This is a genomic window from Nocardia concava NBRC 100430 (assembly GCF_000308815.1).
In the GTDB taxonomy this organism is placed as follows: Bacteria; Actinomycetota; Actinomycetes; order Mycobacteriales; family Mycobacteriaceae; genus Nocardia; species Nocardia concava.
This window is the reverse complement of record NZ_BAFX01000094.1, coordinates 1-55,792: the sequence shown is the minus strand read 5'-3', so window position 1 is coordinate 55,792 and position 55,792 is coordinate 1. Positions and strand designations below refer to the sequence as shown.

Genomic DNA, 55,792 nt, shown 5'->3' with positions numbered 1-55,792 from the left:
GGTGCCGGAAGCGTAGGTGATTCCGGGGGCGGAGTCGGGGGCTTTGCCGCCACCACCGGAACTGCACGCGCTCGCCGTCAGCAGGGCTGCGGCGGCGAGGCTGACCGCGACGGCCGTGCGGCGCGGGTTGCGGGTTGGTCTCATGCCTCTAGATAGAGGCGCGGGTTACACGGTCGGCGCGAAAACCTCTATGGTGCCGTTGTTTTCGCGCACCTGGATGGTCGGCAGGGGAGCGGGCGCGATCGGCAGCTGATGGGTCACCACCTCGCCCTCGATGGAGAAGGAGGTGGAGTGGCAGGGGCAGCGCAGGCGTTCGGCGGGTGCGTCTAGCCAGAGTTTGCAGCCCTGATGGGTGCACACGCCGGAGACGGCCAGGGGAATTCCCTTGTCGCGCCGGACGAATCCGTTGATCGTGCCGACGTCGAAGGCGACCGTCGCGCCCTCGGGGAGATCCGAGGAGCGGGCGATCGGCCGCCAGGCTCCGGTGTTGGGGGACAGCGGAGCCTGCTGGGCGGCGGGCGGGGAGCCGGGTTCGCCGTGGCCGATGAGGGTGCGGTCGACCACCGCGCCGACGGTTGCCGCGGCCGCGGCGGCGGAGGTGCCGATCAGCAGGTTGCGGCGGCGATAGCTCGGTGCGGGACGGGTTTCCGTCGGGTCTTCGTCCATCTCCGCGGCCAGGCGGCGTTGGAGGCTGCTCAGGAATTCCTCGCTGGGCGCGTCGCTGCCCAGCCGGGCCGCGCGCAGTTCGATGGCCGTGCGCATCTCCTCGGCCTCGGCGTCATCGGGTTCGAAGCCCGTGGACCGCTTCCCGGCCAGTAGTTCATCGACGAAACGCCGCACTTCCCGCCCGCTCACCGCACACCTCGCTCGTTCAGCCGGGACGCCATCTGCAGCGCCCGATGCTGCAACACCTTCGCATTCGCCACCGTCACGCCCAGGCTCTGCGCGGCCTCCTTGACCGAAAGGCCTTGCAGGAAACGCAATTCCAGGATGCTGCGGTATCGGTCCGGGAGTTCGGCCAGCACTGCCTTGGCTCGGCCCTCCGCGCCGGAATCGGGGAGTTCCGCGGGCGGATCGTCGGGGATATCGCCCTCGATCGTGGTGATCTCGCGGCCCATGCGCGCCTTCCAGTGCGCGGCCAGCACGGTGCGCGCGGTGGCGCGCAGGTAGGCCCGGACCTCGGGTCCGCTGGCGGTGATGCGCAGCGGTTTCAGCGCGGCCATGAACACCTCGGCGGTGAGATCCTCGGCATCGGGCTTGTTGCCGACCTTGCCGAACATCAACGCGTACACCCAGGTGGCGTTGTCGCGGTAGACCGCTTCCCAGCTCGCGTAGCTGTCACCGGCCACCAGCCGCAACTCCCGACCCGAGCCAGTACCCGCGCCAGGCCGCGTCCGGCGCTCGGATTCCGCTCCTTGCACCATGAACCGCCGCTTTCGCCATCCACCGACGCGTGTTCACGTCTGTCAGTAGATAGCGAAAGGAGTTACAGCGTGCCGGTTTCGGATTATTTGGCCGGCCGCAGCAGGTTCCCGCGGACCACGCCGTGCACGGTCTTGGCGGCGACCACGGCCCAGGCGGCGACCAGCAGGGCGTAGAGACCCACGGCGATGACGGAGAACAGGTCGGCGCCGGTGTGCTGGAACAGGGCGGTGCTGCCGGTGACACAGCAGCCGAGGGGGAAGGTGAAACCCCACCAGGTCAGGTTGAAGGGCATCGACTTGCGGGCGTGGACGGTGACCGAGATGGCCAGCGCCAGCCACAGCATGGCGAATCCCCAAGTGGGAACGCCGTAGAGGACGGCGAACACATCCAGCCCGGCGGCGGTGCGGTCATCCACGACGCCCGAGGCGACATTGGCCAGGCTGCCCGCGGCGGTCACCGACTGGCCGAGGGGACCGAGCACCAGCCACACGGTGGCGACCATGCCGGCGGGAGGCAGGCCGTGGTGCAGCAGGCGCGACCAGATCAGGGTGATGGTGACCAGCGAGGCGATCAGGCTCAGGCCGAACATGGCCAGGCAGGCCACGAACATGGTCAGCCGGGCCTGCCCCTCGGGGGCGTAGGGAACCAGCAGCGCGCCGAGTGCGGCCGACACCATCGGGGGCACGACGGGCATCAGCCAGCCGCCGAAGGCGGAATCGGGATCGAAGTTGTGCCGGGTGATCATCCGATAGGGGATGCTGGCGGCGGTCATCAGGCCGAAAACGGTTCCGGCCGACCACAACACCCAGTCGATGGTGACCGCGGCGGTGAGTCCGATGACGTCCTTGCCGAGCATCAGGGTGCCCGCGCCGATGGTCAGCAGCGCCATGGGCAGTGCGCCGTAGAACTGCATCATGATGGGGTGCAGGCCGTGGCCGCGAGCCTCGTCGGGGTAGCGTCGCCAGTGCAGAATCCAAGCGCCCGCCAGCACCACGAGGATCAGTGCGGCCAGTGCCCACACCACGGTGGCGGCGGCCCGCAGCCCGGGGAACTGCAACGGCAGGGTCGATGCGGCATTGGCGATGATGCCGGTGCCCATGACGACGGCGAACCAGTTGGGAGCCAGATGGCGCAGCGGCTGCCACTGACCCTCCGTACGCGCCACCGTCCCGGTACGTCCCTTGGCGGGAGCGGTTACCTCGGCAGTTCTACGGAAGGTCAATGTGGTCATGCATCAACCTTCGCGCGGCCTACCTTTCCCCGGTAGAACCCACAATCCGATGCATGCATAGATCGGTTCTATGACCGGTTATTGCGGTGGCGGCGCGTATTTGCGCAGGACCTCCAAGAATGCGCGCATCCATTGCGGATGGTCGGGCCAGGCGCGGCCGGTGACCAAGTTGCCGTCTATGTGGTCGGGACTGTCGATCCACTGGGCGCCCGCGGCGCGGATATCCGGCTGCAGGGCCGGATAACTGCTCGAGGTGCGGTCGTGGAGGACACCGGCGGCGGCGAGGATGAGCGGGCCGTGGCAGAGCGCGGCTATGGGTTTGTCGGTCTCGGCGAAGTGGCGGACCAGGCGTTGGCAGTCGGGGTTGTTGCGGAGGAATTCGGGGGCTCGGCCGCCGGGGAGGACCAGGGCCGCGTATTTGGTGGGGTCGACTTCGGTGAAAGCCAGGTCCGCGGGCCAGGTTCGGCCCGGCTTCTCGGTGTAGGTGTCGAAGCCGTCGGCGAAGTCGTGGACGACGAATTGCAGTTTCTTCCGAGTCGGCGCCGCGATATCGACCTCGTAACCCTCCTCCAGCAGACGCTGGTAGGGGTACATGACCTCGAGGTCCTCGGCGGCATCACCGGTGATCAAGAGCACTTTTGGCATGGTGCACCTCCCGATGAGAGCGTATCGGGACGGGCTGTACGCCAAGGGCGATTCGGGTCAGCCCACGATGGAGGCGCGGCGGTTGGTGGGCAGCGCGCGCAGGTGGCGGACCACCGCCAGGTCGGGCGGTTGGGCGTGCCGGGTGTCGTAGCGTTCGAAGACCGCCGCCAATTCCGTGGACCAGCGGGCGAATTCGGCGCGGATCGGGCCCTCGGTCTCCAGCTGGCAGACCACGCCCAGCGCGGTCAGGAAGCAGCGGGCGAAGGGGGTGAAGTAGGCGGGCATGTCCAGTTGGCGGTGCACATTGGACAGGCGTGGGGCCAACACCGAGCGGACGTGGCCGCGCAGCCAGGCGGTGGTGAGACGGAAGGTGGGTACGGTGAGCGGTTCGCCCACGGCATCGAGACCCTCGGCCAGGGCGGCCACGTCATAGCTGCGGCCGGGACGGACGAAGCCGTGGCGGCGGATGGCGGCGTCGAGTTCGGGGATACCGCCATTGACGGCCGCGTCCATGACCTCGCCGACGAGCTGTTCGAAGCCGGGGGGCGGCCAGGGCGTGCAGGCCCCGAAATCCACCACGCCCAGCCGCCCGTCGGGCAGGATCCGGAAGTTCCCCGGGTGCGGATCGCAGTACAGCAGGCCGGTGCGCGACCAGGTGGAGAGCAGGAATCGGATGATGAGCATGCCGACTCGGCTGCGCTCCTCGGGCGCGCCGGATTCGATGATGCGGGAAACCGGTGTGCCGGTGAGCCATTCGGTGACGATCACGTCACCGCGCTGGGTGATCACCTGCGGCACCACGAAATCCGGATCATCGGCGTAGGCCTGCGCGAAGGCACGCTGGTGTTCGGCCTCGGCGGCGTAGTCGAGTTCCTCGGCGACGCAGGTGCAGACGGCCTCGGTCACCGCGGGCACGTCCGCGCCGGGCGCGAACACGGTGGCCAGCACCGAGATTCGGCGCAGCTGCTCCAGATCGGCGAGCACGGCCTCGTGTGCGCCGGGATACATGACCTTGACCGCGACCTGCCGGCCATCCCGCCACACCGCGCGATGCACCTGACCGATGGAGGCGGCCGCCGCGCGCCGGTCGTCGAATTCGGTGAAATACCAGCGCCAGTTCTCGCCCATGCCCGCGGCCATGGCCTCGTGCACGGTGCCGGGCAGCATGGTCGGGACCGAATCCTGCAGCTGGGCCAGGGCGGTCCGGTAGGGCGAGGCGAGTTCGGTGGGCAGGGCGAGCTCGTAGACGGAGAGCAACTGTCCGAGTTTGGTGGCGCAGCCTTTCAATTCGCCGAGCACCTCGAAAATGTGCTGGGCGGTGCGCATCTGGATATCCCGGTTGACCTCGTCGGCCGAACGGCCCAGCGCCCGCTTGCCCACCCCGGCGGCCTGGCGTCCGGCGAATGCGACCGGGAGACTGGCGATTCGGGCATTGCGGACGGCGGCACGCACCGGTGGCCTGCCCCCGTCGCCCCCGGATCCTGCACCGATTCGCCGAATCGACAATTGGCTCACCTCGTCGTGTGCGCGGCACTACCCGCCAGAGCAACGCGTATGCACGTGCAGTTTGGCACACGAAAGTCTAAACTGTCTGGGACGTATCCGAAAGTTGTCGAAAGGTGACAGGATGGGTGCCCAGACGGTCGTAGCCGATGTGGCGGACGAGCTCGCTCGCCGTGTCGCGATCGGGGAGTACGTGCCCGGCGACCTGATGCCTTCGGTCCGTCAGGTCGCCGAGGAATTCGCGATGAATCGGGCGACGGCGCAACTGGTTCTGGGTCGGCTCGAGTCCTACGGCTTCGTGGACGCGCACCGCGGTCGCGGATTCACCGTGCGCGATGTGCGCCGCGCCGGCGGGGTGGAGGTGTACCGGCGGCTGTTCCGGCTGTCCATGCACGCGCCCGAGGTGGCCGCGGAGATGTTCGGCAATATCGTGGCGGCCGAGCGGGCCATCGTGCTCGAGGCCCTGCTCGATTACACCGCCGCCGAGCGCGGCATCGACCCGGCGGTGCTGACGGCCGCGGTCGACGAGCTCGAAACCCAGGCCCGCAGTGCCGAACCCGATCACGCCCGCATGCTCGAGCTGGAGGTCGGGCTGGTGCGCGCGGTGCTCACCGATCTCGGCCACACCATGCAGCGCGCGGTGCTGAACTCGGTGGGGGAGATGCTCTTCGAGGTGCCCGAGGCGGTGGAGGCGTACTTCTCGGTCTCGGCCGATCTGCACGTGCTGGTGTGGCGGGCGCTGCTGGCGGTGTGGGAGTCCGAGGGCGGTCCGTCCGAGGCGCAGCTGGCGCTGTTCGAGGATCTGTTCGCCATGTACCACGAGAAGGTGCTGGCCCGATTCGACGAATTACTGGGCCTGGACGGCGATTCCGGGGAGCGGCCGCACAGCGCTACCGCATGAGTGCGGCGGGCATGTCTGAGACAATCTAGGTTCGAGACGGCCGGGCGGTGCTGGCGCGGACTCGAAGCTCCACCGGCAGGACGACATTCGGCTCCGCCGCGGATTTTCCCGCGAGCGAGTCGATCAGCAGGGTGGCCGCGTGCTCGCCGATGCTGCGGCGGTCCACCGCGATGGTCGTCAGGGCCGGAGCCAGGGTCGCGGAGGTGGGCAGGTCGTCGTGGCCGATGACCGAGATGTCTTGCGGGATGGCGAGATCGAGGTCGGCGGCCGCGAGGTAGACGGTGTGGGCGATGTAGTCGCTGTTGGTGATGAAGGCGGTCGGGCGCGCGGCGGGGTCGCGCTCGAGGGCCGCGCGGACAGCGGTGCGGGCGGCGTCGGCGGAGAGTTCGGTGGTGACGGTGTCGGGGGTGAAGCCGAGTTCGGTGCCGAGCCGCCGGAAGTGCTGCAGGCGTTCGGGATCCGGTGACTTGTCGGTGGGCGCCACGACCATGGCGATGCGCCGGTGGCCGAGTGCGGTCAGATGCCGCACGGCCAGCTCGACCGAGGTCTCCTGATCGGAGCGGACGCTCATGGCCGACCGGTCGGGCGCGGCCGTGTCGAGCAGCACGATCGGGCGGTTGGTCGCCGAGAACCGTTCCCGGACTTGATGGTTCGTTCCGATCGGCGCGATGGCCAGCCCGTCGATGGCCCGGTGCTGGAAGGCGTCGAGCAGCTGTGTCTCCCGGGTCGGGTCGTAGCGGGAGGAGCCGACCATGACCTCGTATCCGGCGCGGGCGCAGGTCTCGTCGAAGCCGTCGATCACATCCAGGAAGTGCGGATTGCGCAGGTTGCGGATGAGCAGGCCCAGTACGCGGGTCCGGCTGGTGCGCAGGGCGACCGCGGAGGCGTTGGGGCGGTAGCCGAGTTCGGCGGCGCGCTCGAGAATCCGCTGCCGCAGCTCCTCGCCGACGCCGGGCCGCCCCGACAGCGCCAGGCTGACCGCGGAGATCGAGACGCCGAGCGAGGCAGCGACATCGCGTTGAGTGATCGGTTCCCGCGCAGCTGGCACGAACGACACCCTAGCGAACACGAACTGAACGCCGATGATGCTGGTCTGAACATTCGGTGGACTCTGGCGCGATACCCTTCGGCGGACCTGCTACCTCTGCTAAAACGATTGAGTAATCAAGCTCCGACCCGGAAGGAGCATCGTGCCCCGCGATGCCTTCTCAGTTCTCGACTCCGCCGAATTGGCCGCCTTCCACCGCAAGGTGACGGTGCTGTCGGCCGCCGGAATGTTCCTCGACGGCTACGACATCACCGTGATCGCCGTGGCCCTGCCGACCGTCACCAAGCAGTGGCACATGTCCAGCTTCATGACCGGTGCGGTGTCCGCCGCGGCCGTGATCGGAATGTTCGTGGGCGCGTTGGTCTTCGGGCGGCTCACCGACCGCCTGGGCCGCAAGAAGATGTACCTCGTCAACCTGATCGGATTCGTGGTGCTGGCGCTGCTGGCCGCCGTCACCCAGAATGCCGTGCAGCTCTTGGTCGCCCGATTCCTGCTCGGGCTCGCGCTCGGCGCGGACTACACCATCTCGACCTCGCTGCTGGCCGAGTACGCACCGGCCCGCCGCCGCGGCACCCTCATGACACGGCTGGGCGCGACCTGGTTCGTCGGCGCGGCGACCACGTACGTGTTCGCGCTGCTGCTGTTGCCGCTGGGCACTTCGATGTGGCGGGTGATGCTGGTGCTGGGCGCGGTCTTCGCGCTGATCGTGCTGTGGATGCGGCGCAGCATTCCGGAGTCGCCGCGCTGGCTGGCGGCGCAGGGGCGCGAGGAGGAGGCCCGCGCGGTGCTGACCGAGCTGGGTGATACGAGCGGGGTGGTGGCGGAAGTGCCCGCGCCCGAGGCGGGTTCGCCGTGGCGGGCGCTGCTGACCCTGCCGCTGGTGCGATTCACCTTCTTCTGCTGCGGGTTCTGGTTCATGTACACGATGTCCTACTACGGCATCACGCTCTACACGCCGACGATTCTCGCGCAGGTCACCACGAGTACGGCGGGGAAGTACGCCGGATCGCTGATCATCGCGCTGGTCGGCGTGGTCGGCGCGGTGACGGGTGTGCTGCTGGTCGACAAGGTGGGCCGACGGCCGCTGCTGATCACCGGATTCACCGGCATGTTCGTGGCTTTGACGATTCTCGCGCTCTGGCAGAGCCCCGGACTGACCGGACTGGTCGTGCTGCTCGGTGCGGCGGTGCTGTTCGCCAACTCCGGGCCCGGCATCGTGAACCTGGTCTATCCCAGCGAGGTCTTCCCGACGGCGGTGCGGGCCACGGCGAACGGGCTGGCCACGGCGGCTTCGCGGATCGGCGCCATCGTCGGCACCCTGTGGCTGCCCACCCTCATCTCGAAATGGGGTCTGCACCATGTGCTCTGGATCTTCTTGGGCGCCAGCGTGATCGGGCTGAGCATTGCCGTGGCCCTCGCTCCCGAGACCAAGGGGCGCACACTGGAAGAACTCTCGGCGGCCCATACCGGCCGCGGCCGGCCCGCGACGCTGGAGGATCGGATCGCGTGACCGACGAACCGCACCTGCTCCGCACCGATCTCGCGCCCGGCCGCTCGGCCGGGCCCGGCCCTCGGCTGGCGCGATTCGTGCAGATGACCGATTTCCAGATCGCGGATCCGTATTCGCCGGGCAGACTCACGTTCCTGCACCGATTTGCCGGTCGGCCCGGCTGGGGGTTCATGTTCCCGGCCTACCGGCCGCAGGAGCCGTTGCTCCTGCACGCCATCGAGGCGAGCGTGCGTGCGGTGCGCGAGATCGCGGGCGGCGGAACGGATTTCGTGCTCACGACCGGCGACAGCATCGACAGCGCGCAGGCCAATGAGCTGACCGCGTTGCTGGCGCTGCTCGACGGCGGGGCCGAGGTGGATCCGAACTTCGGTGTCGGCGACCCGGAATCGCAACCGTCGCGGGCGATTTCAGGGGAGTTCTACAATCCGGAGCCCGAGTCCCGCGATGTGTACAAGCGCGACCACGGATTCCCGGATGTGCCGGGGCTGCTGGCCGCGGCGGGCGAGCCGTTCGTCACCGAGGGGCTGGGCGTGCCGTGGCTGGGCTGCTTCGGCAATCACGATTGCCTGGTCCAGGGGCGGGCACCGCTCACGCCGGAGTTCCAGGCGCTGGTGACGGGGGACCGGCAGCCGGTCGCACTCGGGTTCGAACCGTCGGGTGACCCGATGGATCTCTATGTCACCGATCCGACCGTCCTGTCGCACGGTGAGTCCCGGCCGATTCCGCCGCGCGCGGATCGCCGCGTGATCAGCCCGGCCGAGTACGTCCGGGCCCACCTGGACAGCCCCACCCAGCCGCCCGGCCACGGCTTCACCGAGCAGAATCTCGCGGACGGCACCACCTACTACTGCTACGACGCGGTCCCCGGTCTGCGCGTGATCGTGCTGGACTCCACGCATCCGGCCGGTCACGTCACGGGCAGTATCGGTGCGCGGCAACGGGATTGGCTGATCGAACGGCTGGCCGAGGTGCACTCGTCGTATTCGGGCGAGGACGGGGCGCCGGTGCGGACCGGCAATACCGATCGGGTCGTGGTGCTCGCCTCGCATCACGGACTCGGCATGATGAACAACACCACCGCGGGCGCCGACGACGAACAGCGCTGTCACGCCGCCGACCTCGAGGCGCTCGTGCACCGCTTCGGCAATGTGGTGCTCTGGATCGCCGGTCACGAGCATCGCAATTCCGTTGTCCCGCACGCCCGCGCGGACGGCGGCTTCTGGCATCTGCTCACCTCGGGCCTGTGCGAGTGGCCGTGTCAGACCCGATCCCTGGAAATCTCGCTGCCGCAGCCGGATTCGACCGGTGATCTGCTGGCCATCCGGTCGACCATGATCGATCACGCCGCCTCGGCCCGCCCGGGCGCCGCACTGGACCTGTGGGATCTCGCGGCCTGGCACCGGGAACTGTCCCGCATCGAGCCGACCCGGGTGGGCGGCCCGTACTCGGCCGGTACGCCCGCCGACCGCAATGTGGACCTGCTCGTCCCGATCAGCCCCGCGCTCGCCGCGGCGCTGCGCGCCGTGCTCGACTGCTGACCGCTCTGCTCGACTCCTGATTCAGCCGGCGGCCACCATGGCGGCCGTGACCAGCGCGGTGATGACAGCGATCGCCATGAAGGCCAGGATCACCCGGGCGCTCCGGGTCGGTGGTTCGGCTGGTGGCTGATCGCTCATCGCGGTTATCTCCTCAGTGGAATCGGTGGTGCTGGAGGGTCATCGTATTCCGGCGGCTCCCAATACGTTTGGAGACCGTGACGTTGGGGCATTATCTCGGCCGCTTCCCGGGCCACGCCGAGGAAACCGGGGTGGTCGATGACGAACCGGACGACCCGCTCTACCTCGGGTCCGCTGACCACCCGCATGAGGGTGTGGCTGGTGCGGGGGAAGGCACGGGTCAGGCGGTAGGCCAGCCACGATTCCAGGCGCAGCGGCAGGATCGTGCGATTGCGTTCGACCGCTTCCACGATCCTGCGTCCCGCCTTGTCCGGGTGCATACCCAGCAGTGTCATGCCCTTCACCACGATCTGCCGGGTGATGGCGACCTGCTCGGTGCTCAGGGTGGCCAGGGTGGCGGTGGCGGCCAGATTGGTGGCTATCAGGCCGGGGCAGACGACGGTCACGCCGATGCGTTCGGAAGCCAGTTCGGCGCGCAGGGTTTCGCTGAAATGCTTGACGCCCGCCGCGGTGAAGGCGTACGGCGTGCCCAGGCGCATCGGGGTGAAGGCGGCGATGGAGGAGATGTTGACCAGGTGCCCGCCGCGGCCGCGGGCGGCCATCTGCGCGCCGAACAGCCTGCAGCCGTGCACGATGGCGGTGAGGTTCACATCGGCGATGCGATGCAGGTCGGCGGGCCGGATATCGAAGAACGGGCCGCCGACGACGATTCCGGCATTGTTGACCACCACATCGGGGACGCCGTGCTGGGAGGCCACATAGTCGGCGAAGGTCTCCAGCGCCAGGGGATCGCCGACATCAAGGGCATAGGGGTAGGCCGAGCCGCCCGCCGAACGGATCAGGGACACCGTGTCTTTCGCGGTCGCGAAGTTGATGTCGGCGACCACGACCTCGGCGCCGCGGGCCGCGAGCGCCTTGGCGGTGCCCCGGCCGATGCCGCTGCCCGCCCCGGTCACCACCGCGATATCGGGGCGGAAGGGTTTTCGTATCAGGCGCTGCATTCTGCTCCTCCGGTGGAGAAGGAAGAGTATATACTGTCTGGGACAGTAGACGCCACTTGGATGTTCATTTCACGAACGCAGCGCCGCAGCAGCGGAAACAGAGGAACCTCATGACAGGCTTCGTAAACGAGGTTGTCGTCGTTACCGGTGCCGGCGGCGGCATCGGCCGCGCGGTGGCCCGGCGCTTCGCGCGCGAGCGGGCCGTGGTCGTCGTCGCGGATCTGGACAAGGACCGGGCGGTCCAAACCGTGGAGAGCATCGAGGAATTCGGCGGCGAGGCCGCGCCGTTCGCGGTGGATGTGGCCGACGCGGTGGCGATGGAGAGCTTCGCCGAGGATGTGCGCGCCGAGTTCGGGACACCGAACGTGCTGGTCAACACTGCCCGATACGCCACGGCCGGACCGTTTCTCGAGCATTCGCTCGAGGATTGGGAGCGGCTGATGGACGTGAACGTGTGGGGATTGGTCCACGGCTGCACGCATTTCGGGCGGCAGATGATCGACTCCGGGCGCGGCGGGCGCATCATCAATGTCACCTCGGTGGCGGCGTTCACGCCGGTTCCGCTGAGCACGGCGTATTGCGCCAGCAAGGCGGCGGCGCAGATGCTCACCGAGGGCTTGCGATTGGAGTTCGCGGGGACGGGGGTACGAGTGACCGCGGTATGCCCGGGGCCTGATTCCGACGAGCAGGCCGCACGCGCGATCATTCGGGCGGCGGCGCGAGTGCTCGAGCCGGACAGGCTGACCGGCCTGCGCACTCGCGTCCTGACCCGTATCGACGACTATCTGACCGCCAAGCTGGACGGCCGTCAGTAGCGCCCGAACAGCACCGCCGCGTTGTGGCCGCCGAAGCCGAAGGAGTTGTTCAGCGCGAATTCGACATCGGTGTGGCGGGGTTTGGTGTGCACCACGTCGAGATCGACCTCGGGGTCCTGGTTTTCGAGATTCAGGGTCGGGGGGATCACCTGATCGCGCAGGGTGAGCACGGAGATGATCGCCTCGAGCGCGCCGACCGCGCCCACCGAATGGCCCAGCGCGGATTTCGGCGCGTACACCGACGGGTGGGTGCCGACGGCGGCGGCAATGCCCTTGGCCTCGGCCAGATCTCCGATGCTGGTGCCGGTGGCGTGGGCATTGACGTGATCGACCTCCGCGGCGCTCACACCGGCGGACTCGAGCGCGCGGCGCATGGCGCGGGCGCAGCCCAGACCCTCCGGATCGGGGGCGACCATGTGGTAGCCGTCGGCGGTCAGGCCCGCACCGAGTAGTCGCGCCAGCGGCTTGGCCCCGCGCGCCAGGGCGTGGTCCTCGGCCTCGACCAGCAGCAGCGCCGCGGCCTCGCCGAAGACGAAACCGTCGCGATCCCGGTCGAAGGGGCGCGAGGCGCGTTCGGGCTCGTCGAGACGGGTGCTCAAGGCGCGCGCCATCGAGAAACCGGCGATCGCAACGGGATTGATGTATCCCTCGACGCCGCCCGCCACGATCATGTCGGCCTCGCCGAGCACGATGGAGCGCCACGCGTGCACCAGCGCCTCATTGCCCGACGCGCACGCCGACACCGGCGTGACCAGGCTGGCGCGCGCCCCGATCTCCAGGCCGACCACGCCGGAGACGCCATTGGGCATGGACATGGGCACCGCGAACGGCGACACCTTGCGGTAGCCGTGATCGCGCATGGCGTCATTGGCGTCGACGATGGTGTCCGCGCCGCCGAGGCCGGTGCCGATGCACACGCCCAGGCGGTCCTTGTCGACCTCGGGGCTACCGGCGGTGGCCCACAGGCGCTTTCCCATCACATACGACATCTGCTGCACGTAACACATGCGGCGCTTCTTGATTCGATCCAGCTCGTCGGTCGGGTCCGCCGCGAGTTTGCCGCCGATGGTGACGGGCAGGTTCAGCTCGGTGATTTCCGGATCGGTGAGGGTGGCGATGCCGCTGGCCCCGGACAGCAGTCCCTGCCAGGTGCCCTCCGTATCGGGTGCGATCGAGGTGGTCATCTCGACCGCGGTAACCACGACATTGCGGAATCCGCCGTTGCGAGTGGAGAAGTCTGCCAGGCTATTCACTTTTCGTATCCTTTTCGACCAATTGGCATGTCCTGCAGAGAATTCACGAGCGCCTGCGAGGCTAGCCCGGAAATCCTGTCGAAGCAGGACGACACTCAGATGCGTGCTGCCAATCCGCGGATTCCCAGCGAGAGGAAAGGTTTCACGAACGGGGCGGCCCAGCGCAGCGGGAGGAAGGTCAGCAGCCGCGGCCGGAAGGCGATTGTCCAGGTCAGCATGGTGCCGCCCGCGGTTTCGGCGAGCCGGTAGTCCTGTGCGAAAGCGTCTATGGCGAAGGGAATCGAGATTCGTGTTCCTGTAACCGACAGTCGCGTGTGTTGTGCCATGGTGACCACCTTTTCCTCACAGGCGAACAGCAATCCGTCGAAGCTGCGGGATGCGCCCTCGCGGCGATAGTCGCCGCGATAGTGGATGCCGTTGACCAAGGGAATCCAGGAGAAGGTGCCATTGAGTTGCAGCGCATCCCAGACCTTGTGCGGCGGGAAGGGGAATTCGCGGCGGACGGTGACGGTGAAGGCGGCGTCGGTGAGAAAGGGGTCGATCTGTTCGGCGGTCAGCGGGCGGACCGAGAAGCCGCCGCCGGCCAGTACCCCTGTGGCCCAGCCGCGTAGAAGGAACACAGCGATGCCCGCGCCGAGTGCTCCGAGGACGAGCAGTATGGCGATGATGGCGATGACGGTGGTGTTCATTGAGCGGTTCCCTTCCGAAATTGTCCCAGACAGAATAGGGTCGCGTCATGGTTTGTGCCAGAGAACTGTTCGCCCGCCGCTGGACCACCGCGGACATCCCGGATCAGACCGGCAAGACCGCCGTGGTGACCGGGGCCAATAGCGGTCTGGGCCTGCGCACCGCGGAAGCGCTGGCCGCCAAGGGCGCCCACGTGCTGCTGGCCTGCCGCAACGAAATCAAGGCCGCCGCCGCGCTACAGCAGGTCAGCGATGCGGCCAGCGGTCCGAAACCCGAAGTGCTGCCGCTGGATCTGGCCGATCTGACCTCCGTCCGCCGCGCCGCCGACCACCTCGACGTGCGCGAGACGCCTATCGACATCCTGGTCAACAACGCGGGCGTGATGGCGTTACCCCGGCACGAACGCACCGCCGACGGCTTCGACGCGCAATTCGGCACCAACCATCTGGGGCACTACGCCTTGACCGGCCTGCTGCTACCGGGCTTGCTCCGCGCCCCGAACCCCCGCGTGGTCACGGTCTCCTCGATCGCGGCGTGGGGCGGCCTGATCAACTGGTTCGACCCGAATTGGCGTGTCGTCTATATCCGTTGGCTCGCCTACAGCCAATCCAAACTCGCCAACCTGCTTTTCACCGCCGAACTCCAACGCCGGGCTGAATCGGCGGGCACCCAACTCACCGCCGTAGCCGCCCACCCCGGCTTGTCAGCCACCAACCTCTACGACTCCGACCCGGAATCTGGCCTGGGCGGCCGCCTCGCGGCGATGCAGCAGCGGTTGCTATTCTCCTTTGCCCAGTCCGATTCTCTGGGCGCGCTGCCGCAGCTATACGGCGCGACAATGCCGAATCTCGCTGGAAATTCGTATATCGGCCCGGCTTTCGAAGCCTTCGGTTACCCCCGGCGGACTCTTCGAAATCCCATCGCCTACAGCCGATTCGAGGCCCGCCGCCTCTGGCAGCTCAGTGAGAAGCTCACCGGAATCACCTACGAGTGGCACTAGGCCCGGCGGCGCAACAGGATTCCTCGGATGTAGGCGGCTTGGCCGGAGTGCTGGATGTCGTCGTCGATGACGCTGATCAGGCGGACGCCGAGGGTTACCGGGGGATCCCAGCGGGTGTCGACGATGCGGGGGAGGTCGGCATCGGTGAGGGCGGAGACGTAGGCGAGGGATTGAGCCTGCACGGCGTCGAAGTAACCGAGTAGCAGGTCGGCGGGGACGGAGGCGAGGGCGGCGACATCCGCGGCGGTTTGGGCGTAGCCGGTGGCGGAGTCGTCGAAGGGGAGGTCGAAGCGTTTGGACCAGCCCGCGGCGGTCCAGACCTGGGGGAGGTCGGCGACGTCGGCGATGTGATCGTCCTGGACTCGGGTCAGATGCCAGATCAGCCAGGCGATGGAGTTGGCGCCGGGTTCGAGTTGCGTGCCCAGTTCCTCCTGGGTCAGGTCGGCTACCGCGCCGTGCACGTTTTCCTTGATTCGTCCGAAGGCGTCCACCAGCAAGTCAGCGCTCGTCATGCCCCCATCCAAGCACCCGGGTCCGACAGATATTCCGCAATGGCCCGGCGGACAACCGCGGGTTGTGGCTCGCCGAGCGAGTAGTTGTTTGATCCTGCCTCGGCGCTTCTGTTTCGATCTCGCGGTCGAGATCGGTGGAGGATGAGGTGGCGGGTATGGCGGGCGGGCGGTCGCTGGGGCGCGGATTCGCGTGGTTGTGGGCGGCGTACGCGGTGAGCATCGCGGGATCGTGGCTCGCGTTCGATGCTTTTCCCTTGATCGCGGTGCTTGTCCTGCACGTGGGTCCGGGTGAGGTATCGCTGCTGGCGGCGGCCGGGTTGGCGGTGGGTGCGCTGGTCGCGGTGCCGCTGGGGCCGTGGGTCGAATTCCGCAGGAAGCGGCCGGTATTGATCGCCACCGATGTGGTCCGCTTCGCGGTGGTGCTCAGCGTGCCGCTGGCCTATGTGCTCGGGGTGTTGAGTTTCGCGCAGCTGCTGGTGGTGTCGGTGATCGTGGCGGCGGCCGATATCGCGTTCCGGTCGGCCTCCGGGGCGTATCTGAAAACACTGGTGGCCAAGGAGGATCTGCTGGTCGCGAACGGCCGGTTCGAATCGACCATGTGGACGGCGTCGGTACTGGGGCCGCCGCTCGGGGGCGCGGCGATCGGGATCTTCGGGCCGGTGGTGACGGTGGCGGCGAATGCGGTCAGTTTTCTGTTGTCGGCCTTGGGGATTCGCGCGATCGGCGGGGGAGAGGCACGGCCCGAAGGTGATTCGTCGCAGGGTTTCCGCAAGGGGGATTTGATCGAGGGTTGGCGCTACATCCTCGCCCACCGCATGCTGCGGCCCCTGTTCCTCAATACCGTGCTGGTGAATTCGCTGATCATGGCGACCGCGCCGCTGCTGGCCGTCATCATGCTGCGCGAACTCGGGTTCGCCCCTTGGCAATACGGTCTCGCGTTCGGGCTGCCGTGCCTGGGCGGATTGCTCGGATCCCGGATCGCCAGACCGCTCGCGGACCGGTTCGGTCAGGGCCGGATCCTCGTCGTCAGCGGAATCCTGCGGTCCTGCTGGTCTTTCGCACTGGCGTTCATCGGCACCGGCCCGGCCGGTCTGCTGCTGGTGATCGTCGTGGAATTCGGTCTCATCACCTGCTGCGGTGTCTTCAACCCGATCTACGCCACCTTCCGCCTGACCCGGACTCCGGCCGACCGCACCGCCCGGGTCCTGTCCGCCTGGTCGATCACCGGCAATGCCACCACGGCCGCGATGACCGCGCTGTGGGGGCTGCTCGCCGCGATCACCAGTCCGCGCTCGGCCATCGCGCTGGCGGGCGTCTTGATTCTCGCGGCGGCCTTTCTCCTGCGGCCCGTCTTCTCAGAGGCTGAACGCGACCGCCCGCAGGATCAGCACCACGATGAACACCACCGTGAACGCCAGATCGATCTGGATCCCGCCGAGGCGGATCGGGTGTAGGAACTTGCGGACCGGGGCGATGACCGGCTCGGTCAGCTTGTAGACGATTTCGCGCGGCTTGCGGATGCCCTGCGGATTGTCGCTGAGTGTGACGATCCAATCCAGGATCAGGCGTGCGATGAGCAGCAGCATGAACAGGGTCAGGACCAGCCCGAGCAGGCTCCCGATGAACGACATGGCGCACTCCTTCGTGATGGTCGCCTTATGTGATCAACGCTCCGGGAGCGCCGAAAGTGCCCTCATCCTCGGCCATGATCGCGGCGTTCGCGGCGCGGGCTCGCCGAAGCCGTGCGAGAATCTGGGCTGCTGTTCGCCAGCTCACCCGAGATCGCACAAGGAGTCGCCGTGAGCAAGAAGTATTGGATCGGTCTGCCGGTAGCCGTGTTCGCACTGGCGCCGGTCTCGGCCGTCGTCGACGCCGCGCCCGCGCAGGCCGGGGTCCCGACCTACACCTGCAATGCCGAGACCTGGGCGGGGGAGAAGCTCCCGACGCTGCCCGCCGTCGAGGCCAAGTGGAGCAAGCGTCAGGCGATGGGCGTCGCGCAGACCACCTGGGGCGGTGTCGCGAAGTACGCGACCATCGATTGCAAGCTGAACAAGTAGTGCGGCCGCCGCGCGGTCAGATGGCGCGGCGGTGGTTCAGATAGGCGAAGGACGCGAGGCCCAGGGGGATCTGGCACCAGAAGGTGAGGAGCCGGAACCCCAGGGCCGCACCGACCGCCACCCCGACGGTCAGCCCCGCGACCGCGGTCAGCCCCGCGGCAATGGTGATCTCCTTGGTGGCCACCCCGTTCGGTGAGGGCAGCAGCGGCGCCAGCGCCACGGTCACCAATTCGACGACGAAGGTATCGGGCAGGCTCAGGTTCGCGCCGACCGCGTGCAGTACCGCCCACAGCGCCACCACCATGAGCAGCGGCTGCAGCAGCGCGCAGATCCAGAGGGCGGCCGCGCGGCGGGGCAGGATCGCGGTGGCCGCCACCGATTTCCAGGCCATCCCGGCATCCGAGCGGGCGTGACGCATGCGCGAGGGCAGCTGACGCCAGCCGCCGTGCGTGCGCACCCGGCGATGCAGGGCCAGTGCGAGCGCGGCGACCACAGCCAGCCCGATGATCATGATTGCCGCTGTGCGCCAGAGATTCTCGCCGATGTAGTGGTCCCACAGTGCGCCGGTCCGCGCGCCCAGATCGTGCCAGGGCGGCGGCTCGCCATTGCGGCTCATCAGGCCCGGCGCGGCCAGCGCGGCGATCACCACCAGCGGCACCCGCACCATCAACGCGGCGAATCCCATCAGCGCCATCGACGCCATCGCGCCGGTATGGCTGAGCCCCGTCTTGCGCAGGAACCGCAGCCGCAGCAGCAGCGACGCGGCGGGCACCAGTCCGATGGCCGGCACCGCGAGCTGCAGGGCGAACAACTGCCGGGCGTCGGTGCGCGCCGGAATCGAACCGTGCAGCATGAAAACCGAGGTGGGCCACAGGGCCAGCGTCGCGAGCCCGGCGACGAGCAGCCAGCGCGGATCCGCCCCCAGCAATGCGTGGACTCCGGTGAGCACCGCATCCCGCTGCCAAACCGCCGCGGCCGCTACCAGAATGGTGAAGCCGACGGTGGGTAGTGCCTTTCTCGCAGCTGCGGGAACGGCCGCCATCTGCCCCTCCTCAGGTATCGCAGACGTTGTTTCCCCGGTGAATCGCGCACGCGCTGACCCACATTAACGTGCCCGCCACCCAGCTCGCTGGCGAATGACCGGCGTCATTGCAGAACGGTCGTCTTTCAAGAGCGCCAAGGCGATTCGGCGAATATCCGAGTAGGCTCGCGAAACGAGACTAGTCGTCATGAGCAGGGATACGACGTGGCTGAGATCATTTCCGCACGAGCTCGAACCATTCCCGCACGCGCACTGCTGGCCGAACTCGAACCGGTGGCGGAGTCGAATCTGAACCGCCATCTATCGATGGCCAAGGACTGGCATCCCCACGACTACGTGCCCTGGGACGAGGGCCGCAATTTCGCGGCCATGGGCGGAATCGATTGGGAACCCGAACAATCCCGGCTCGGCGAGGTGGCCCGCGCGGCCATGGTCACCAACCTGCTCACCGAGGACAATCTGCCCTCCTACCACCGGCTCATCTCCGACTCCTTCTCCCGCGACGGCGTCTGGCGGACCTGGGTGGACCGCTGGACCGCCGAGGAGAACCGGCACGGCATCGTGCTGCGCGATTACCTGGTGGTCACCCGCGGCGTCGACCCGGTCGCGCTGGAACAGGCGCGCATGACGGTCATGGGGCAGGGGGTCGACGATCCCACCGGCACCGGCGATCACGCGGTGCTGCACGGCGTCGCATACGTGACCTTCCAGGAACTGGCCACCCGGGTCTCGCACCGCAATACCGGGAAGGCCTGCCAGGATCCGATCGCCGACCGCATGCTCGCCCGCATCGCGGCCGACGAGAACCTGCACATGGTCTTCTACCGCAATATCTGCGGCGCGGCCCTCGACTTGGTTCCCGACGACGCGCTCGACGCCATCGCGGCGGTCATCGAGAACTTCCGCATGCCCGGCGCGGGCATGCCCGACTTCCGGCGCAACAGCGTGCTCATCGCCAAGCACGGCATCTACGATCTGCGCCAGCACCTCGACGAGGTCATCATGCCGGTGCTGCGGAGATGGAACATCTTCGAGCGCAACGACTTCACCGGGCGCGGTGAGCGCACGCGCGACCGGCTGGCCACCTTCCTCGACAAGCTCGGCAAGGACGTCGTCCGGTTCGAGGAGCATCGCGATCGGGCACTGGCCCGGGAGGCCGCCCGCCGCGAGAAGAAGTGAACAGGCGACCCAGGATGTGAACAGGCACTGCGCTGTCCACATTCTGAACTTCTCATCCCACCTGGTCGTACCGCCCCCGCTAGGGTGTGGTCACAACGAAGGGGGAAGCATGGCGGACATGCTGCGCGCCGACATCGTGGCGCTTCGAATCATGGCGGCGGGCATCCGGAACGAGGCCGATGCGATCGCGGTCATCGACCCGGTGGACCAGATCGCGAAAGTCGCCCGGTCCATGCCCAATTCGGCCATCGGAGCGGCCGCTGAGACCGTGGGCGAACCGCTGACGGCCACGCTGGGTGAGATGGCGGACCAGCTGCACGTCCTCGCCGAGGCGACCGATCAGGCCCACGCCACTTACGAGGACACCGAACAGACGCTGAAGGCCCAGCTCGACAGTTTCCTACACGCCCCCTCCTGAGTTTCGGGATTGCTCGGAGCGGTACCGGCCGATGGGGGAGGGCGTGTGGGGCGGGCAAGGGTGTCGCAGGTGCTGGCCTGGCGGCCGGAAGCGGCGACGGCGGCCGGGGCGGCCGCGCTCGAGGCGGATTCGGAGTTCTCCGGGGCGATGACCCGCGTCGGCCGATTGGTCGAGGCGGCCGTCGCCGGCTGGCAGGGCGCCGCGGGAACGGCCGCGACACTGCGCATGCTGGAATCCCAGCTGGCCGCCAACCACCTCGGCGCGGCGCTGCTCGATATCGCCGAAGCACTCGCGGAGGCGGGTGCACTGGACCGGGTGTGCGAGCTGGTCCGGCAGATCTGGGACGAGGGATATGCCAACGGGTACCGGATCGCCGAGGACGGGACCGTCACCGCGCCACGCTTCGACACCGGAAACGCGCCGCTGGACTTGGTCTTTCAGGCGGCTGTCGACGCCAAGGCCCGGGAGCTGCAGGCGCGGCTGGTGCCATTGCTCGACGCCGCGGGGGACACCGATGAGCGCGCCGGGTCCCGGCTCGCGGCGGCCGTCGCGGCGCTCACCCTCGCGCCGCTCGGGCCGAGCCCGCGGGTCGCCGGAATCCTCGAGGGCACGGCGATCCTGCCCGATGCTCCGAAGGAGCTGAACGCACTGTGGAACTCGCTGCCCGCCGCCGATCAGGACGCGCTGTTCGCCTATGACCCGCTGATCGGCACTCGGGACGGATTGCCCGTGCTCGCCCGGGACCACTACAACCGGCTTGCCCTGACCCGGCTGCGCGACGAGGCATCGGCCGAGATCCGGCGGCTGGCCGAACAGCATCCCGATTGGACACGGCGCGAGAACCTGCCGACCACCGACGCGGGCTGGATCGCGCTGCGGCAGTGGGAAACCGCGCAGACCGAGGCCGAAACACGGCTGGCCGGGTACGCGGCGCTGGCCGAGCAACTCGGTGGGCACGGCGATCAGCGGTTGCTGTTGTCGGTGGATGCCCGGGGACACGGTGTGATCGCGCTGAACAATCCGGACACCGCCGCCAATGTCGCGACCTTCGTGCCGGGCGCCGGCTCGCCGCTCACGGCGATCGGGGTGGGGGTTGACCGGTCGCGAGCGCTGCTGGGTGCGGCCCAGCACGCGGATCCGTCGGCCCGGACCTCGGTCATCACCTGGTACGGGTACGACGCACCGCCGGATCTGGCCGCGGCGATGGGAGACGGACGGGCACGGGCGGGCGCGGCCGCCTTGGACGGGTTCGAGGACGGATTGCGCGCCACCCACGCCGGGATCGCCTCGCACAACACCGTCCTCGGACACAGCTACGGCAGCACCGTGATCGGTGCCGCCGCGTCCGGAGCTAACTCTCTGGACGCCGATGCCGTGGTGTTCGTCGGCAGCCCCGGCGTGGAGGTCGATGACGTTTCAGAATTGCGGCTGGCGGGTATTCCTGCGGGCCGCAACGGTGCGCATGTGTTTGCCACCGCCGACCCCGCCGATCCGGTGCCGAGGTTCGGGCAGTTTCTGCACGGGGTCGATCCGGTGGATCGCGAATTTCGCGCAACAGTTTTCAGATCTTCCGGGGCCACTATCGACCTTCCGGTGTTGCGCGCCTTACCCCTTGATGTCCTCGCGCACGGAAACTATTGGGACCCTGGCAATCCAGGGCTCACGACGCAGGGGGAAATCATCACGGGCCATCGGCCGGGCTGACTCGCGGCGGGCCCTTCGTTGCGCCGTGATAGCCGTAACCCCTGGTTGCGGGTTCGTAGCGGGCGTTACCGAACCGGTAGTCTGGGCGGCCGACCAAACTGGTTTGAAACGGTTGGGTTCATGCTAGGGTTCCGTGAAGCTTGGACGGGAAGTCGGAGATAAATGCGCACTGAGAACATCAATAGGAAGTTCAAACTGCATGACGAGCGCAGGATTGCCGCCCAACTTCCGGAGCAACTTCTCGGTTTGGATGTCGTCGGTTTTGGGAAGATAGAAGAGTTTCCGGGTGAGTTGCTGAACTCCTTCGGAGAATTCGCCAACGGGTCGGTCGCGCCGCGCACGCGCATCTATCGCAATGCCCAGCCGAATCTGATCGACGCGTGGTTGCTGGAACTGTTGCGGGGCGCCCGCATCGGTGACCGCTTCTACCTCCGCACCGGCCTCGAGTACTTCCCCTGGGCCGACTGCCGCGTGCTGGACCACCGCTGGCTCGAGTCCCTGCGCCGCGTGATGGGCACCAACCAGGGATACATTGCGCACGACAAGAATTCGGCCGTCATGACCATCGGCACCCAGTACGAGGTGCTGGGCTTCGCCGCGGGCTCGGGATTGCCGAGCGCGGCCGAGGCCACGCCGGTGGAGGAGACCCCCACCCGCCGCATCGTCCACGCCCCGGCCGAGTCGACGACCGCGGTGCTGAGCGATGACCTGCGAGCCCGCCGCCTGGCCACCCTGGCCTCGGACGTCGCCGCGCTGGCGGCGGATCCAGGCCAGGAGCCCGCGGCAGCGCCGGCCGAGCCGGTCGAGCCCGCGGCTTCCGGCCCGGAGGCCACGCCCGAGGCGACTGCCGAGCCAGCCGAGCCGATCGCACCGGCCGTCGAGCACATCGACGAGGCCCCGACTCAGTTGCTCACCCGCATCGTGGTGCCCGCCGACGCCGACTGATCCGCCGAACTCGCCGAGTCGACTTGGCGCAGGGCTGAACCGGTGAGGTTCGGCCTACGTTGTACTGATACGCCGGGCTTTTCGCCGAGTTCGAAAGAGCCGATATATGTCGACAATCAATGGGCTGCCCGCCCATGTCCTGCTGGTGCATCTGGTCGTCGTGCTGGTGCCGCTGACGGCGGGGCTGGTGATCCTGTGCGCGCTCTGGCCCGCGGCCCGCGCCCGGCTGATCTGGCCGACGGCCGCGCTGGCGGTGGTGGTGACCGCGCTGACGCCGGTGACCGTGGAGGCGGGGGAGTGGTTCCAGCAGAAGCTGGGAATGCCGCCGGTGCTCGACGAGCACGCGCGGCTCGGGCGGCAGATGCTGTACTTCGTTGTGCCGTTGGCGATCTCGGCCGCGCTGCTGGTGCTCGCGCATGTGCGGCAGGGGCGCGGTAAGCCGGCCGGGCGGGCGGTGGTGGCCGTGCTCGCGGTGGTGGCGATCGCGGCGGGCGGTGCGGCCGCGTGGCAGACCTATCGGGTCGGGGATTCGGGGGCGCACGCCGTGTGGAATGGCGTGGTCGGCCAGTAACCGAAAAATCCGATAACCGAAAAACTATGACGGGGCGACTGTCGTGACCCGGCGGCCGGTCTGCGGGGCGGTCACCGGGTCACGACAGTGCGGCACGGTCAGATCTTGCGGATGACCGTGACGACCTTGCCGAGGATCTGGGCGTCATTGCCCGGAATCGGCTCGAACAGGGGGTTGTGCGGCATCAGCCACACCTGGGAACCGGTGCGCTTGAACGTTTTCACGGTGGCCTCGCCGTCGATCATGGCGGCCACGATGTCCCCGTTGTCGGCCACGTTCTGCTGACGCACGACCACCCAGTCGCCGTCGCAGATGGCCGCGTCGATCATCGACTGACCGACGACCTTGAGCAGGAACAGCGAACCCTCGCCGACCAGTTCGCGCGGCAGCGGGAAGACATCCTCCACCGCCTGCTCGGCCAGGATCGGGCCACCGGCGGCGATCCGGCCCAGGACCGGGACGTAGGTCGGGATCGGGTGCTCGTCCGAGGATTCGGCATCACCGTTGATCGCGCGTAGCTGCGGCGCGCCGGCCGCGGCGCGCATGGCCGTCTCGTCCAGGCCCCGGACGTCCACGGCGCGTGGGCGATTCGGGTCGCGGCGTAGATAGCCCTTGCGCTCGAGCGCCCGGAGCTGGTGCGCCACCGAGGAAGTCGAGGTGAGGCCGACGGCATCACCGATCTCGCGGATGCTGGGCGGATAGCCGCGGTCGTGCACCGAGGTGCGGATGACCTCCAGCACCTTGCGCTGGCGCACGGTCAGATCCGCGCCGGAGCCGGATTGCTCGGCGGACGAGCCGTCTCCTTGGAGACCAAGAGGTCCGTTATCACCTTCCGCGCCGCCGTGTTCGCTCACCGCCGCCGTCCTCCGTTCACTGCTGTCGCTCACCGGAATTCGTTCCCGGGCGCGGTCCGTCTCCTGTGCGGAGGGGCCCTCGCGTGCGTCCGGGGAACTCGTGACTCGACTGTAGACCGTGTGACGCGAGTGATCAAACATCTGTTCGACGCATGTCGTGGAAATCGTCGACATTGTCGGTGGGCCGTGGTAGAAATTCGAACATCAGTTCTTCGAACACATGATCGAGTCAGTTGTCCAGCATTATCCGGTCCGCCCTACTTTGGAGGTTGCTTCGATGCGCACCGTGGTCAGCGAAATCGACACTCTTGGAAGCGATCTGGGATTCGACAGCATCCCGTGGGAGCTGCGTTCCGATCGGTCACCGGCCCGCATGGCCGACGTCGTGGCGATGCCCGGCGCGGACCGTCGCCCCTGCCGTCCGCAGGTGCGGCCCGCCGCCCGGGTCCGTGTTCGACGCGATCATGTCGTCGTGCGACACGCGGCCGGACGCGCCCGGGGCATCCATCCGCTCGTGCGCGTGCAGCGCGCGCAGACCGGTTTCGCCGCCCTCGCCATCACCGCGCTCGTGAGCGCGCTCGCCGTGGCCGGGCTCATCGGCCTGGCCCAATTGCGTTCCGGCGACTTCGATTCGCAGACCACCCCGCCCGCCGTGCAGATGGCGCCCGCCCCCGCGCGATAGCGGCAGCGGTGCTCGACCGATTGCCGTGACGTAGCCGCCCTCCGGAATCGTGATCGACGGCCACAAGCTGGCCGAAAATGCAGATTGAAAACTGAAACGTGTTGCTACCGTCCCCCTGACTGTGACCGAGGCTACAAACGCAACAGGGGGCGTAATGCCGAGAGTACGAGGGCTGACCCGGTTGGCCGGGGTCCTCACCTGCCTGATGATCGGGCTCGTGACGGTACCGGCCGCACACGCCGAATCCACCTATGCCGCATACCTGGATCTACCGTCGGTCAATGGCGACGGCGGGGCCGGCGGCGGCTTGAACCCGGCGCTGCCCTTGGACCCGGACGCGCTGCGCGGAGCTTTGGATCAGGCGCGGGCCGCGGGCGTCGCGCCGCAGCACTACGCGACACTGCTGCACCAGTACTGGCTGGCGGTCGCGACCCGCAATGCCGATATCGACCTGGCCACCTGGGATCCCGCGCTCGGCGTGGCGGCCAATACCCGCACCTTCACCCAGGTCTACGTGAACTACTTGCGGCTCAACAACGCTCACACCGACTACTGGTGGACGGGTCTGGCCGGGCTGGCCGGTGGATCGTTCGCCTCGGGCTTCTTCGATATGGGCGATGTCGCGTCGATCCTCGGCGTGCCGGGGCTGCATCAGGTCGGCGATACGGTCGCGGATCTGCTGCGCGGCACCCCGCAGCAGCTGCTGGACATCCTGCCCGCCGATATCCGGACCCTGGGCGCCGAGGGCGCGCGGCTCACCGCCGAGGATCTGGCCTGGTACCAGACCCGGCTGATGATCATGCAGAAGCACATCTTCATCGACCAGGTCCCCATGCACGAGGCCTATGCGGCCGAGGGCCTGGCCGGGGTCGAGGAGATGTACCGGGCCGGTGTGCTCGACGAGAACGCCATCACCGCCTGGAGGGAGATCGCCGGGGGCACGCCGGAGGGTCTCGCCGACGCCGCGCTGCGCATGACCGACCGCGAGCAGAACCAGATCATCGCCGACCAGTGGGATGACACCTCGCACGGCCGCGGGGCCATGGGCCGGGTCATGACCTATGTGAGCACCCTCGGCGGCAAGGCGGCCGTGCCCGGCGTGCGGGCGCCCGGCGTCTTCGCGCCCGTCACCGTGACCGCGGGCACCATGTCGCTGCGCGCGCCGCTGCCCGACTTCAACTGGGCCGACCGCGACACGCGGTGGAACTACATCACCCACGACCTGCTGCCGCGCTATCTGGAACTGTGCGCGAATCCGGCCGTCGCGAGACCGGTTCTGGCGGTGCCGTTCTCGACCATGCTGAGCAACGGGCGGCTGATCCAGCGGCTGCCGGACCTGCTGGCCGATATGACCTCGCAATGGCAGTTGACCACCTGATTCCGGCCGCGTGACCCGGGCGGACACCGCGGACCTCGGCCGTCACGGTATCCTCGAGATTGCTCGAGGTTTTAGCCAACGAGGCATCGACGAAGGATCCCGGATGCATTGCCCGTATTGTCGCCATCCCGATTCGAGGGTGGTCGACTCACGTGAAGCCGAGGAAGGCACCGCCATCAGGAGGCGGCGTGCCTGTCCGGAGTGTGGGCGCCGGTTCACCACAGTCGAAACCGCGATTCTGTCGGTGGTGAAGCGCAGCGGCGTCACCGAACCGTTCAGCCGCGAAAAGGTCATTCGCGGTGTGAGCCGCGCCTGCCAGGGCCGCGAGGTCGACTCCGACGCGCTCAACCTGCTCGCCCAGCAGGTGGAGGATGCCGTGCGCGCCAAGGGTTCCCCCGAGGTGCCTAGTCACGAGGTCGGCCTGGCCATCCTCGGCCCGCTGCGCGATCTCGACGAGGTCGCCTACCTGCGCTTCGCCTCGGTGTACCGATCCTTCAGTTCCGCCGAGGATTTCGAACGCGAGATCGCCGACCTACGCAAGCACCGCGAGGAGACCGCGGTCGGCGCGACCGTCGAATAACCCGGTCGGTCCGACTCTCCCCGTCATTCCGGCGCGCTTTTGGCCGGAATCCACCACGGCTGCTGTGGATCCCGGCCAAAAGCATGCCGGGATGACGGGGGTTGATACATCAGCGCTTCTGCTGAGGCGGGCGGCGGGCGGCGTCGATGGCCTTCTCGATTCGCTTGGCCGAGACCGGATATGGCGTGCCCAGCTGCTGGGCGAAGAGGCTCACCCGGAGTTCCTCGATCATACACCAGATTTCGATGATGTCGCGGCCGCCCCGGCGGGATTCGGGGAGGTTGGCGACCAGGTGGTCGTAGGCCGCGTGCACGCGGTCGAGTTCGGCCATGCCTGCGCGGTCGCGATTGGCGGAGGCGGGCAGGGCCTCGAGGCGCAGGCGGGCGGCGGCCAGGTAGCGGGGGAGTTCCCGGAGCCGGGCACTGCCCCATTCGGCGATGAAGCCGGGGAAGACCAGGTCGTCGAGTTGGTGGGTGACATCGTCGGTGGCGTCGCGGTCGCGGGATTCGGCGAGCGCGGCGCGTAGCCGGTGGGCCTCGGCGAGGACCGGGACCACCGAGCGGACGATATTCGCCACGGCCGTGGTGAATTGGGGCCGGACCTTCTCCACCAGCGCCTGGAACTGCTCGGGGCTGCGGACCGGGCCGCCGTTGGCGGCGATGAGTTCGTCGGCGGCGCAGGCGCGGCAGTCCTCGACCAGCGCGTCCAGGCTGCCGTACGGATTTTGGCTCAGCGCAAGGCGATCGGTGGGCGGCAGGCCCGCGGTGACGGCGCGGGTGTTGGTGGTGATCGCGCCCAGCAGCAGGGCGCGGGTGCCGGTGCGCATGGCGGTGGCCTGCTCGGCGGGGGAGCTCAGGACCCGGACCGCCACGCCCTCGGGCTCGGCGACCAGGGCCGGGTAGCCGGTAATGGTCTGACCGCCGACCTGGCGCTTCACCGCGGTCGGGAGGTTGCCCAGCGATTCGGAGGTCCACACCGTGGCCGGGGCCCGTTCGGCGGCATTGTTGGCGCGCGCCACCGATTTCGAGACCTGTTCGGCCAGTTTGGTTTTCAGCTCGGCCAGGCTCTTGCTGCGCGCGACGATCGTGCCCGACGGGTCGGTGGCGGCGAAGGTCATGCGCAGGTGGTCGGGTAGGCCCGCCGGATCCAGGTGCGCGGCGGTGATGGTCACCGAGCCGAGCCGGGACAGCTCGCGGGCCAGGCCGGTGCGCAGCGGCTCGGCGCGCGGGGTGAGGCTGTCGAGCGCGGCCTTGGCGAAGTCCGGGGCGGGAACGACGGTGCGGCGCAACTGTTTCGGCAGGGTCTTGATGAAGGCCGCGGCCAGTTCCTCGCGCATGCCGGGGACCAGCCAGTCGAAGCCGACCGAGCGTACGTGCGCCAGCTGGGCGATCGGAATGTGCACGGTCACACCGTCATCGGCCTGTCCCGGCTCGAATTGATAGGTGAGCGGGAAGGTCAGCTCGCCCTGCCGCCAGCTGTCGGGGTAGGCGGTCGGATCCAGTACCGCCGCATCCTCGTTCACCACGGTGGAGGCGGTGAAGTCCAGCAGGGTGGGGTCCTGGCGCTGCGCCTTGCGCCACCAGCTGTCGAAGTGCCGCACCGAGACGATGTCGCCCGGAATTCGCTGATCGTAGAAGTCGAAGAGCACCTGATCGTCGACCAGGATGTCCCGGCGCCGCGCCCGATGCTCGAGATCGGCGACGTCCTCCAGCAATTCGCGGTTCCGCTCGAAGAACTGATGCTTGGTCTGCCACTCGCCCTGCACCAGCGCATGCCGGATGAACAGCTCGCGGGACAGCTCCGGATCGATCCGCCCGAAGTCCACCCGCCGCTGCGTCACCAGCGGAATCCCGTACAGCGTCACCCGCTCGTAGGCGGCCGCCGCCCCCCGCTTGGCCGACCAATGCGGCTCGGAATACGTGCGTTTCACCAAATCCCCAGCCAACCGCTCGGCCCACTCCGGCTCGATCCGCGCCGCGGTCCGCCCCCACAACCGCGAGGTCTCGACCAGTTCGGCCGCCATCACCCACCGCGGCGGCTTCTTCGCCAGCGACGATCCGGGGAAGATCATGAACTTGGCGTTCCGCGCACCCAGGAATTCCCGAGTCTCGGCCTCCCGCACGCCGATATGCGACAACATGCCCGCCAGCAACGCCTGATGAATCGACGTCATATCCCAGGGCAGCGAATCATTGTCGACCTTGGAGGCGAGGCTCTCCGCCAGCTCGGCCCGTCCACCGCCGGCAGCACCGCCGCGCCTACCTTGGGATCCGTTCCCGCGGCCCTGATTCCGGCCGCGCCGGTTGCGTGAGGTGCCCTCGCCGTCGCCGGAAACCGCTGCCGTGCGGTCGAATTGGGCGTCGGAGCCTTCGGTGTTCCAGCCGAGGCCGCGGGTGATGGTGCGGAGCTGGCCGTGCAGGTCCTGCCATTCGCGGATGCGGAGGTAGTGCAGGAATTCGTCGCGGCACATGCGGCGGAACTGGTTGGAGGACAGGGCGTTGCGCTGTTCTCGCAGGTAGTCCCAGAGGCGCAGGTAGGACAGGAAGTCGGAGCCCTCGACGGTGAAGCGGGCGTGTTTGGTGTCGGCGGCCTGCTGGTGCTCGACGGGGCGTTCGCGGACGTCCTGGATGGACAGGGCCGCGACGATGATGAGTACCTCGGCGAGGCAGCCGCCGCGGTTGGCCTCGACGAGCATGCGGGCCATGCGGGGATCGACGGGGATCTGCGCCATTTCGCGGCCGATGGGGGTCAGGATCAGGCTCGCGTCCGGAATGTCCTGGCGCTTGCTGGATTCGGCTTCGGCGCGGCCGAGCGCGCCGAGTTCCTCGAGCAGCGCGATGCCGTCGCGAATGGCCCGGCTGTCGGGCGCCTCGACGAACGGGAAGCTCTCGATGTCACCCAGGCCCAGCGCGGTCATCTGGAGAATGACGGCGGCCAGGTTGGTGCGCAGGATTTCCGGTTCGGTGAACTGCGGCCGGGATTCGAAGTCGTCCTCGGAGTACAGCCGGATGGCGATGCCGTCCGCGACACGGCCGCAGCGGCCGGACCGCTGCCGCGCCGAGGCCTGCGAGATCGATTCGATGGGCAGCCGCTGCACCTTGGTGCGCATGGAGTACCGCGAAATGCGTGCCGTGCCCGGATCGATCACGTACCGGATGCCCGGCACGGTCAGCGAGGTCTCGGCCACGTTGGTGGCCAGCACCACGCGCCGCCCGGTGTGCGCCTCGAACACCTTGTGCTGTTCGGCCGCCGACAGCCGCGCGTAGAGCGGCAGGATCTCGGTGTGCCGCAGTCGCATATCGCGCAGTGAGTCGGCGGTGTCGCGGATCTCGCGTTCACCGGAGAGGAAGACCAGGATGTCGCCGTCGCCCTCGGCCTGTAGCTCGCGGACCGCGTCGCCGATGGCGTCGGTGGGATCGCGATCGACGATCTGGGTGTCCTCGTCGTCGGGATCCTCGGAGGTGACCGGAAGTTCCAGCGACAGCGGCCGATAACGGATCTCCACCGGATAGGACCGCCCCGACACCTCGACAATCGGTGCGGGCGTGCCCTTCTCGTCACTGCTGGGGTCGTCTGTTTGCTTCGCAAAGTGGCGGGCGAACAGTTCCGGATCGATGGTCGCCGAGGTGATGATGATCTTCAGATCCGGCCGCTTCGGCAGCAGCTGCTTCAGATACCCCAGCAGGAAGTCGATATTGAGACTGCGTTCGTGCGCCTCGTCGATGATGATCGTGTCGTAGCGCCGCAGCAGCCGGTCGCGCTGGATCTCGGCCAGCAGGATGCCGTCGGTCATGAGCTTGACCAGCGTGCGATCCGACGCCTGATCGGTGAACCGGACCGTATAGCCGACCACGTCACCGAGTTCGGTGCCCAGCTCCTCGGCTATGCGCTCGGCTACCGTGCGCGCGGCCAGTCGCCGCGGCTGGGTGTGGCCGATGGTGCCGCGAATCCCGCGCCCGAGTTCCAGGCAGATCTTCGGGATCTGGGTCGTCTTGCCGGAGCCGGTCTCACCGGCCACGATCACGACCTGGTTTTCGGCGATGGCCTTGGCGATATCGTCGCGGCGCGCGGACACCGGTAGCTGTTCCGGATACGCGATGGCGGGGACGGCGGCCCGGCGGGCATCCACCCGGCGCTGGGCGGCGTCGATATCGGCTTCGAGTTCGGTGAGATCGCCGCCGCGGGCCTTGTCGAGCCGGCGACGCAATCGGTACTCGTCGCGGATCGAGAGATCGGCCAGGCGGGAACGAAGCTCGCGAGAGGTGGCGGCGGTCCTGGTCATTGCACCGTCAACGATAGCGAAAGGTTGATCCGGGCCGGTCGGCGCGGTGTCGGGTGATCGCGATCCGGGCTTGCGCGCGGGCCGAATCCGTGATTGCCCGAAGGATGCTCGATTCGGCGTATCGTCCGCATTTCCGGGCTCCGGCGTGCGAATATCGGGGAATGAACGACGTTGCGGTGCATCCGCTGTGGGGTCGGTTGGTGCTGCTGGCGGTGGCGGCGCTGGATATCGCGGCGGCGGTCTGGACCGCCACCCATCTGACCGCCGGTGGGACCATCGCAAACTTCTTCAGCTACTTCACGATCCAATCCAACGTGATCATCATCGCGGTCTGGCTCGGTGTCGCGCTGTTCGATCCGCAGGGGCGGCGCTGGCAGCTGATCCGCTGCGCGGCCACCCTGTACATCGTCATCACCGGCGTCGTCTACGCGCTGCTGCTGCAGAACATCGCCGTCGGCATCGCGTATCCGTGGACCAATGACACCCTGCACCGGGTGGCGCCGCTGGTCGCGTTCGTCGACTGGCTGCTGGTGCCCGCCGCGCTAGGGATCAGCGCCCGGCTCATCGGGGCGCTGCTCGCGTACCCGATCGTCTACGGCGTCTACACCTTGATTCGCGGCCCGATCGTCGACTGGTATCCGTACCCGTTCATCGATCCGCGGTCGCAGGGCTACGGGTCGATGGCGATCGGGCTGGTCGTCCTGGTCATCGCCTTCGTGATCCTGGCGGTCGCGATCATCTCGCTGGGAGAGCTGGCGAGCCGTTGGCGCGAACGCCGGTCAGTCGCGAGCTAGCTCCAGCGTCATGAACACGCTGTGCGGATCCGGAACGTAGTCGGCGAACGGCCCGCAGAATTCGAATCCGTAGCGCTCGTACAACCGCACCGCGGGCAGATAGAACTCCGCCGCCCCGGTCTCCAGGCTCAGCCGCGCGTACCCGCGCGCCCGGCCCGCATCGATGATGTGCCGCAACACCTGTGACGCCACCCCGCGCCCCCGGAACGCCGCGGTGGTCCGCATCGACTTGATCTCGCCGTGGGTCGGATCCAGCTCCTTGAGCGCTCCGCACCCGGCCAGCTCCCCGTCCTCCCACGCCGACCAGAAGGTGAGTTCGGGCTTGCGCAGCGCCTCGACGTCCAGTGCGTGCATGCTCTCCTCGGGCGAGTTGGCGAGCATCTCCCTCACGTGGTCCTCGAGCAGCCCGATCACCTCGGGTCCGGTGAGATCGTCGATCACGATGCGCATGGGGCCACGCTATCGACTGACCTCCAGCGCCAACCGGGCGACCTCCCGTGCCGTCCCCGCCGTAGCGGTGCGCGGAGTCTGCCCGCAGCGGTGACACTCGTTGTGGCCGGTCGGGTTTCGAGATCACCTCGAATGACCCGCGCCGACTGTTCGGAACGTCGTGGGGCGGACCGCAGCGGGCACTATTTCCGAGGGTGCCACCGCGGGGCGTCGGATACGTGCACGGCGCCCCGAAAAACCCAAGACGGCCCGGCAGCCGAAAGGCGCCGGGCCGTTGCCAATGGATGAGGAGTTGGCAGGGTTTCAGTCAGCGTTCGTGAGTTTCCTCCAGGACGGTCCGGCCCACCAGGGCGTAGCGGTCGGGGGAGCGGCGCTTGAGGTATTCGGCGAAACCGAAGCCGCCCAGCGCGATCGCGGCCACCAGCCACGGGGTGGCCTTCAGAACGAGGGAACCGGATTCGGTGCCCGCGGCGGTGCCCATATTGGTGACCAGCAGCAGCACCACGCCGATCATGGCGAGCCCGCCCAGCAGCGGTGCTGCGAAGGTCTTGAACCAGTGCCGGGTTTCGGGGTGGTTCTTGCGGAAGTAGTTCCAGACCGCGAAGGAGCAGGTGGCCTGCACGACCAGGATGGCCATGGTGCCCAGGATCGCCAGCAGTGTGTAGGTGCCGGAGTAGGGATCCTTACCGGCGATACCGAACCCGGCCACCAGCGCGATCGCGACCGCGGTCTGCACCAGGCCCGCGATGTGCGGCGAGCCGTGCTTGGGGTGGGTGCGCCCGACCGTGCGCTTGAGGACCGGGAACACACCCTCACGGCCGAGGGCGTAGAGGTAGCGGGCCGCGCAGTTGTGGAAGGCCATGCCGCAGGCCAGCGAACCGGTCATCATGAGCCACTGCATGGCGCTGACCGCCCAGTGCCCGACATAGGTCTGGGTCGGATGGAAGAACACGTCCATCGGGTTGGCCGAGGCGGCCAGGTCGGCGGATTCGGCAATGCCGTTGCCGGACATGGCCATCCAGGACACGAACACGTAGAAGATGCCCACGCCGATGACGGCGATCATGGTGGCCTTGGGGATGATCCGCTTGGGATCGCGCGACTCCTCGCCGTACATGGCCGTCGACTCGAACCCGACCCACGACCAGAACGCGAAGAACAGACCCAGCCCCGCCGACGGACCGGCGAAGGCGTTCACCGGATTCAGCGGCGCGAACGAGAACCCGTGCGGCCCACCGCCGTGCAGCGCCACCGCGACACCCATGATGGCCAGCACCAGGCACTCGGTACCGAGCAGCACGACCAGGAACTTCTCGGCCACGGCCACCCCGAACCAGGTGCCCATGGCATTGATCGCCAGCATGATGGCCGCGAACACCCACCACGGCACATCCCAGCCCAGCTGCGCGGACACCGTGCTCGCGCCGAAGCTGGAGAAGATTCCGACCAGCGAACCCTCGAACACCATGTAGGCGAAGGTCGCCAGCATTCCGGACGCCAGGCCCGCCGAACGGCCCAGGCCGAAGGAGATGAATCCGTAGAACGCGCCCGTCGCGGTGATGTGCTTGCTCATGGTGGTGAAGCCCACCGAGAACACCGCCAGCACCACCATGGCGATCAGGAACGCCGCGGGCGTGCCCTTACCGCTGCCCGCCGAGATCATGAACGGCACATTGCCGGTCATGGCGGTGATCGGCGCGGCCGTGGCAATGGCCATGAAGACGACACCGAGCAAACCGACGGCATTGGCCTTCAGCCGATGCACCCCGTCGGGTGGGGCGGTGGCGGTTGGCGCGGCGGTAGCGCGGTCGATCTGCTGCGTCATGGACCCGTCTCTCTACTGCGCCCGCCCCCGAAACACCGGGTGGCGGGTTCATTTCCGATGGGCCGGAACGTTATAGGCGGTCTGTAACAGGGGCGGGCCTGCGACGGTGACCGTCGGCGAGAAAGGCGCGAGAGTTTTGTCTCGCCTCGCGACAAGCCGTCGTTACTCGCGTTTACGTCGGCGCAATACGCGTCGGCGACGCTGTGGCAACCAGAGAGCTGTGTCTACCCGAGAGAGGCGTGCGCGAATGACAGCGGCCGCACCGAGCCCACCCCCGGTGGTCGAACGGTCGCCGCTGCGCGGATTGACCCGGCGCGAACTGCCTTTCGTGCCGGTGTTCGCGCAGTCGGTGGCCGCCATCGCACCCTCGGGCACGGCCGTGGTGACCCCGGCCTTCGTGATCGGCGCGGCCGGGGGCGGCGCGAGCGTGGCCGCGTTCCTGGCGGCGGCGCTGCTGGCCTGGGGTGTGGCGCTGGTGATTCGGCCCATGGCGCAGCGGCTGGCGGTCAGCGGCGGGCTGTACACGTATGTGGCGAAGGGGCTCGGGCCGTCGGTCGCGGTACCGGTCGGCTGGTCGGCGATCGTCGGGTACGCGAGTGTGAGCGTGGCGGGGCTGATCGCGGTGGGGACCTATCTGGATCAGATCGCGGTCACGGCCGGGTTCGCCGGATTCGGCGGGACCGCAACGATTATCGGGCTGCTACTGGTCGCGGCCGTGGTGGCGGCACTGCTCATGGTGCGCGGCATTAGGCTGTCCGCGTCGGCGACACTGCTGGTGGAGTGCGTGTCCGTGGTGACGGTGCTCGCGCTCATGGGTTATCTGCTCACCCGCGACACGCACGGCGCGCCCGCCGGACCGGCCTTCGAATGGCACGGCGGCACCGGCAATCTCGCCATGAGCGCGGTGGTGGCCATCAGCGCCTTCGTCGGATTCGAGAGCGCGACAACGCTGTCCGCCGAGGCGTACCGGCCGTTCCGGTCGGTGCCGCGGACCCTGGTCTGGACGCCGGTGGCGGCGGGCGTGATCTACCTGATCGCGGTGGCGGCGCAGGCGGTGGCGCTGGCCTCCGCGCCGGCGGGGACGGCGTCGAGTTCGACGCCGGTCACCGATCTGCTGCTGCAGGACAATTCGCGATTCCTGGGCGCGGTGCTGGATCTCGGGGTGGCGGCGTCGTTCTTCGCCTGCACCGTCGCCTCCGTCAATGCGCTGGTGCGGGTGCTGTTCACGATGGCCCGCGAGGGCATCGCACCGGCGGTCGTCGGGCGTGCGCATCCGCGCTTTCGGACCCCGGCGCCCGCGATCGTGGTAGCCGTGACGGCCGTGACCGGGTGCGCGCTGTGGTACCTGCTCTCGGGCGCCGAACCGCAGGACGGGATTCGGAGCTTCCTGACGCTGAGCGCGCTGGGCTATCTGGGCTCGTATCTGCTCGCCTGCCTGGCCACCCCGGCATTGTTGCGGCGGATCGGCGAATCCAGTCGTGCCATGACGATTCTCGGCCCGGTGCTCGCCGTATTGCTCGGCGCGCTCATGGTCGCCGCGGCGGTCTCGGCCCGCAATGACAATGTCACCGTGGTGATCGCGTACGCGGCCGTGCTGGCCGCCGCCGTCGTCTTCACGATCGGGCTGCGGGTTCTCGCGCCGGATCGGTTGCGCGGCATCGGAATCTACGATGAGCCGCAGCGCGCCGACCTGCTCCCGACCGTGACCTTCCGGTAGGCGCTGATGAAGGACACCGGCCGGACCAATACCGTCTCCAACTCGATCGCCATCCTGGAGGCGGTCGCCGACTGCGGTGTGGGCGTCACCGCCAAGGAGATCGCCGAACGTCTCGGCATCGCGCCCGCCACCACCTATCGGCTGCTCAATTCCCTTGTCGCGGACGAGTATCTGGTCCGCACTAGCGATCTGCGCGGGTTCGCGCTGGGCGCGCGGCTGCGCGGTTTCGCCGCCGCGGTCAACGTCCCCGTGGTCTCCACCGCCGCCCGCGACCTGCTCGACGATTTCCGCGCCTCCACTCGATTCGCCGTGCACCTCATGAACTTCCGTCCCGCCGCGGTGCAGGTGCTCAGCGAGGACCCCGACCACCCGATCCCGGGCGAGCGCGAACTCTCCCGGCACCTGCACGCCTCCGCCGCGGGCAAACTGCTGCTCGCCTCACGGACCGAATGGCGCGCGCTGGTCGCGAATCCGGTGCGCATCGCGGCCCGCACCAAGGTCGACCACGGCGCCCTCGCCGACGACCTGCACGCGGTCCGGGACGCCGGATACGCCAGGGCCGCGGACGAACTCGTCCCGGGCATCGCCTGCCTGGCCCTGCCGATCTACAACGCCCTCGGCGCGTTGGCGGGCGCGGTGTGCCTCACCGGCCCGAGCAACCGGCTCCCCGCCCTCGAGTCCCACCGTGACCCGGCCCTCGCCTGCGCCACCCGCCTCGGCCCGCTGCTGTACTGACTCGCGCGCCGCGGGCTGTGTCACAGCCGGTCGTAAATCGTGGCGAGCCGATCGAGCACCTCGGTGGCGGAGCGCAGCGCGGTGAGGTCCTGGTCGCCCAATTCGTCCTGTAGGGCGTCGGCCATGGCGGTCATGCGCTCGCGGCAGCGGACGCGTCCGGCGTCGGTCAGCGCGACCAGCACCGAGCGCTTGTCACCGGGGAGGCGCTCCCTGGTCACGTATCCGGCCGCGGCCAGCCCGTTGACCAGCTGAGTGGTTGCGGCGCCGGTCGTTTCGGCCTTGGCCGCGAGCTGGCCGATCGGCAGCGGTCCCTGTTCATCGAGCACGCGCAGGGCCCGGGCATGGGTGAGGGAGAGGGCCTCGGGTGATCGGGTCGCGCGCCCGCGCAGCCGGGAATCGGCCGCACTGAGCCGATACGCGGCCCGGGCCAGCAGATCGAGGGCGGTGGCGCGGTCGGATTCGCGGTCCGGTGTCACGGGCTTCTCCAGTCGACGGATCGTTCCAGGTTGACAACGAGCATAACCTAAGTACTTAATGAATAAGTACTTAGCAATTAAGTACTTAGCTATATCGAAGGGAATCGCCATGACCACTCGATCCGTCGGCCAGAGCTGGGCGCTCGACATCGCCTTGGCGCAAGGCGGTTTCGACGCCTTGCATCCGCAGGCCAAGGGCACCATGGAACAGCTCGGGCACGACCACACCGATTTCGACAAGGTCTTCGCTCTGGTGCAGAGCGGGGCGATGCTGCCCAAGGCGTGGGCGAGCATCGCCGCCCAGGCCGAGGAGCGCGCCGCGCATCACGAGCGAAACGGCTTCGGGCGCACCGCGGCCGACCTCTACACCCGGGCGGCGGTGATGTGGGGGCGGGCCCAGTATTCGTTCTTCGACGCCGCCGACCCGCGCAAGCTCGCCTTCCGCGAGCGCGCCGACCACTGCGTCGAACGACTGGGGAGCTTGCGTGGCGGCCTGGTCCGGCGGGTGGTCCTCGACTTCGAGGGCAAGCAGATCTTCGCGCTGCTGCACCTGCCGGCCGGGCCGGTGCAGGGGGCGCCGGCGGTGATTCTCGGCCCGGGCATGGACATGATCAAGGAGGACTACATCGCCGCGGCCGAGCGGTACTACACCTCGCGGGGCGTGGTCGCGCTGTCCATCGAAGGTCCGGGCCAGGGCGAGAGCCGCGCGAACGGTCTGACCGTCGATCTCACCAACTACGAGCGCGCCGTGCGGCGCTACCTCGACTATCTGATCGAGCTGCCGGAGGTGGATCCGCGCCGCATCGGCATGTTCGGCATCAGCATGAGCGGATATTGGGGATCGCGTGCGGCCGCAACGGATCCCAGGCTGGCGGCGCTGGCGGCCTTCGAGGCGCCGACCGGTGATTTCCGGACCATCTTCGAGCGGGCCCAGCCGACGTTCAAGAACAACTACATGTACATGGCCGGCTACCACGACCAGGCGGCCTTCGACCGTGAGCTGGCCGACCGGATGCCATTGGACGAACTGGTCGCCGACATCACCTGCCCGGTGCTGTACGGCATCGGGGAGTTCGACGAGCTGACACCGCTCGAGCAGGCGCTAGCCAATTACGAACTGGTGCGCGCGCCCAAGGAGATTCGCGTCTACGAGGGCGAATTCCATCCGCTCGGCGGCGTGGCGGCCGAGGTCTTCCGGTTCGGCGCCGAATGGCTGGAGCGGGCCCTGGCCGGAGAGTTCTCGACGCCGGGACGCGATGTGCGCCACCACGTCCACCGCGACGGGCGCACCACCGACGGCACCGCGGATCCGCAATGGTGGTCGGGCGCAGTGCCTTCCGCCATCGCGCGGTCGCGCGCGTAGGCCGCCGCCCACCCGGCCGAAAATCGGTGGCGACGGCCGGGCGGGCGCTTCTAACCTGGGACGACGTTCGATTGGGAAAGGATCAATTGGAAGCGACTGTCACGGTGACTCCGGATCAGTTGCCGGAGCTGCTGCTGCACGTCGCGGTGGTGCGTCCGGTCTTTCTGTGGGGAGCGCCCGGAATCGGGAAGAGCTCGCTGGTGCGCGCGTTCGGCGAGGCGCTCGGGCTGGAATGCGTCACGTTGCTCGGCACCCAGCTCGCGCCCGAGGACCTCATCGGCGTGCCGCAAATCGTGGAGAACCGCAGCCGATTCGCGCCGCCGGAGATGATCGCCCGGGATCAGCCGTACTGCCTGTTCCTCGACGAATTGAACGCCGCGCCCGCCGAGGTCCAGAAGTCCTTCTACTCGCTGATTCTCGATCGGCGCGTGGGCAACTACGAACTGCCCGCCGGATCCGTGGTCATCGGGGCGGGTAACCGCGCCACCGACAACGCACTCGCCCGGCCCATGGCCTCGGCGCTGGTCAACCGCATGGTGCACGTGCACCTGCGCGCCGATGTCGACGACTGGCTGAAGTGGGCCGGTAGCAACGACATTCACCCGTGGGTCATCGAATACGTCATGCAGCGGCCCGATCACCTGTGGTCGCAGCCGCCCAAGACCGAACAGCCGTTCTCCACCCCGCGCGGCTGGCACATGCTCTCCGACGCGCTGCACTCCTACGGCGAGGGCATCGACGACACCACGCTGTGGGTGCTCTGCTCCGGAATCCTCACCGCCGCACACGCTTCCGGCTTCCGAGCCTTCGTCAAGACGGTGCGGCACGCCTTCGATCTCGAGGCCGTCATCAAGGGCGACGCGGGCTGGCCGCGCAATCCCGCCGACCGCGACCTGCTGTACTTCCTGTCCGAGGCCTTCCGCGCACGGCTGATCAAGGAACTGCCCGAATCCCGCGACCACGCCTCACCCGGTATCAAGCGATTCTCGTTGCGTGCCAAGACCATGCTCACCGAGCTGGCGGAAATCTCGGTGGAGTGCGCGCAGTTGGTGATCGCCTCCGATGACAACGGGCTGCCGGTGCTGCCGTCCTGGTTCCTGATCGAGGTCACCCGGGACCTGCCGCGCCTGGCCGCCCGGAGGTAGCTATGGCCGCAGGCTCGAAACGCAAGCGCGGCAAGGTGATCGACCCGTGGAAGGAACACCTCGACAACGGGTGGAAGCAGGTCATCAATCAGGCCGTCTTCCGGCGGATGCACACCTGGCTGGCCGAATCCGACGGCCGCCTGCCCGACGACGTGATGGCCGTCATCTCACCGTCGGGCACGGTGCACTACAACTCGAAGCGGCGGGCCACGGCCGACGAATGGGCCTGGATCTTCGCGCATCTGCTGCTGCACGCTGGATTCGGGCACCTCGATCCCCGCGAGGTACCCGAGCGCGCGCTCGAACCGAACGCCTACGCGCGCACCTGGATCAGCGCGTCGCAGCAACCCCATCCGGTCTATCGCGCCGCGTGCTGCACGCTGATCGATCAGTACCTGCTCACGCTGAAGATCGGGCGGCCGCCGATCGATCTGCCGCCCGCGCCGGGCGGCTCCGACGAGCGGGCGCTGGCCGAACGCTGGTGGCAGACCAGTGTGCCGGAAGCCTATCGGCGCAGTGAGTATCCGGACTTCTTCGTCGGCACTGTCGAGGACGCAAAGAAGTTCGATCACCAGTCGAAACTCGCCATCGGCATCGGTGAGGCCGCGCGCGACGCCCTCGAAGCCGCCGGACGCGATGTCACCCGCGGGCGGGCCGCCACGCTGCGCGTCTGGGATCGGGCGTTGAACTGGTTCGTCTCCTCCTATCCGCTGCTGGGTGCGCTGGCGGCCGGAATGAAGATCGTCGCCGACGCGGACGTGGCGCGCGGCTGGGACATCTCGATCGCGGCGGTGAACGCCGAAGCCGCGGAGATCTATATCAATCCGCTGCGCACGCTGTCCGAGGCGGAATGGAGATTCGTTCTCGCACACGAGATGCTGCACGCGGCACTGCGCCACGGTGAGCGCGCGGGGTGGCGCGACCACTACCTGTTCAATGTCGCCTGCGATTACGTGGTCAACGGCTGGCTGGTGGAGATGGGCGTCGGACAGCTGCCCGAGGGACTGCTCTACGACCCGCAGCTGAAAGGGCTGTCCGCCGAACACATCTACGACCGCATCGCCACCGATCTGCGGCGGCTGCGCAAGATCGCCACGCTGCGCGGACGCGGCAAGGGCGACATCATCGGCGAGCCGCTGCCGCACGGCAACGCGCCGGGCCGCTACCTGGATCTGGACGAGTACTACCGCAATGCCATGAGCCGCGGCCTGGCCTTCCACCTGTCCAGCGGTCGCGGCCTGCTGCCGGCCGGGCTGGAACAGGAGATCCGCGCCCTCGATCAGCCCCCGCTGCCCTGGGATGCCCAGCTCGCCAACTGGTTCGACGAGCACATCCCGGCCGTCGAGAAGCGCCGCAGCTACGCGCGCGCCTCACGCCGCCAATCGTCCACGCCCGATATCCCGCGCCCGGCGTGGCTGCGGCCCGAGGAATCGGTGCGGCTGCCCACCTTCGGGGTCGTGCTGGACACCTCGGGGTCGATGTCGAAGGAACTCATGGGCAAGGGGCTGGGCGCGATCGCCTCCTACGCCTCGGCGCGCGATGTGCCGCGTGCGCGAGTCGTGTACTGCGATGCGGCCGCTCACGATGCGGGGTATGTGCCGGTCGACGAGATCGCCTCCGGGGTCCGGGTCCGCGGTCGCGGCGGCACCGTGCTGCAGCCGGGCATCCGGCTGCTCGAACAGGCCGACGACTTCCCGGCCGATGGACCGATCCTGGTCATCACCGACGGCATGATCGATGTGCTGCGCATCCGGCGCGAGCACGCGTTTCTGATCCCCGCGGGCGCCTCGCTACCCTTCCGTCCCCACGGGCCCGTCTTCCGAATCCGTTGACGCGGTGGCGGATCGAACCCCGGCCGCGCCCGCCTGTGCCTCGAGTGCGCTGAGCCGCGCGTCGAAATTCCGCATGTCCTGCAGGATGCCCTTCATGGCCTCGGCCATCTGCTCCACCGAATAGCGCAGCAGGTTCAGATTCGCTCGTAAGTCGGCGATGGGGTCGATCGGGTCGGCGTTCGGGCGCGAGCGCATGCGGGTACTCCTCTGTTTCATACGTATGCGTAGCAACCGTGCAGGCTGGCGGCCCCGAGTGAATCGGCCGGGTAATCGGTCACCCACTGGCGGATCGGTCGCGAGTGGCGGTGGCGGGGCGGGGGATTCGGCAGCGCAAGGGCGGAAGCGCCGGGCCCGCGCGGTGTCACCATGGAGGTGGGAGCCGGTCGCCGCGGTGAGAGGTGGTGGGGTGTGGCTGTTTTCGTGGAGCAGTACGGGGCGCTGCGCTGGGCCGCGGTGATCGCCTTCTGCCTGGCCGCCGCGCTGGTGGTGGCCCGGCTGGGGCAGCGCCCGCTCCGGGTTGATGAGGGCGTGGAGGTTGATGAGGGCGCGGATCGGGAGTCCGATGCCGCGCACCTGGTGATGTGCCTGGTCATGCTGGGAATGCTGGTGTTTCCAGCGGCCGTCGACCCGCGGGCGGTCCGCGGGGTGCTGACGGCCATGGTGGTCGTGTACACGCTGGTGCTGGGAGAGCGAATGCTGCGGTGGCGCAGCGGGATCGCGAATGCCGACCGAGGGGTGGGGGCGTTCGGGTATCACGTGGTGGCGGCCGCGGCCATGCTCTACGCGATGAGCGGGCACGGGACGCCCGGGCATGCCATGTCGTTTCATAGCCAAGCCATGTCCGGGCACGGGGGGCCCGCGCCCGGGCCGATGATCGCGCTCGCGGCGCTGTTCGCGGTGGACGCCATGGTGATGGCCGTGCCCGCGCTGCGACACCGTTTGCCACGCGTTTTCCCGCATCCGATGGGTCCGGCCGGATCGCTGGCCGTGGTCCCGCACCTGGTCATGGATCTCGGCACCGCCTACATGCTGGTGGCCGCGGTCGTTGCCTGATCCTGCGGGGCCGTCCGATCCCGGGGGCCGTTCGACCTGATCACCGTCCTAGTGGTGAGATGGTGAGGATAGGTAACCGGGTGATGGAGGTGCTCTGGATGGGTTCGCTGTGGCATGGCTTCGCCGATATGGGTGCGGTCGAGCGTGACGGGGCCTTCGTGGTCGCCCGTGGCGAGGGCGCGCACATCTGGGACGAGGGTGGTACGCGGTACCTCGACGCCACCGGCGGCCTCTGGTTCGCCAATATCGGCCACGGTCGCCGCGAGATCGCCGAGGCGGTCGCCGCGCAGCTGACCCAGGTCGCCCACTACTCCAACTTCGGTGACCTGGTCTCCCCGGTCACCCGCGATCTGGCCGAACGGCTCTCCGCGCTCGCGCCGGTGCCGGGCAGCAAGATCTTCTTCACCTCCGGCGGCTCCGACGGCATCGACACCGCCGCCAAGCTGGCCCGCCGCTACTGGCAGGAGATGGGCCGCCCCGAGAAGACCATCCTGGTCGGCCGTCAGAAGGCCTACCACGGCATGCACGTCGGCGGCACCTCGCTGGCCGGCATCCCGGTCAACGGCGAGGGCTACACCGGCGTCTTCATGCCCGACACCCGCACCATCGAATGGGATCAGGCCAAGGCGCTGACCGCCCTCATCGAGGAGATCGGCGCGGACCGCATCGCGGCCTTCTTCGCCGAACCCATCATCGGCGCGGGCGGGGTGTACCTGCCGCCCGAGGGCTACCTCACCGAGGTCCGCAAGATCTGCCGCGACAACGACATCCTCTTCGTCGCCGACGAGGTCGTCACCGGCTTCGGCCGGATCGGCGGATCCTGGTTCGCCTCTTCGCGTTTCGACCTCCAGCCCGACCTCATGACCACCGCCAAGGGCCTCACCTCCGGCTACGTCCCCATGGGCGCGGTCTTCATCGCCCCGCACATCGCCGAGCCCTTCTTCTCCGGCGGCGTCTGGTGGCGGCACGGCTACACCTACGGCGGTCACGCGGGCGCGGCCGCCGCGGCCATGGCCAACCTGGACATCTTCGAGCGCGAGAACCTCCTCGACGCCAGCAAGAACCTGGAATCCCTGCTGCACGAGCACTTCTCGCCGCTGGCCGACCACCCCCGCGTCGCCGAGGTCCGCAGCGGCCTGGGCGCGGTCGCCGCCGTCCAGCTCGCCGATCCGGCCGAGGCCCTGCCCTTCGTGAAAACCCTCCGCGCCCACGGCGTCTCGACCCGCGCGGCCGGCCAGGGCGCCCTCCAGATCTCCCCGTCCTTCGTCATCACCGAGGCCGAGGTCGCGGACATGGCGTCCCGCTTCGCTACCGCCCTGGGCTGATTCGCGTCAGCCTGACGATCAGTGCCCGTGCTCGCCGGATAGTTCTCCGGCGGGCACGTGGCGCAGGCGGGCCACCGCCAGGACGGCCACCAGGATCGCACCGACGGCGGCCACGCCGGCGGTGATGTGGACACCGTGGATGAAGGCCTCGCGGGCCGCCGACAGAACGGCGGCACCCATATTGCCGGGCAAGGTCGAGGCGACCTGGACCGCCTCGCCGAGGGTTTCGCGTGCCGAGTCGGCTCCGGGCAGGTTGCGGGGTAGGGCATCGGAGAGATCGCTGCGGTAGATGGCCAGGCCGATGCTGCCCAGGATCGAGATGCCCAGTGCGCCACCCAGTTCCGAGCCGGTTTCGGAGATGCCCGAGGCGGCCCCGGCCTGCTCCGGCGGTGCCGAGCCGACGATGAGTTCGGTGGTGATGCCGAAGACCGGGGCCAGGCCCAGGGCGATGAGCAGCGAGGCGATCACCGCGAGTGCCGGGCCGCCGTCGACGGACAGGCGGGTGAGCATGAGCAATCCGATTGCGGCCAGGACCATTCCGACCCCGATGAGGTAGGCGGGGCGCAGGACTCGCACGATGCGCGGGGCTGCCTGCGAGCCGATGATGAAGCCGACGCTGGACGGGGCCATGGCGAGACCGGCCTGCATCGGGGTCATGGCCAGGACCAGCTGGAAGTACTGGGCCACGAACAGGAAGTAGCCGAACGCCACGAAGATGGCGATCACATTGATGCCCAGCGAGGTTCGGAACGCGCCCAGCCCGAACAGACGCAGATCCAGCATCGGATCGGGCCGGGTGAGCTGACGGTGCACGAACAGCGCGCCCGCCACCACGCCGACCACGACGGCTACCAGCGGCGCCGTGCCGACCCCGTCCTGCGCGACCTTCTTCATGGCCAGCACCAGCGAGATCATGGTGACCACACTCAGTGCGGCACTGGTCAAATCGAGCCGCCCCGCCTCGGGATCACGGAATTCCGGCAGCACGCGAGGGCCGAGCACCAGCAGCAGCGCCATGACCGGCACCGCCAGCAGGAAGACCGAACCCCACCAGAAGCGTTCCAGCAGAACGCCGCCCAGCAGCGGGCCGACCACACCGCCCGCCGAGAACGCGCTCACCCAGGTGCCCACGGCCAGCGACCGCTGCCGGGGATCACGGAACATGTTGAAGATCAACGAGAGTGTGGAGGGCGCGATGGTCGCGCCGGCGATGCCCAGCAGCGCACGGCACACGATGAGGAACTCCGCGGTGGGGGAGAAGGCCGCGACCACCGACACGACGCCGAACAGCGCCCCGCCCAGCAGCAGCAACCGCCGCCGCCCGATCCGGTCGCCGAGCGTGCCCATGGTGATGAGCAGACCGGCCAGCATGAACCCGTAGACGTCGATGATCCACAGCAGCTGCGTGCTGCTCGGATGCAGCGTCTCACTGATCTGCGGTACGGCCAGATGCAGCACGGTCAGGTCCATGGCGTACACCAGGCAGGCCAGCGCCAGCACCCCGAGGCCGATCCATTCGCGCCGGCCCGCCCGATCGGACCGCGCGGGTGCGATGACGGTCGAGTCCACGGCGAATGTTCCTTCCGATGGGGGATGGGCGGCTGCCGATTCCGGCGGCAGCGCGTCAACCATCTCACCCACAACCGACAGGTTCGCAACCGAATTTCCGTACCCACACGGCGGTATGCTGCGGAAATGTCCGACTTCGAGAGCTATCGAGCCAACCTCGAGGTGGCCGACCTGACGCCGACCGTCGAGTTTCTGCGCGATGTCCTGGGTTTCGTCGTCGAGGTCGATGAGCCCGAGATGGGTCTGGCGCTGGTCCGCCGGGACGGGGTCGGGCTGGGCATCGTGCGCACCCCGAATCCCGCCGTCAACGAGACCACCGCGGGCTATGTCGGCGTAACAGACGTGAATGCGCTCCATGCGTACTGCGTGTTGCACAACGCCGATATCGTTACGCCGCTCACCGAACATCCCTGGGGACTGCGCGATTTCGTGCTCCGCATCCCCGGCGGCCACCGGCTCGCCTTCGGGCAGCGGATCTAGCCGAGGGAGCTAGATCAGGATCGGGTGGTCGGCGACGACCCGCCCGCCGACCCGGGCCCAGCCGTCGGAATCCCATTCGGTGAAGATCTGCGACCCCTCGCCCTGGGTGATGTTCAACCCGCGGGTGAGCAGCGCCGTGAGCCGGATGGCGGCCGCGCCGGTGGCCTCGTCCTCGGGAACTCCCATGGCGGGTGCGAACATTCGCGCGCGGACCGCACCGCGCGGTTCGTCGGTCCAGCCCCAGCAGTAGTGCTTGCCCTCGGGAAAGTCGGCCGGGTCCAGGGTGGCGATCTCGGCGACATCCTCGAACTGGTGGAATTCGAAGTTCGGTGCCCATTCGGCGCGGGCCCGCGCCCAGGTCATGCCGTCCGCGACCGTGACCTCGACCGGACCGGCGGGCACGTCGAGGACCTTGACCGGCTTGCGCTGATCATTGAGCCACCATGCGGTGCCGACGCTGGGGTGCCCGGCGAAGGGCAGTTCCACGGTCGGGGTGTAGATGCGCATCGCCACCCGCCCGTCCACCGGATCGTGCACCACGACGGTTTCGCTGTAGCCGACGCGGGCCGCCAGCGCCTGATGGTCGACATTCTCGAACGAGGCGAAGCGGGCAATGCCGAGCGGGTTGCCGAAGCGCCCGGCCGAATCGGTGAACACGCGCACGACTTCGATCTGGGAGCCATCGCTTTCCGGAACGGTCATGGCACCCGAGCTTACCCACAGTTATCGATTCACGGGTGGCGAGCAGGAATCGAGCATGTCCGCCAGGGCGCTCTTCTCGGTGGGCTGCACGGTCAATCCCCAGCGGGACTTCACACTCACCCACCGCCGCGCGTAATCGCACCGGTACGCCTCGCGCGGTTTCCACTGGTCCGGCGTCTTGGAACCCTTGTCCTGATTGGCCTGCTTCTGCACCGCCAGCAGATTGCCCAGATCATTGGCGAACTTCTCACGCTGCTCCGGATTCCAGCTCGACGCACCCGAGCGCCACGCGTCGCCGAGCGCCACCACGTGATCGATCTCGATCTCCGAGGCCTTGAACCGGTCATACGGCAGCCGCTCGCCGGTGTACGGATCGATCAGGGTGCCGGTCAGCACCAGACACGAATTGCTGTCGCCCAAGCGGGTTTCGGTGAGATCGCGCTTCATCACGTCCTCGCGCGCGGTGCACCCGTCGGACAGGGTGGGCTCGCCGCCGCGCCCCGACCAGCCGGGTCCGAACGCATTGCGGTCGTAGGACTCCCAATTGCGATTCCAGGCGACCGTGAGCCGATCCAGTCCGGTGCGCGCCTGCCCGGCATCGAGCAGTCGCGTGCTCTCCGGATCTCCCGCGGACGTCGTTTCGGCGTGCGTCGTCTCGTGGCGGTTCAGGTACAGCGCCATGCCGGCCGCGGCGACCGCGATGAGAACGACGGAGGTGGCGAAGAATCTGTTCCAGCGACGCCGGGCGGTGGTCCGGGAGCGCGGGGGCATGCGGGGGAGTCTATGGCGGCGATCCGGACTATCCGGTCATCGTTGCCGAGCGGTGACCCGATTGCAGCAATCTATTAGCAAATAGGAAAGGGGCTGGACACCTTCCGGTATCCAGCCCCTTTCCCGAACTGGTGAATCAGACCGCGACCGTGGTTATCAGGCCGACACTGTGCTTATCAGGCCGACACTGTGCTTATCAGGCCGACACTGTGCTTATCAGGCCGACACTGTGCTTATCAGGCCGACACGGTGGCCAGCGCCTCGGTCGACGCCACGGCCTGCCCCACGCCCGCGACGATCGCCGCCGCGCGCAGCGCCTCGAAGATCACCTCGCGCGACACGCCCTCCTCGCGCAGCGTGTGCTCATGCGCCTCCAGGCAGTGCTGGCAGCCGTTGATCGAGGAAACCGCGAACGACCACAGCTCGAAATCCGCCTTGTCCACACCGGGATTGCCGATGATCTGCATGCGCAGGCCCGCGCGCAGATCGTCGTAGCGGCCCTCCAGGAACGCCTTGCCGCGGTAGAACACATTGTTCATACCCATGATCGACGCGGCCCCGAGCGCGGCGTTGTACGCCTCGGCCGACAGCACATCGGCCGCCTCCTCGGCGATCTCACGCAGCGTGGTGGCCGAGCGGGTGGCCGCGGCCGACGCCAGCAGGGTGCCCCACAGCTGCTGCTCATTGAGCACGGTGGTGCGCGCGAGCGAGGACAGGTTGAGCTTCAGATCCTTGGCGTACTCGGGTAGCGAGTTCTTCAGGTTCTCGATGGTCACTGCGAAATTCCTTGGGTGCCTTGGTGCGTGGATGCCGTCTTGACGCCGGTGGGCGTCAGACGGACGCGGTCATGAGCTCGCCGGCCTTGATGGTCGGGTCGCCCTTCTTCCAGTTGCAGGCACACAGCTCGTCGGACTGCAGGGCGTCCAGCACGCGCAGCACCTCGTCGACATTGCGGCCCACCGAACCCGCGGTGACCGACACGAACTGGATCTCGTTGTTCGGGTCGACGATGAAGGTGGCGCGGTCGGCGACGCCGTCGGCATTGAGAACGCCGGTGGCGGCGGCCAGTTCCCGCTTGAGGTCGCTCAGCATGGGGAACGGGAGGGTCTTGAGATCCTCGTGCTGGGCACGCCACTGGAAGTGCACGAACTCGTTGTCGACCGAGGCGCCCAGCACCTGCGCGTCGCGATCGGCGAACTCGTCGTTCAGCTTGCCGAAGGCGGCGATCTCGGTCGGGCACACGAAGGTGAAGTCCTTGGGCCAGAAGAAGACGATGCGCCACTTGCCGGCGTAGTCGTCGCTCGAGATCTGGGTGAAGTAGTCGTCGGGCTGCTGAGCGTTCACCTTCGAGAGATCACCGCCGATGACAGCCGTCAGGTTGTAGGCGGGGAACTGGTCGCCGATGGTCAGCAGGGCCATGCTTGCTCCTCATATGTAGTCGTGCCGATTGTGTCGAGACGTATATACGATTTCGATCTTGGCCGAACTGGGCTGAGAGGTAAACGTGATCGGTCGCACTACACTGATAGGCGTGACTGATCAGTCTTATCAGCCCACCCTGTCACAGCTGCGTGCGTTCGTGGCCGTCGCGGAATACCGGCACTTCGGTACCGCGGCGTCCCGGCTCGGCGTGAGCCAACCCACGTTATCGCAGGCCCTGGCATCATTGGAAAACGGACTGGGGCTCCAGTTGATCGAGCGCAGCACACGCCGGGTGCTGGTCACCGGCGACGGCAAACGGCTACTGCCGCAAGCCATTGCCACCCTCGAAGCCGCTGACCGATTTGTCGCATCCGCGGCGGGGCAGGGGCTCGGCGGCACGCTGCGGCTGGGCATCATCCCGACGGTGGCCCCGTACGTGCTGCCCACGCTGCTGCCCGAACTGCGCAGGCGAATGCCGAATCTGGCGCCGCACATCATCGAGGACCAGACCGCACGGCTGCTCGACGGGCTGCGCTCGGGCGTGCTGGACGTGGCGCTACTCGCGCTGCCGGCCGATGCCGCCGGTCTGGTCGAGATACCGCTCTATACCGAGGAGTTCGTGCTGGTGCTGCCGCGCGGGCACGCGCTGGCCGGGCGCAAGAACCTGAAACCCGCGGACCTGGACGCGCTTCCGCTGTTGCTGCTCGACGAGGGGCACTGCCTGCGCGATCAGACCCTGGACCTGTGCCGGGCGAGCGAGGCGCAGCCGGGTGCGGTCGGTGACACCCGGGCCACGTCGCTGGCGACCGTGGTGCAGTGCGTCGCGGGCGATCTCGGGGTGTCGCTGATTCCGGCCATGGCGGTGGAGGCCGAAACCGCGCGCGGCACATTGGAGATCGCGAGGTTCGCCGCGCCCGCGCCGGGGCGCACGCTCGGGCTGGCCTTCCGCTCCTCGACGGCCCGGGGCGACGATTACGACCTGCTCGCCGAGATCATCCGGGAGTGCGCGGTTGCGCCGTCTCAGAGGGTCTGAAACGCTCGGTTCATGCGGATTCACCACCTGAACTGCGGCACCATGGGATTCGGCGTCATCGACCACTGCCTGCTCATCGAGACCCGCGACGCGCTCGTGCTCGTCGACACCGGGTTCGGGCTCGAGGCCGTGCGACAACCCGGAAAGATGGTCGGTGCCAGCCGTTTCCTGATGGGGGCGAAGCCGAGGGAGGCCGAGACGGCGGTACGCCAGATCCAGGCGCTCGGCTACGACCCGCGGGACGTGCGGCACATCATCCTGACCCACCTCGACCTCGACCACTCCGGTGGACTATCGGATTTCCCCGAGGCCACCGTGCACATCCACGGACCCGAATTCCGGGCCGCCACCGCCACACCCACGCTCTCGGAGAAGCTGCGGTACCGGGCCGCGCAGTGGGCGCACGGGCCCAAGTGGATGGTGAACGAGGTCGAGGGCGCGGAGGAGTGGTTCGGCTTCACCGCCGTGCGCGATCTGCCGGGGCTGCCGCCGGAGATTCTGGTGGTGCCGCTGGCCGGGCACACCCGCGGGCACGCCGGAGTGGCGATCGATCACGGCAACGGGTGGCTGCTGCACGCAGGGGACGCCTTCTTCACCGAGTCGACCATTCATCCCGAGGAACCGTTCACGCCGTTCTGGTGGAAGGTGTACGAGACCGGGGCCATCGCCGGGGATGCCTACCGGGCCAACCAGCGGCGGCTGCGTGAGCTGCGGAAGCTGCACGGGCACCAGGTGACGGTGATCAACTCGCACGACGCCGGGATCTTCTCGCGGACAGCGCGTACAGTCGGCCGATGACCGACCGGTGGGCACGGAAGATCCCGTTCGCGAGCGATCCGCTCTTCGTCTACGGAACCCTCCGGTTCGGTGAGGTGCTGACCGAATTGATTGGGCGGGTACCGGATCTGGAGCCCGCGCGGTTGCCGGGGCGACGGGCGGCCGCGCTGCCGGGGCGGGTGTACCCGGGGCTCGTGACCGCGGCCGCGAACGTCACCGAGGGATTCCTGCTCACCGGGTTGAATGCCGACGAGTGGCGAGTCCTCGATGCCTTCGAGGACGACGAATACGATCTGCTGCCGGTCACGGTGACGGCGGGGGAGCGGGTCGTCTACGCGTGGACCTATGTGTGGGCCGCCGAGGTGGCAGAGCAAGACTGGTCTGCCTCTTCGTTCGCATCCGAGCAGTTGCCGCATTACGTGGTGAAATGCGCTGCGTGGCGGCGCGATCTGGTCCTGGTCAGCGAGACTGTATGACGCGGGACACATTTTTGCGGTAGAAGTTGGTCGCATGAATGGCACTGACCGGATTGTCACGGATAGCACTGATCTGACGGTGGCGGGCGCGCGGTCGCAGGCGCTCGGAGATCTCCTGCGGCGCAGCGCCGCCCGGGTTCCGGACAAGACCGCGCTGGTGTGGCGGGAGCGGCGCGAGAGCTACGCCGAGCTCGACGCGGCGGTGAACCGGGTCGCGCACAGCCTGGCCGATCGCGGTGTGGCGCAAGGTGATCGGGTCGCGATCTACTCGCACAACTGCCGGGAATTCGTGCTCGTCTTCTTCGCGCTGGCGCGGCTGGGCGCGATCTCGGTGCCGATCAACTTCATGCTCACCGCCGACGAGGTGGCGTTCATCCTCGAACATTCCGGCGCCATCGCACTGATCACCGAGGACGCCCTCGCCGGCGAGGCCGAGGCCGCGGTGAAGCAGCTGGGCGACAGCGAGATCCGGCTGTTCGGGTGGATCGGGCTGGGTAGCCTGCCCGCCGCGCCCGGCTGGGAGGACGTGCGCGAATGGGAAAACCATTCCGCCGCTTCCGCGCCCGAGATCCTCGTCGGCGACGACGACCCCATCCAGATCATGTACACCTCCGGCACGGAATCCCGCCCCAAGGGCGCGGTCCTGTCCAGCCGCGCGCTGATCGCCCAGTACACCTCGGTGGTCGTGGACGGCCGCATGAGTGCCGACGACATCGAGGTCCACGCCCTCCCGCTCTACCACTGCGCCCAGCTCCACTGCTTCCTCACCCCCGACCTGTGGCTCGGCGCCACCAGCATCCTGCTGCCCGGCCCCGATCCCGCGACCATCCTGCGCACCATCGAAACCGAACGCGCCACCAAACTCTTCTGCCCGCCCACCGTGTGGGTCTCCCTGCTGCGCCACCCGGAGTTCGATAAGTACGACCTCTCTTCCCTCCGCAAGGGCTACTACGGCGCGAGCATCATGCCCGTCGAGGTCCTGATGGAACTCTCCGAACGACTACCCGGCGTCGGCCTCACCAACTTCTACGGCCAAACCGAACTATCCCCGCTGGCAACGGTTCTCGCCCCCGAAGACCAACTCACCAAGCCCGGCTCCGCGGGCCGCCCCACCCTCAATGTCGAAACCCGCGTGGTCGATGACGACGACATCCCCGTAGGCATCGGCGAGATCGGTGAGATCGTCCACCGCTCCCCGCAAGCCATGCTCGGCTACTGGAACGACCCGGTGAAAACCGCGGAAGCCTTCCGCAACGGCTGGTTCCACAGCGGCGACCTAGGCGTCATGGACGCCGACGGCTACCTCAGTGTCGTGGACCGCAAGAAGGACATGATCAAAACCGGCGGCGAAAACGTAGCCAGCCGCGAGGTCGAGGAAGTTCTCTACGAGCACCCGGACGTCTCCGAAGCCGCGGTGGTGGGCATCCCCCACCCCCACTGGATCGAGGCCGTCACGGCGATCGTGGTGTCCCGCACCGGAACCGAACCGGATGCCGCCGCCATCATCGACCACTGCAAACAGCGTCTAGCGGGCTACAAGGTCCCAAAGTACGTGACATTCGTTGCGGCGCTGCCCAAGAACCCCAGCGGCAAGATCCTCAAACGCGAACTCCGCACCGCCCACGCCCATCTCGCCAATGGAGCCTGATCACCCGATCCGATCAACGTGCTCGATGTTCGCGCGATCGCCGGGGTCGGCACTCGCGGCCCCGGAGAACCAGGCGTCCAGAATCTCTCCGAGCTGCGCCCGTGAGGTCAGCCGCAGACTCAGCGCCAGCACGTTCGCGTCATTCCACTTCCGAGCCCCCTCAGCGGTATACGCGTCGACGCACAAGGCCGCTCGAATCCCGGGCACCTTGTTGGCCGCGATCGACGCGCCCGTCCCGGTCCAGCAGCACACGACGGCCTGATCCGCGCGCCCCTCGACGACATCCCGGGCCGCCGCCTCGCTGGCCCAAGCCCAATCGTCGCGTTCCTCGGGGTCGAGCGCCCCGTGCGTCGTCACCTCGTGGCCGCGGGCTCGCAGTTCCTCGACCACGGCCGCGGCCACGCCGGTGTCCTCGTCGGCGGCTACCGAAATCCTCATGGAGGCAGTATCCGCCGGGGTGGGGCGGATTCGGTCAGCGGCCGGCGGCTCGGGCCAGGTGTTCGGGATAGCGGGCTCCGGCGATGGCTTCGGCGGGGGCGGCGGCTTCGATGCGGGTCAGGTCCTCGGGGGTGAGGGTGATCTCGGTGGCGGCCACGTTCTGTTCGAGGTAGGTGCGGCGCTTGGTGCCGGGGATGGGGACGACGTCGTCGCCGCGGGATTGGACCCAGGCGAGGGCCAGTTGGCCGGGGGTGACGGACTTTTCGGCGGCCAGGGTGCGGAGGGCCTCGACGATGGCGAGGTTGCGGTCGAGGTTGGTGCCGGAGAAGCGGGGGAGGTTGCGGCGCAGGTCGTCGGCGGGGAGGTCGGCGGTGGAAGTGATTGCGCCGGTGAGGAAGCCGCGGCCCAGCGGGGAGAAGGGGACGATGCCGATGCCGAGTTCGCGGCAGGTGGGGAGGACTTCGGGTTCGATATCGCGGGTCCAGAGCGACCATTCGGATTGCAGGGCTGTCACCGGGTGAACGGCGTGGGCGCGGCGGATGCTCTCGGGCGAAGCCTCCGAGATACCGAGGTAGCGAACCTTGCCCGCCTGCACCAACTCCGAGAGCGCGCCCCAGGTTTCCTCGATCGGAACGTTCGGATCCACGCGGTGCTGGTAGTACAGGTCGATGTGGTCGACGCCGAGGCGGGACAGGGAGGCGTCGCAGGATTCCTTGACGAACGCGGCGTCGCCGCGCGCGCCCATGGGGGCCGAGCCCATGGTGCCCTGGTCGCCCCAGACGATGCCGAATTTGGTTGCGAGGACCACCTGGTCGCGGCGGTCGGCGATGGCCCGGCCGACCAGGCGCTCGTTGGTTTCGGGGCCGTAGACGTTGGCGGTGTCGAGGAGGGTGACGCCGAGGTCGAGGGCGCGGTGGATGGTGGCGATGGATTCGGTGTCGTTGTCGTGGACGCCGTAGGCGCTGCTCATGCCCATGCAGCCGAGGCCCTGAGCGCCGACGGTGAGTTCTCCGAGTTTCCGTGTCGCGATCATGTCGACGACGCTACGACTTGGAGTGTGCTCCAAGTCAACTGCGATTCGAGGGTCAGGCGCGCTTCGGGAGGTGATGGCGGAGCAGGACGGTGAGCTGGGTGCCGGCGTCGGTGAAGGGGAGGACGGATTTGAGGGCTCGGCTCTGGACGATCGCGCCTTCGATGACCGAGAGGATGAAGCCGGACAGGGAGCATGCGGTGGGGTTGTCGACGCCTGCCTCGACGAGGCCGTCGGCGAGGCGGGCGGTCCATTCGGAGAAGGCCTGACCGGCGGTCGACTGCAGGGTGGGGTCGAGTTCGTCGAGGGCGGCGGCCATCATGAACGATCCGGCGCGGAAGTCGCTGGTCTCGAGCTGGCCGCGCCAGAAGCCGAGCAACTCGTCCACCCAGCCGCTCAGCGTCGGCGCGACCGGCAGGGCGTCGGCCATGCGGCTCACGTGCGAGTAGACCATGCGGGACACGATGCGGGCCGCGGTCGCCACCAATTCGCCCTTACCGGACGGGAAGTGCTGATACAGCGAGTTTCTGGAGGCATTGCTGCGCTTGAGCAGCTCGTTCAGACCCGCCGCGTGCACGCCGTGCTCCTGGACCGTGGTGATGGTGCTCGCGATCAATCGGGCGCGCGGTCCCGCTGTCATGCAATTTCCTCCAGATCCGATCAAATGCCAGCAGCACTTGTGTGAACCGATCGGTCCATGTTAAATCATAGCCATGTGGACCGATCGGTTCATATGGGAAACAGAGGATATGTCGCGCATGCCAGCCCAGATCGCCACCGCCACCCCGGTCGCCCACGCCGCGCTGCTCGGCCTGGGGGTCTACCGCCCGCGCCGGGTGGTCCCCAATGCCGAGATCGTCGACCGCATCAACTCCTCTGATGAATGGATCCGGACCCGCTCCGGCATCGAGGCCCGGCACTGGGCCGAGGCCGACGAGACCATTGTGTCCATGAGCACCGCCGCGGCCCGTGACGCGCTCGAGGCCGCGGGCGTCACCGCCCAGCAGATCGACGCGGTCGTCCTGGCCACCTCCTCGCAGATGGTGCTCGGCCCGTCGGCCGGTGCCGTGGTCGCCACCGAACTCGGCATGCACGACACCGCCGCCTTCGACGTCTCGGCCGGCTGCGCGGGCTTCTGCTACGCGCTGGCGAACGCCGCCAATCTGGTGCGCGCCGGGCAGGCCCGCCACGTGCTGGTGATCGGCGTCGAACGGCTCTCGGACCTGCTCGATCAGGACGACCGCACCTGCGCGTTCATCTTCGCCGACGGTGCGGGCGCGGTCGTGGTGGGCGCCTCGGATGAGGAGGGCATCGGCCCGGTGGCCTGGGGTTCGGACGGCAGCCAGACCGCGGCGATCAAGCAGGACAAGGACTTTCAACAGTATTTCGCCGAGGTGGCGGAGGCCGAGGCCGCCGGCGGCACCACGGTGCGCCCCTACATCCGGATGAACGGCGCGGCCGTATTCCGTTGGGCCGTAACGTTCTTGGAGAAGGCCTGCCGCGACGCGCTGGATCAGGCGGGCGTCTCGGCCGAGGATCTGGACGCCTTCGTCCCGCACCAGGCCAACGGGCGCATCACCGACGCGCTGATCCGGGCCCTGCACATGCCCGAAAGTGTCGCTGTCGCAAGGGATATCGCGCAGACGGGCAACACCAGCGCCGCGTCTATCCCGATGGCGATGGAGCAGCTGCTGCGCTCGGGCGAGTCCAAGCCGGGCGATACCGCGCTGCTGCTCGGCTTCGGCGCGGGTCTGGCGTATGCCGGTCAGGTCGTCCGGATGCCCGCCATTTCTTGATCTTCCAGGGTCTGTGACAACGAAATCCGTCGTCAC

At 68.2% G+C, this 55,792-nt stretch carries 56 protein-coding genes (1 of these 56 cut by a window edge); 29 read left to right on the top strand and 27 right to left on the bottom strand.

Translation table 11 applies throughout. The annotated features are described in order from the left end of the window. The 6 genes from ON43_RS21515 to ON43_RS21490 all read right to left on the bottom strand — a co-directional run. On the bottom strand, positions 1 to 144 hold the beginning of the coding sequence (locus ON43_RS21515; RefSeq protein WP_040810169.1) for a cupredoxin domain-containing protein. It extends 345 nt beyond the left edge of the window; only the first 144 of its 489 coding nucleotides appear in the window; its start codon is at positions 142 to 144; its stop codon lies off the left edge, out of view. A 21-nt stretch (positions 145 to 165) separates the two neighbouring features. Further along, positions 166 to 855 carry a Rieske (2Fe-2S) protein gene (locus ON43_RS21510; protein ID WP_040810167.1) on the bottom strand — a complete coding sequence of 230 codons (690 nt, stop codon included), beginning with the start codon at positions 853 to 855 and terminating at the stop codon, positions 166 to 168. Then, positions 852 to 1,424 (bottom strand): RNA polymerase sigma factor, encoded by a 573-nt coding sequence (locus tag ON43_RS21505; RefSeq protein WP_083913589.1) that lies wholly within the window; start codon positions 1,422 to 1,424, stop codon positions 852 to 854. The genes ON43_RS21510 and ON43_RS21505 overlap by 4 nt, the downstream gene beginning before the upstream one ends. Positions 1,425 to 1,507: 83 nt before the next feature. Beyond that, complete coding sequence (locus ON43_RS21500; protein ID WP_040810165.1) at positions 1,508 to 2,656, bottom strand: TDT family transporter; 1,149 nt, start codon at positions 2,654 to 2,656, stop codon at positions 1,508 to 1,510. Between the two features lie 78 nt (positions 2,657 to 2,734). Continuing rightward, on the bottom strand, positions 2,735 to 3,301 hold the full coding sequence (locus ON43_RS21495; RefSeq protein ID WP_040810163.1) for a DJ-1/PfpI family protein: 567 nt from the start codon (positions 3,299 to 3,301) through the stop codon (positions 2,735 to 2,737). Between the two features lie 57 nt (positions 3,302 to 3,358). Beyond that, entirely contained in the window at positions 3,359 to 4,753 is a 1,395-nt protein-coding gene (locus ON43_RS21490) for an ABC1 kinase family protein (protein WP_040810162.1), read from the bottom strand. Positions 4,754 to 4,928: 175 nt separating this feature from the next. On the opposite strand from ON43_RS21490, the gene ON43_RS21485 reads away from it, so the two are divergent. Further along, positions 4,929 to 5,705: a GntR family transcriptional regulator gene (locus ON43_RS21485; RefSeq protein ID WP_040810161.1), complete on the top strand. Its 777-nt coding sequence runs from the start codon at positions 4,929 to 4,931 to the stop codon at positions 5,703 to 5,705. A 25-nt stretch (positions 5,706 to 5,730) separates the two neighbouring features. On the opposite strand, the gene ON43_RS21480 is transcribed toward ON43_RS21485, so the two are convergent. Continuing rightward, on the bottom strand, positions 5,731 to 6,753 hold the full coding sequence (locus ON43_RS21480; protein ID WP_063712590.1) for a LacI family DNA-binding transcriptional regulator: 1,023 nt from the start codon (positions 6,751 to 6,753) through the stop codon (positions 5,731 to 5,733). A gap of 142 nt (positions 6,754 to 6,895) precedes the next feature. On the opposite strand from ON43_RS21480, the gene ON43_RS21475 reads away from it, so the two are divergent. Further along, positions 6,896 to 8,263 carry an MFS transporter gene (locus ON43_RS21475; protein WP_040810159.1) on the top strand — a complete coding sequence of 456 codons (1,368 nt, stop codon included), beginning with the start codon at positions 6,896 to 6,898 and terminating at the stop codon, positions 8,261 to 8,263. Next, positions 8,260 to 9,801: a metallophosphoesterase family protein gene (locus ON43_RS21470; protein WP_040810157.1), complete on the top strand. Its 1,542-nt coding sequence runs from the start codon at positions 8,260 to 8,262 to the stop codon at positions 9,799 to 9,801. The genes ON43_RS21475 and ON43_RS21470 overlap by 4 nt, the downstream gene beginning before the upstream one ends. A 143-nt stretch (positions 9,802 to 9,944) precedes the next feature. On the opposite strand, the gene ON43_RS21465 is transcribed toward ON43_RS21470, so the two are convergent. Further along, complete coding sequence (locus tag ON43_RS21465) at positions 9,945 to 10,940, bottom strand: SDR family NAD(P)-dependent oxidoreductase (RefSeq protein WP_051178859.1); 996 nt, start codon at positions 10,938 to 10,940, stop codon at positions 9,945 to 9,947. Positions 10,941 to 11,050: 110 nt separating this feature from the next. Between ON43_RS21465 and ON43_RS21460 the strand changes: the two genes are divergently transcribed. Beyond that, on the top strand, positions 11,051 to 11,755 hold the full coding sequence (locus ON43_RS21460) for an SDR family NAD(P)-dependent oxidoreductase (protein ID WP_051178857.1): 705 nt from the start codon (positions 11,051 to 11,053) through the stop codon (positions 11,753 to 11,755). Here the strand turns inward: ON43_RS21460 and ON43_RS21455 are convergent. Both ON43_RS21455 and ON43_RS21450 read right to left on the bottom strand, forming a co-directional pair. After that, positions 11,749 to 12,999, bottom strand: a complete 1,251-nt coding sequence (locus tag ON43_RS21455; RefSeq protein WP_040810234.1) for a KasA/KasB family beta-ketoacyl-ACP synthase — start codon at positions 12,997 to 12,999, stop codon at positions 11,749 to 11,751. The two genes, ON43_RS21460 and ON43_RS21455, sit on opposite strands and share 7 nt — an antisense overlap. Before the next feature lie 104 nt (positions 13,000 to 13,103). Continuing rightward, the gene (locus ON43_RS21450) at positions 13,104 to 13,697 is read right to left on the bottom strand and encodes an SRPBCC family protein (protein ID WP_040810155.1); all 594 of its coding nucleotides are present in this window, start codon (positions 13,695 to 13,697) and stop codon (positions 13,104 to 13,106) included. Between the two features lie 47 nt (positions 13,698 to 13,744). On the opposite strand from ON43_RS21450, the gene ON43_RS21445 reads away from it, so the two are divergent. Further along, the gene (locus tag ON43_RS21445) at positions 13,745 to 14,695 is read left to right on the top strand and encodes an oxidoreductase (RefSeq protein ID WP_051178853.1); all 951 of its coding nucleotides are present in this window, start codon (positions 13,745 to 13,747) and stop codon (positions 14,693 to 14,695) included. Here the strand turns inward: ON43_RS21445 and ON43_RS21440 are convergent. Next, positions 14,692 to 15,207 carry a mycothiol transferase gene (locus tag ON43_RS21440; RefSeq protein ID WP_040810153.1) on the bottom strand — a complete coding sequence of 172 codons (516 nt, stop codon included), beginning with the start codon at positions 15,205 to 15,207 and terminating at the stop codon, positions 14,692 to 14,694. The genes ON43_RS21445 and ON43_RS21440 overlap by 4 nt on opposite strands. 155 nt (positions 15,208 to 15,362) lie before the next feature. Between ON43_RS21440 and ON43_RS21435 the strand changes: the two genes are divergently transcribed. Next, on the top strand, positions 15,363 to 16,661 hold the full coding sequence (locus ON43_RS21435; RefSeq protein WP_083913593.1) for an MFS transporter: 1,299 nt from the start codon (positions 15,363 to 15,365) through the stop codon (positions 16,659 to 16,661). Here the strand turns inward: ON43_RS21435 and ON43_RS21430 are convergent. Next, positions 16,563 to 16,838: a YggT family protein gene (locus ON43_RS21430; RefSeq protein ID WP_040810151.1), complete on the bottom strand. Its 276-nt coding sequence runs from the start codon at positions 16,836 to 16,838 to the stop codon at positions 16,563 to 16,565. The genes ON43_RS21435 and ON43_RS21430 overlap by 99 nt on opposite strands. Positions 16,839 to 17,006: 168 nt before the next feature. On the opposite strand from ON43_RS21430, the gene ON43_RS21425 reads away from it, so the two are divergent. Next, positions 17,007 to 17,264 (top strand): hypothetical protein, encoded by a 258-nt coding sequence (locus tag ON43_RS21425; RefSeq protein WP_040810149.1) that lies wholly within the window; start codon positions 17,007 to 17,009, stop codon positions 17,262 to 17,264. Positions 17,265 to 17,280: 16 nt separating this feature from the next. Here the strand turns inward: ON43_RS21425 and ON43_RS21420 are convergent, their stop codons facing one another. Continuing rightward, on the bottom strand, positions 17,281 to 18,306 hold the full coding sequence (locus ON43_RS21420; protein ID WP_040810147.1) for a lysylphosphatidylglycerol synthase transmembrane domain-containing protein: 1,026 nt from the start codon (positions 18,304 to 18,306) through the stop codon (positions 17,281 to 17,283). A 213-nt stretch (positions 18,307 to 18,519) separates the two neighbouring features. Here ON43_RS21420 and ON43_RS21415 point away from each other — a divergent pair, with 213 nt between their 5' ends. From ON43_RS21415 to ON43_RS21395, 5 genes are all read left to right on the top strand, one after another. Further along, on the top strand, positions 18,520 to 19,485 hold the full coding sequence (locus ON43_RS21415) for an acyl-ACP desaturase (protein WP_281033327.1): 966 nt from the start codon (positions 18,520 to 18,522) through the stop codon (positions 19,483 to 19,485). A 109-nt stretch (positions 19,486 to 19,594) separates the two neighbouring features. Further along, positions 19,595 to 19,903, top strand: a complete 309-nt coding sequence (locus tag ON43_RS21410; RefSeq protein WP_040810145.1) for a hypothetical protein — start codon at positions 19,595 to 19,597, stop codon at positions 19,901 to 19,903. Positions 19,904 to 19,948: 45 nt separating this feature from the next. Next, entirely contained in the window at positions 19,949 to 21,607 is a 1,659-nt protein-coding gene (locus ON43_RS21405; RefSeq protein ID WP_157514131.1) for an alpha/beta hydrolase, read from the top strand. Positions 21,608 to 21,769: 162 nt separating this feature from the next. After that, the gene (locus ON43_RS21400) at positions 21,770 to 22,552 is read left to right on the top strand and encodes a hypothetical protein (RefSeq protein WP_157514130.1); all 783 of its coding nucleotides are present in this window, start codon (positions 21,770 to 21,772) and stop codon (positions 22,550 to 22,552) included. Between the two features lie 106 nt (positions 22,553 to 22,658). Then, positions 22,659 to 23,123 carry a DUF2231 domain-containing protein gene (locus tag ON43_RS21395; protein ID WP_040810141.1) on the top strand — a complete coding sequence of 155 codons (465 nt, stop codon included), beginning with the start codon at positions 22,659 to 22,661 and terminating at the stop codon, positions 23,121 to 23,123. Positions 23,124 to 23,221: 98 nt separating this feature from the next. Here the strand turns inward: ON43_RS21395 and lexA are convergent, their stop codons facing one another. Further along, the gene (gene lexA, locus ON43_RS21390) at positions 23,222 to 23,884 is read right to left on the bottom strand and encodes a transcriptional repressor LexA (RefSeq protein WP_051178876.1); all 663 of its coding nucleotides are present in this window, start codon (positions 23,882 to 23,884) and stop codon (positions 23,222 to 23,224) included. A gap of 370 nt (positions 23,885 to 24,254) precedes the next feature. On the opposite strand from lexA, the gene ON43_RS21385 reads away from it, so the two are divergent. The 3 genes from ON43_RS21385 to nrdR all read left to right on the top strand — a co-directional run bounded on the left by ON43_RS21385 (position 24,255) and on the right by nrdR (position 26,617). Continuing rightward, on the top strand, positions 24,255 to 24,659 hold the full coding sequence (locus tag ON43_RS21385; RefSeq protein WP_040810139.1) for a hypothetical protein: 405 nt from the start codon (positions 24,255 to 24,257) through the stop codon (positions 24,657 to 24,659). A gap of 154 nt (positions 24,660 to 24,813) precedes the next feature. Continuing rightward, positions 24,814 to 26,037: a hypothetical protein gene (locus ON43_RS21380; protein WP_040810137.1), complete on the top strand. Its 1,224-nt coding sequence runs from the start codon at positions 24,814 to 24,816 to the stop codon at positions 26,035 to 26,037. Positions 26,038 to 26,140: 103 nt separating this feature from the next. Beyond that, a complete protein-coding gene (nrdR, locus tag ON43_RS21375) occupies positions 26,141 to 26,617 on the top strand; it encodes a transcriptional regulator NrdR (protein ID WP_040810135.1) in 477 nt (158 codons plus the stop codon). 109 nt (positions 26,618 to 26,726) lie between these two features. On the opposite strand, the gene hrpA is transcribed toward nrdR, so the two are convergent. Continuing rightward, positions 26,727 to 30,899: an ATP-dependent RNA helicase HrpA gene (hrpA, locus tag ON43_RS21370; protein WP_063712589.1), complete on the bottom strand. Its 4,173-nt coding sequence runs from the start codon at positions 30,897 to 30,899 to the stop codon at positions 26,727 to 26,729. Between the two features lie 161 nt (positions 30,900 to 31,060). Between hrpA and ON43_RS21365 the strand changes: the two genes are divergently transcribed. Continuing rightward, complete coding sequence (locus ON43_RS21365) at positions 31,061 to 31,693, top strand: Pr6Pr family membrane protein (protein WP_051178874.1); 633 nt, start codon at positions 31,061 to 31,063, stop codon at positions 31,691 to 31,693. Here the strand turns inward: ON43_RS21365 and ON43_RS21360 are convergent. Continuing rightward, positions 31,679 to 32,143 (bottom strand): GNAT family N-acetyltransferase, encoded by a 465-nt coding sequence (locus ON43_RS21360; protein ID WP_040810133.1) that lies wholly within the window; start codon positions 32,141 to 32,143, stop codon positions 31,679 to 31,681. The genes ON43_RS21365 and ON43_RS21360 overlap by 15 nt on opposite strands. 307 nt (positions 32,144 to 32,450) lie before the next feature. Continuing rightward, on the bottom strand, positions 32,451 to 33,968 hold the full coding sequence (locus ON43_RS21355; RefSeq protein ID WP_040810131.1) for an APC family permease: 1,518 nt from the start codon (positions 33,966 to 33,968) through the stop codon (positions 32,451 to 32,453). Positions 33,969 to 34,215: 247 nt separating this feature from the next. On the opposite strand from ON43_RS21355, the gene ON43_RS21350 reads away from it, so the two are divergent. Together ON43_RS21350 and ON43_RS21345 are read left to right on the top strand one after the other, a co-directional pair. Continuing rightward, on the top strand, positions 34,216 to 35,685 hold the full coding sequence (locus ON43_RS21350) for an APC family permease (protein ID WP_040810129.1): 1,470 nt from the start codon (positions 34,216 to 34,218) through the stop codon (positions 35,683 to 35,685). Between the two features lie 6 nt (positions 35,686 to 35,691). Next, positions 35,692 to 36,420, top strand: coding sequence for an IclR family transcriptional regulator (locus ON43_RS21345; protein ID WP_040810127.1), 729 nt, complete (start codon positions 35,692 to 35,694; stop codon positions 36,418 to 36,420). A 20-nt stretch (positions 36,421 to 36,440) separates the two neighbouring features. Here ON43_RS21345 and ON43_RS21340 read toward each other — a convergent pair whose 3' ends face one another. Next, a complete protein-coding gene (locus tag ON43_RS21340; RefSeq protein ID WP_040810125.1) occupies positions 36,441 to 36,896 on the bottom strand; it encodes a MarR family winged helix-turn-helix transcriptional regulator in 456 nt (151 codons plus the stop codon). A gap of 109 nt (positions 36,897 to 37,005) precedes the next feature. Here ON43_RS21340 and ON43_RS21335 point away from each other — a divergent pair, with 109 nt between their 5' ends. The 3 genes from ON43_RS21335 to ON43_RS21325 all read left to right on the top strand — a co-directional run bounded on the left by ON43_RS21335 (position 37,006) and on the right by ON43_RS21325 (position 41,236). Further along, positions 37,006 to 38,259 (top strand): alpha/beta hydrolase, encoded by a 1,254-nt coding sequence (locus tag ON43_RS21335; protein WP_040810124.1) that lies wholly within the window; start codon positions 37,006 to 37,008, stop codon positions 38,257 to 38,259. Positions 38,260 to 38,345: 86 nt separating this feature from the next. Then, positions 38,346 to 39,404 carry an ATP-binding protein gene (locus ON43_RS21330; protein WP_040810122.1) on the top strand — a complete coding sequence of 353 codons (1,059 nt, stop codon included), beginning with the start codon at positions 38,346 to 38,348 and terminating at the stop codon, positions 39,402 to 39,404. Between the two features lie 2 nt (positions 39,405 to 39,406). After that, positions 39,407 to 41,236, top strand: a complete 1,830-nt coding sequence (locus ON43_RS21325) for a vWA domain-containing protein (protein WP_040810120.1) — start codon at positions 39,407 to 39,409, stop codon at positions 41,234 to 41,236. Here ON43_RS21325 and ON43_RS21320 read toward each other — a convergent pair. Further along, the gene (locus tag ON43_RS21320; RefSeq protein ID WP_040810118.1) at positions 41,195 to 41,431 is read right to left on the bottom strand and encodes a hypothetical protein; all 237 of its coding nucleotides are present in this window, start codon (positions 41,429 to 41,431) and stop codon (positions 41,195 to 41,197) included. The two genes, ON43_RS21325 and ON43_RS21320, sit on opposite strands and share 42 nt — an antisense overlap. A gap of 213 nt (positions 41,432 to 41,644) precedes the next feature. Between ON43_RS21320 and ON43_RS21315 the strand changes: the two genes are divergently transcribed. Then, positions 41,645 to 42,289: a DUF5134 domain-containing protein gene (locus ON43_RS21315; protein ID WP_040810116.1), complete on the top strand. Its 645-nt coding sequence runs from the start codon at positions 41,645 to 41,647 to the stop codon at positions 42,287 to 42,289. Positions 42,290 to 42,387: 98 nt separating this feature from the next. Further along, a complete protein-coding gene (locus ON43_RS21310) occupies positions 42,388 to 43,614 on the top strand; it encodes an aminotransferase family protein (protein WP_051178873.1) in 1,227 nt (408 codons plus the stop codon). Between the two features lie 18 nt (positions 43,615 to 43,632). Here the strand turns inward: ON43_RS21310 and ON43_RS21305 are convergent, their stop codons facing one another. Further along, entirely contained in the window at positions 43,633 to 45,246 is a 1,614-nt protein-coding gene (locus tag ON43_RS21305; RefSeq protein ID WP_083913592.1) for an MFS transporter, read from the bottom strand. Positions 45,247 to 45,309: 63 nt separating this feature from the next. Here ON43_RS21305 and ON43_RS21300 point away from each other — a divergent pair, with 63 nt between their 5' ends. Further along, positions 45,310 to 45,663 carry a VOC family protein gene (locus ON43_RS21300; protein WP_040810112.1) on the top strand — a complete coding sequence of 118 codons (354 nt, stop codon included), beginning with the start codon at positions 45,310 to 45,312 and terminating at the stop codon, positions 45,661 to 45,663. 9 nt (positions 45,664 to 45,672) lie between these two features. Here the strand turns inward: ON43_RS21300 and ON43_RS21295 are convergent, their stop codons facing one another. From ON43_RS21295 to ON43_RS21280, 4 genes are all read right to left on the bottom strand, one after another. Next, positions 45,673 to 46,365, bottom strand: a complete 693-nt coding sequence (locus tag ON43_RS21295) for a PhzF family phenazine biosynthesis protein (protein WP_040810110.1) — start codon at positions 46,363 to 46,365, stop codon at positions 45,673 to 45,675. A 21-nt stretch (positions 46,366 to 46,386) separates the two neighbouring features. Continuing rightward, positions 46,387 to 47,136, bottom strand: coding sequence for an HNH endonuclease family protein (locus ON43_RS21290; protein ID WP_051178851.1), 750 nt, complete (start codon positions 47,134 to 47,136; stop codon positions 46,387 to 46,389). 236 nt (positions 47,137 to 47,372) lie between these two features. Further along, positions 47,373 to 47,912 (bottom strand): alkylhydroperoxidase, AhpD family, encoded by a 540-nt coding sequence (gene ahpD, locus ON43_RS21285; RefSeq protein WP_040810108.1) that lies wholly within the window; start codon positions 47,910 to 47,912, stop codon positions 47,373 to 47,375. 55 nt (positions 47,913 to 47,967) lie between these two features. Then, positions 47,968 to 48,555 (bottom strand): peroxiredoxin, encoded by a 588-nt coding sequence (locus tag ON43_RS21280; RefSeq protein WP_040810106.1) that lies wholly within the window; start codon positions 48,553 to 48,555, stop codon positions 47,968 to 47,970. A 112-nt stretch (positions 48,556 to 48,667) separates the two neighbouring features. Between ON43_RS21280 and ON43_RS21275 the strand changes: the two genes are divergently transcribed. The 4 genes from ON43_RS21275 to ON43_RS21260 are packed head-to-tail and all read left to right on the top strand — an operon-like array spanning position 48,668 to position 52,492. Next, positions 48,668 to 49,591: a hydrogen peroxide-inducible genes activator gene (locus ON43_RS21275; protein WP_040810105.1), complete on the top strand. Its 924-nt coding sequence runs from the start codon at positions 48,668 to 48,670 to the stop codon at positions 49,589 to 49,591. A gap of 12 nt (positions 49,592 to 49,603) precedes the next feature. Beyond that, the gene (locus ON43_RS21270) at positions 49,604 to 50,389 is read left to right on the top strand and encodes an MBL fold metallo-hydrolase (RefSeq protein ID WP_040810103.1); all 786 of its coding nucleotides are present in this window, start codon (positions 49,604 to 49,606) and stop codon (positions 50,387 to 50,389) included. Continuing rightward, positions 50,386 to 50,844 carry a gamma-glutamylcyclotransferase family protein gene (locus tag ON43_RS21265; protein WP_040810101.1) on the top strand — a complete coding sequence of 153 codons (459 nt, stop codon included), beginning with the start codon at positions 50,386 to 50,388 and terminating at the stop codon, positions 50,842 to 50,844. Before ON43_RS21270 ends, ON43_RS21265 begins: the two co-directional genes overlap by 4 nt. A 34-nt stretch (positions 50,845 to 50,878) precedes the next feature. Then, positions 50,879 to 52,492 carry an acyl-CoA synthetase gene (locus tag ON43_RS21260; RefSeq protein ID WP_051178848.1) on the top strand — a complete coding sequence of 538 codons (1,614 nt, stop codon included), beginning with the start codon at positions 50,879 to 50,881 and terminating at the stop codon, positions 52,490 to 52,492. Here the strand turns inward: ON43_RS21260 and ON43_RS21255 are convergent, their stop codons facing one another. Genes ON43_RS21255 through ON43_RS21245 form a run of 3 tightly spaced genes read right to left on the bottom strand, consistent with a single transcriptional unit; the run spans position 52,493 to position 54,600 of the window. Next, the gene (locus tag ON43_RS21255) at positions 52,493 to 52,930 is read right to left on the bottom strand and encodes an RpiB/LacA/LacB family sugar-phosphate isomerase (RefSeq protein WP_040810100.1); all 438 of its coding nucleotides are present in this window, start codon (positions 52,928 to 52,930) and stop codon (positions 52,493 to 52,495) included. A 34-nt stretch (positions 52,931 to 52,964) separates the two neighbouring features. Continuing rightward, positions 52,965 to 53,963: an aldo/keto reductase gene (locus tag ON43_RS21250; RefSeq protein ID WP_040810098.1), complete on the bottom strand. Its 999-nt coding sequence runs from the start codon at positions 53,961 to 53,963 to the stop codon at positions 52,965 to 52,967. A 52-nt stretch (positions 53,964 to 54,015) separates the two neighbouring features. Next, positions 54,016 to 54,600: a TetR/AcrR family transcriptional regulator gene (locus ON43_RS21245; RefSeq protein ID WP_040810096.1), complete on the bottom strand. Its 585-nt coding sequence runs from the start codon at positions 54,598 to 54,600 to the stop codon at positions 54,016 to 54,018. Between the two features lie 118 nt (positions 54,601 to 54,718). On the opposite strand from ON43_RS21245, the gene ON43_RS21240 reads away from it, so the two are divergent. Next, positions 54,719 to 55,756, top strand: a complete 1,038-nt coding sequence (locus tag ON43_RS21240; protein WP_040810215.1) for a beta-ketoacyl-ACP synthase III — start codon at positions 54,719 to 54,721, stop codon at positions 55,754 to 55,756. Positions 55,757 to 55,792 lie beyond the last annotated feature (36 nt).

Bases quoted from the DNA above. Each gene is read 5' to 3' on its own strand.
- ON43_RS21250 (WP_040810098.1), bottom strand. From the start codon at position 53,963: ATGATCGCGACACGGAAACTCGGAGAACTCACCGTCGGCGCTCAGGGC.
- ON43_RS21450 (WP_040810155.1), bottom strand. From the start codon at position 13,697: ATGAACACCACCGTCATCGCCATCATCGCCATACTGCTCGTCCTCGGA.
- ON43_RS21345 (WP_040810127.1), top strand. From the start codon at position 35,692: ATGAAGGACACCGGCCGGACCAATACCGTCTCCAACTCGATCGCCATC.
- nrdR (WP_040810135.1), top strand. From the start codon at position 26,141: ATGCATTGCCCGTATTGTCGCCATCCCGATTCGAGGGTGGTCGACTCA.
- ON43_RS21440 (WP_040810153.1), bottom strand. From the start codon at position 15,207: ATGACGAGCGCTGACTTGCTGGTGGACGCCTTCGGACGAATCAAGGAA.
- ON43_RS21360 (WP_040810133.1), bottom strand. From the start codon at position 32,143: ATGCGCATCGTGATCGACGATCTCACCGGACCCGAGGTGATCGGGCTG.
- ON43_RS21365 (WP_051178874.1), top strand. From the start codon at position 31,061: ATGAACGACGTTGCGGTGCATCCGCTGTGGGGTCGGTTGGTGCTGCTG.
- ON43_RS21410 (WP_040810145.1), top strand. From the start codon at position 19,595: ATGGCGGACATGCTGCGCGCCGACATCGTGGCGCTTCGAATCATGGCG.
- ON43_RS21290 (WP_051178851.1), bottom strand. From the start codon at position 47,136: ATGCCCCCGCGCTCCCGGACCACCGCCCGGCGTCGCTGGAACAGATTC.
- ON43_RS21445 (WP_051178853.1), top strand. From the start codon at position 13,745: ATGGTTTGTGCCAGAGAACTGTTCGCCCGCCGCTGGACCACCGCGGAC.
- ON43_RS21350 (WP_040810129.1), top strand. From the start codon at position 34,216: ATGACAGCGGCCGCACCGAGCCCACCCCCGGTGGTCGAACGGTCGCCG.
- ON43_RS21400 (WP_157514130.1), top strand. From the start codon at position 21,770: ATGCGCACTGAGAACATCAATAGGAAGTTCAAACTGCATGACGAGCGC.
- ON43_RS21265 (WP_040810101.1), top strand. From the start codon at position 50,386: ATGACCGACCGGTGGGCACGGAAGATCCCGTTCGCGAGCGATCCGCTC.
- ON43_RS21335 (WP_040810124.1), top strand. From the start codon at position 37,006: ATGACCACTCGATCCGTCGGCCAGAGCTGGGCGCTCGACATCGCCTTG.
- ON43_RS21305 (WP_083913592.1), bottom strand. From the start codon at position 45,246: ATGGTTGACGCGCTGCCGCCGGAATCGGCAGCCGCCCATCCCCCATCG.
- ON43_RS21465 (WP_051178859.1), bottom strand. From the start codon at position 10,940: ATGCAGCGCCTGATACGAAAACCCTTCCGCCCCGATATCGCGGTGGTG.
- ON43_RS21320 (WP_040810118.1), bottom strand. From the start codon at position 41,431: ATGCGCTCGCGCCCGAACGCCGACCCGATCGACCCCATCGCCGACTTA.
- ON43_RS21355 (WP_040810131.1), bottom strand. From the start codon at position 33,968: ATGACGCAGCAGATCGACCGCGCTACCGCCGCGCCAACCGCCACCGCC.
- ON43_RS21270 (WP_040810103.1), top strand. From the start codon at position 49,604: ATGCGGATTCACCACCTGAACTGCGGCACCATGGGATTCGGCGTCATC.
- ON43_RS21380 (WP_040810137.1), top strand. From the start codon at position 24,814: ATGCCGAGAGTACGAGGGCTGACCCGGTTGGCCGGGGTCCTCACCTGC.
- ON43_RS21395 (WP_040810141.1), top strand. From the start codon at position 22,659: ATGTCGACAATCAATGGGCTGCCCGCCCATGTCCTGCTGGTGCATCTG.
- ON43_RS21420 (WP_040810147.1), bottom strand. From the start codon at position 18,306: ATGGCGGCCGTTCCCGCAGCTGCGAGAAAGGCACTACCCACCGTCGGC.
- ON43_RS21485 (WP_040810161.1), top strand. From the start codon at position 4,929: ATGGGTGCCCAGACGGTCGTAGCCGATGTGGCGGACGAGCTCGCTCGC.
- ON43_RS21435 (WP_083913593.1), top strand. From the start codon at position 15,363: ATGGCGGGCGGGCGGTCGCTGGGGCGCGGATTCGCGTGGTTGTGGGCG.
- hrpA (WP_063712589.1), bottom strand. From the start codon at position 30,899: ATGACCAGGACCGCCGCCACCTCTCGCGAGCTTCGTTCCCGCCTGGCC.
- ON43_RS21505 (WP_083913589.1), bottom strand. From the start codon at position 1,424: ATGGTGCAAGGAGCGGAATCCGAGCGCCGGACGCGGCCTGGCGCGGGT.
- ON43_RS21430 (WP_040810151.1), bottom strand. From the start codon at position 16,838: ATGTCGTTCATCGGGAGCCTGCTCGGGCTGGTCCTGACCCTGTTCATG.
- ON43_RS21260 (WP_051178848.1), top strand. From the start codon at position 50,879: ATGAATGGCACTGACCGGATTGTCACGGATAGCACTGATCTGACGGTG.
- ON43_RS21245 (WP_040810096.1), bottom strand. From the start codon at position 54,600: ATGACAGCGGGACCGCGCGCCCGATTGATCGCGAGCACCATCACCACG.
- ON43_RS21295 (WP_040810110.1), bottom strand. From the start codon at position 46,365: ATGACCGTTCCGGAAAGCGATGGCTCCCAGATCGAAGTCGTGCGCGTG.
- ON43_RS21385 (WP_040810139.1), top strand. From the start codon at position 24,255: ATGCGCACCGTGGTCAGCGAAATCGACACTCTTGGAAGCGATCTGGGA.
- ON43_RS21500 (WP_040810165.1), bottom strand. From the start codon at position 2,656: ATGACCACATTGACCTTCCGTAGAACTGCCGAGGTAACCGCTCCCGCC.
- ON43_RS21255 (WP_040810100.1), bottom strand. From the start codon at position 52,930: ATGAGGATTTCGGTAGCCGCCGACGAGGACACCGGCGTGGCCGCGGCC.
- ON43_RS21310 (WP_051178873.1), top strand. From the start codon at position 42,388: ATGGGTTCGCTGTGGCATGGCTTCGCCGATATGGGTGCGGTCGAGCGT.
- ON43_RS21325 (WP_040810120.1), top strand. From the start codon at position 39,407: ATGGCCGCAGGCTCGAAACGCAAGCGCGGCAAGGTGATCGACCCGTGG.
- ON43_RS21300 (WP_040810112.1), top strand. From the start codon at position 45,310: ATGTCCGACTTCGAGAGCTATCGAGCCAACCTCGAGGTGGCCGACCTG.
- ON43_RS21240 (WP_040810215.1), top strand. From the start codon at position 54,719: ATGCCAGCCCAGATCGCCACCGCCACCCCGGTCGCCCACGCCGCGCTG.
- ON43_RS21460 (WP_051178857.1), top strand. From the start codon at position 11,051: ATGACAGGCTTCGTAAACGAGGTTGTCGTCGTTACCGGTGCCGGCGGC.
- ON43_RS21280 (WP_040810106.1), bottom strand. From the start codon at position 48,555: ATGGCCCTGCTGACCATCGGCGACCAGTTCCCCGCCTACAACCTGACG.
- ON43_RS21495 (WP_040810163.1), bottom strand. From the start codon at position 3,301: ATGCCAAAAGTGCTCTTGATCACCGGTGATGCCGCCGAGGACCTCGAG.